At 62.9% G+C, this 55,371-nt stretch carries 58 protein-coding genes, 1 tRNA gene and 1 pseudogene (1 of these 60 only partly in view); 31 read left to right on the top strand and 29 right to left on the bottom strand.

The features are described 5' to 3' along the window. Together PCJ21_RS07470 and PCJ21_RS07465 are read right to left on the bottom strand one after the other, a co-directional pair. Window positions 1-293 carry the beginning of an ABC transporter permease gene (locus tag PCJ21_RS07470; RefSeq protein ID WP_269930764.1) on the bottom strand. 850 nt of this gene lie to the left of the window's left edge, so 293 of the gene's 1,143 nt are visible here — the first part of the coding sequence; its start codon is at window positions 291-293; the stop codon falls past the left edge of the window. Next, complete coding sequence (locus PCJ21_RS07465) at window positions 290-1,822, bottom strand: ABC transporter ATP-binding protein (protein ID WP_269930763.1); 1,533 nt, start codon at window positions 1,820-1,822, stop codon at window positions 290-292. Before PCJ21_RS07465 ends, PCJ21_RS07470 begins: the two co-directional genes overlap by 4 nt. A gap of 173 nt (window positions 1,823-1,995) precedes the next feature. Between PCJ21_RS07465 and PCJ21_RS07460 the strand changes: the two genes are divergently transcribed. Beyond that, window positions 1,996-2,199, top strand: a complete 204-nt coding sequence (locus PCJ21_RS07460) for a SlyX family protein (protein ID WP_269930762.1) — start codon at window positions 1,996-1,998, stop codon at window positions 2,197-2,199. Window positions 2,200-2,208: 9 nt separating this feature from the next. Here the strand turns inward: PCJ21_RS07460 and PCJ21_RS07455 are convergent. The 5 genes and pseudogenes from PCJ21_RS07455 to PCJ21_RS07435 all read right to left on the bottom strand — a co-directional run bounded on the left by PCJ21_RS07455 (window position 2,209) and on the right by PCJ21_RS07435 (window position 5,505). After that, window positions 2,209-2,440: pseudogene (locus tag PCJ21_RS07455) on the bottom strand (VOC family protein). Between the two features lie 112 nt (window positions 2,441-2,552). Beyond that, window positions 2,553-3,542, bottom strand: coding sequence for a BMP family lipoprotein (locus PCJ21_RS07450; RefSeq protein WP_269930761.1), 990 nt, complete (start codon window positions 3,540-3,542; stop codon window positions 2,553-2,555). A gap of 194 nt (window positions 3,543-3,736) precedes the next feature. Then, window positions 3,737-4,402, bottom strand: coding sequence for a peptide-methionine (S)-S-oxide reductase MsrA (gene msrA / locus PCJ21_RS07445; RefSeq protein ID WP_269930760.1), 666 nt, complete (start codon window positions 4,400-4,402; stop codon window positions 3,737-3,739). Between the two features lie 57 nt (window positions 4,403-4,459). Then, complete coding sequence (locus tag PCJ21_RS07440; RefSeq protein ID WP_269930759.1) at window positions 4,460-4,780, bottom strand: hypothetical protein; 321 nt, start codon at window positions 4,778-4,780, stop codon at window positions 4,460-4,462. An 89-nt stretch (window positions 4,781-4,869) separates the two neighbouring features. Then, window positions 4,870-5,505, bottom strand: coding sequence for a hypothetical protein (locus PCJ21_RS07435; protein ID WP_269930758.1), 636 nt, complete (start codon window positions 5,503-5,505; stop codon window positions 4,870-4,872). Between the two features lie 450 nt (window positions 5,506-5,955). Between PCJ21_RS07435 and PCJ21_RS07430 the strand changes: the two genes are divergently transcribed. Then, window positions 5,956-6,045, top strand: a tRNA-Ser gene (locus tag PCJ21_RS07430). Window positions 6,046-6,379: 334 nt separating this feature from the next. Here the strand turns inward: PCJ21_RS07430 and PCJ21_RS07425 are convergent. Next, window positions 6,380-7,300: a DUF2971 domain-containing protein gene (locus PCJ21_RS07425; RefSeq protein WP_269930757.1), complete on the bottom strand. Its 921-nt coding sequence runs from the start codon at window positions 7,298-7,300 to the stop codon at window positions 6,380-6,382. 268 nt (window positions 7,301-7,568) lie between these two features. Between PCJ21_RS07425 and PCJ21_RS07420 the strand changes: the two genes are divergently transcribed. From PCJ21_RS07420 to PCJ21_RS07405, 4 genes are all read left to right on the top strand, one after another. Beyond that, window positions 7,569-8,332, top strand: a protein-coding gene (locus PCJ21_RS07420; RefSeq protein WP_269930756.1) for an IS5 family transposase whose coding sequence is annotated in 2 segments (ribosomal slippage) — window positions 7,569-7,902 and window positions 7,902-8,332 — 765 coding nt in all. Because the reading frame shifts where the segments join, the coding sequence is not laid out codon by codon here. A 583-nt stretch (window positions 8,333-8,915) separates the two neighbouring features. Beyond that, complete coding sequence (locus PCJ21_RS07415; protein WP_269930755.1) at window positions 8,916-10,865, top strand: PrkA family serine protein kinase; 1,950 nt, start codon at window positions 8,916-8,918, stop codon at window positions 10,863-10,865. Window positions 10,866-10,884: 19 nt separating this feature from the next. Further along, on the top strand, window positions 10,885-12,204 hold the full coding sequence (locus tag PCJ21_RS07410; RefSeq protein ID WP_269930754.1) for a YeaH/YhbH family protein: 1,320 nt from the start codon (window positions 10,885-10,887) through the stop codon (window positions 12,202-12,204). Between the two features lie 10 nt (window positions 12,205-12,214). Beyond that, a complete protein-coding gene (locus tag PCJ21_RS07405) occupies window positions 12,215-13,762 on the top strand; it encodes a SpoVR family protein (RefSeq protein ID WP_269930753.1) in 1,548 nt (515 codons plus the stop codon). A gap of 104 nt (window positions 13,763-13,866) precedes the next feature. Here the strand turns inward: PCJ21_RS07405 and PCJ21_RS07400 are convergent, their stop codons facing one another. Both PCJ21_RS07400 and PCJ21_RS07395 read right to left on the bottom strand, forming a co-directional pair. Next, entirely contained in the window at window positions 13,867-14,595 is a 729-nt protein-coding gene (locus tag PCJ21_RS07400; RefSeq protein ID WP_269930752.1) for a copper homeostasis protein CutC, read from the bottom strand. Then, complete coding sequence (locus PCJ21_RS07395; RefSeq protein WP_269930751.1) at window positions 14,588-15,502, bottom strand: ROK family protein; 915 nt, start codon at window positions 15,500-15,502, stop codon at window positions 14,588-14,590. The genes PCJ21_RS07400 and PCJ21_RS07395 overlap by 8 nt, the downstream gene beginning before the upstream one ends. Before the next feature lie 85 nt (window positions 15,503-15,587). Between PCJ21_RS07395 and PCJ21_RS07390 the strand changes: the two genes are divergently transcribed. Next, entirely contained in the window at window positions 15,588-16,586 is a 999-nt protein-coding gene (locus PCJ21_RS07390) for a LacI family DNA-binding transcriptional regulator (RefSeq protein WP_269930750.1), read from the top strand. 183 nt (window positions 16,587-16,769) lie between these two features. On the opposite strand, the gene PCJ21_RS07385 is transcribed toward PCJ21_RS07390, so the two are convergent. The 7 genes from PCJ21_RS07385 to PCJ21_RS07355 all read right to left on the bottom strand — a co-directional run bounded on the left by PCJ21_RS07385 (window position 16,770) and on the right by PCJ21_RS07355 (window position 22,446). Next, on the bottom strand, window positions 16,770-17,564 hold the full coding sequence (locus PCJ21_RS07385; protein ID WP_269930749.1) for a transporter substrate-binding domain-containing protein: 795 nt from the start codon (window positions 17,562-17,564) through the stop codon (window positions 16,770-16,772). A gap of 37 nt (window positions 17,565-17,601) precedes the next feature. Further along, window positions 17,602-18,525: an isoaspartyl peptidase/L-asparaginase gene (locus tag PCJ21_RS07380; RefSeq protein ID WP_269930748.1), complete on the bottom strand. Its 924-nt coding sequence runs from the start codon at window positions 18,523-18,525 to the stop codon at window positions 17,602-17,604. Between the two features lies 1 nt (window position 18,526). Next, a complete protein-coding gene (locus PCJ21_RS07375) occupies window positions 18,527-19,258 on the bottom strand; it encodes an amino acid ABC transporter ATP-binding protein (RefSeq protein ID WP_269930747.1) in 732 nt (243 codons plus the stop codon). Further along, a complete protein-coding gene (locus tag PCJ21_RS07370) occupies window positions 19,259-19,930 on the bottom strand; it encodes an amino acid ABC transporter permease (RefSeq protein ID WP_269930746.1) in 672 nt (223 codons plus the stop codon). It lies immediately after the preceding gene. Beyond that, the gene (locus PCJ21_RS07365) at window positions 19,930-20,601 is read right to left on the bottom strand and encodes an amino acid ABC transporter permease (RefSeq protein WP_269930745.1); all 672 of its coding nucleotides are present in this window, start codon (window positions 20,599-20,601) and stop codon (window positions 19,930-19,932) included. Before PCJ21_RS07365 ends, PCJ21_RS07370 begins: the two co-directional genes overlap by 1 nt. 140 nt (window positions 20,602-20,741) lie before the next feature. Then, window positions 20,742-21,527 carry a GGDEF domain-containing protein gene (locus tag PCJ21_RS07360; RefSeq protein ID WP_269930744.1) on the bottom strand — a complete coding sequence of 262 codons (786 nt, stop codon included), beginning with the start codon at window positions 21,525-21,527 and terminating at the stop codon, window positions 20,742-20,744. A gap of 154 nt (window positions 21,528-21,681) precedes the next feature. Continuing rightward, a complete protein-coding gene (locus PCJ21_RS07355) occupies window positions 21,682-22,446 on the bottom strand; it encodes a thermonuclease family protein (protein ID WP_269930743.1) in 765 nt (254 codons plus the stop codon). A gap of 226 nt (window positions 22,447-22,672) precedes the next feature. Here PCJ21_RS07355 and PCJ21_RS07350 point away from each other — a divergent pair, with 226 nt between their 5' ends. The 6 genes from PCJ21_RS07350 (at window position 22,673) to PCJ21_RS07325 (ending at window position 30,438) form a co-directional block, all read left to right on the top strand. Beyond that, complete coding sequence (locus PCJ21_RS07350; protein WP_269930742.1) at window positions 22,673-23,581, top strand: transglutaminase-like cysteine peptidase; 909 nt, start codon at window positions 22,673-22,675, stop codon at window positions 23,579-23,581. A 330-nt stretch (window positions 23,582-23,911) separates the two neighbouring features. Continuing rightward, window positions 23,912-25,351, top strand: coding sequence for a TolC family protein (locus PCJ21_RS07345; RefSeq protein WP_269931112.1), 1,440 nt, complete (start codon window positions 23,912-23,914; stop codon window positions 25,349-25,351). Between the two features lie 32 nt (window positions 25,352-25,383). After that, on the top strand, window positions 25,384-27,519 hold the full coding sequence (locus PCJ21_RS07340) for a type I secretion system permease/ATPase (protein WP_269930741.1): 2,136 nt from the start codon (window positions 25,384-25,386) through the stop codon (window positions 27,517-27,519). 56 nt (window positions 27,520-27,575) lie between these two features. Next, window positions 27,576-28,865: an HlyD family type I secretion periplasmic adaptor subunit gene (locus tag PCJ21_RS07335; protein ID WP_269930740.1), complete on the top strand. Its 1,290-nt coding sequence runs from the start codon at window positions 27,576-27,578 to the stop codon at window positions 28,863-28,865. A gap of 49 nt (window positions 28,866-28,914) precedes the next feature. Then, window positions 28,915-29,487, top strand: a complete 573-nt coding sequence (locus PCJ21_RS07330) for a ribbon-helix-helix domain-containing protein (protein WP_269930739.1) — start codon at window positions 28,915-28,917, stop codon at window positions 29,485-29,487. A 363-nt stretch (window positions 29,488-29,850) separates the two neighbouring features. Beyond that, window positions 29,851-30,438, top strand: a complete 588-nt coding sequence (locus PCJ21_RS07325) for a transglutaminase-like cysteine peptidase (protein ID WP_269930738.1) — start codon at window positions 29,851-29,853, stop codon at window positions 30,436-30,438. Window positions 30,439-30,584: 146 nt separating this feature from the next. On the opposite strand, the gene PCJ21_RS07320 is transcribed toward PCJ21_RS07325, so the two are convergent. The 3 genes from PCJ21_RS07320 to nth all read right to left on the bottom strand — a co-directional run bounded on the left by PCJ21_RS07320 (window position 30,585) and on the right by nth (window position 32,334). Further along, window positions 30,585-31,124 (bottom strand): GNAT family N-acetyltransferase, encoded by a 540-nt coding sequence (locus tag PCJ21_RS07320; protein ID WP_269930737.1) that lies wholly within the window; start codon window positions 31,122-31,124, stop codon window positions 30,585-30,587. Window positions 31,125-31,213: 89 nt separating this feature from the next. After that, the gene (locus tag PCJ21_RS07315) at window positions 31,214-31,441 is read right to left on the bottom strand and encodes a YdeI/OmpD-associated family protein (protein WP_269930736.1); all 228 of its coding nucleotides are present in this window, start codon (window positions 31,439-31,441) and stop codon (window positions 31,214-31,216) included. An 80-nt stretch (window positions 31,442-31,521) separates the two neighbouring features. After that, a complete protein-coding gene (gene nth, locus PCJ21_RS07310) occupies window positions 31,522-32,334 on the bottom strand; it encodes an endonuclease III (protein WP_269930735.1) in 813 nt (270 codons plus the stop codon). 22 nt (window positions 32,335-32,356) lie between these two features. On the opposite strand from nth, the gene PCJ21_RS07305 reads away from it, so the two are divergent. From PCJ21_RS07305 to PCJ21_RS07290, 4 genes are all read left to right on the top strand, one after another. Further along, a complete protein-coding gene (locus tag PCJ21_RS07305) occupies window positions 32,357-32,851 on the top strand; it encodes a DUF2244 domain-containing protein (RefSeq protein WP_269930734.1) in 495 nt (164 codons plus the stop codon). A gap of 67 nt (window positions 32,852-32,918) precedes the next feature. Beyond that, on the top strand, window positions 32,919-33,812 hold the full coding sequence (locus PCJ21_RS07300; RefSeq protein WP_269930733.1) for a bifunctional helix-turn-helix domain-containing protein/methylated-DNA--[protein]-cysteine S-methyltransferase: 894 nt from the start codon (window positions 32,919-32,921) through the stop codon (window positions 33,810-33,812). Window positions 33,813-33,963: 151 nt separating this feature from the next. Beyond that, the gene (locus PCJ21_RS07295; protein WP_269930732.1) at window positions 33,964-34,863 is read left to right on the top strand and encodes a ribokinase; all 900 of its coding nucleotides are present in this window, start codon (window positions 33,964-33,966) and stop codon (window positions 34,861-34,863) included. 66 nt (window positions 34,864-34,929) lie between these two features. After that, complete coding sequence (locus PCJ21_RS07290; RefSeq protein WP_269930731.1) at window positions 34,930-35,544, top strand: LysE family translocator; 615 nt, start codon at window positions 34,930-34,932, stop codon at window positions 35,542-35,544. 61 nt (window positions 35,545-35,605) lie between these two features. Here the strand turns inward: PCJ21_RS07290 and PCJ21_RS07285 are convergent, their stop codons facing one another. Further along, window positions 35,606-36,547 carry a nucleoside hydrolase gene (locus PCJ21_RS07285; protein ID WP_269930730.1) on the bottom strand — a complete coding sequence of 314 codons (942 nt, stop codon included), beginning with the start codon at window positions 36,545-36,547 and terminating at the stop codon, window positions 35,606-35,608. Between the two features lie 130 nt (window positions 36,548-36,677). Between PCJ21_RS07285 and PCJ21_RS07280 the strand changes: the two genes are divergently transcribed. Then, window positions 36,678-37,103, top strand: a complete 426-nt coding sequence (locus PCJ21_RS07280; RefSeq protein ID WP_269930729.1) for an Hsp20 family protein — start codon at window positions 36,678-36,680, stop codon at window positions 37,101-37,103. Window positions 37,104-37,165: 62 nt separating this feature from the next. After that, window positions 37,166-37,423, top strand: a complete 258-nt coding sequence (locus PCJ21_RS07275) for a DUF1150 family protein (RefSeq protein ID WP_269930728.1) — start codon at window positions 37,166-37,168, stop codon at window positions 37,421-37,423. 139 nt (window positions 37,424-37,562) lie between these two features. On the opposite strand, the gene ptsN is transcribed toward PCJ21_RS07275, so the two are convergent. The 6 genes from ptsN to lptC form a co-directional block, all read right to left on the bottom strand. Continuing rightward, a complete protein-coding gene (ptsN, locus tag PCJ21_RS07270; RefSeq protein WP_269930727.1) occupies window positions 37,563-38,027 on the bottom strand; it encodes a PTS IIA-like nitrogen regulatory protein PtsN in 465 nt (154 codons plus the stop codon). A 67-nt stretch (window positions 38,028-38,094) separates the two neighbouring features. Continuing rightward, window positions 38,095-38,679, bottom strand: coding sequence for a ribosome hibernation-promoting factor, HPF/YfiA family (gene hpf / locus PCJ21_RS07265; RefSeq protein WP_269930726.1), 585 nt, complete (start codon window positions 38,677-38,679; stop codon window positions 38,095-38,097). 269 nt (window positions 38,680-38,948) lie between these two features. Then, window positions 38,949-40,481 (bottom strand): RNA polymerase factor sigma-54, encoded by a 1,533-nt coding sequence (gene rpoN / locus PCJ21_RS07260; protein ID WP_269930725.1) that lies wholly within the window; start codon window positions 40,479-40,481, stop codon window positions 38,949-38,951. A gap of 130 nt (window positions 40,482-40,611) precedes the next feature. Continuing rightward, complete coding sequence (lptB, locus tag PCJ21_RS07255; protein ID WP_442865987.1) at window positions 40,612-41,403, bottom strand: LPS export ABC transporter ATP-binding protein; 792 nt, start codon at window positions 41,401-41,403, stop codon at window positions 40,612-40,614. Between the two features lie 11 nt (window positions 41,404-41,414). Then, the gene (locus PCJ21_RS07250) at window positions 41,415-41,981 is read right to left on the bottom strand and encodes an LptA/OstA family protein (RefSeq protein WP_442865978.1); all 567 of its coding nucleotides are present in this window, start codon (window positions 41,979-41,981) and stop codon (window positions 41,415-41,417) included. Beyond that, window positions 41,968-42,690: an LPS export ABC transporter periplasmic protein LptC gene (gene lptC / locus PCJ21_RS07245; protein ID WP_269930723.1), complete on the bottom strand. Its 723-nt coding sequence runs from the start codon at window positions 42,688-42,690 to the stop codon at window positions 41,968-41,970. The genes PCJ21_RS07250 and lptC overlap by 14 nt, the downstream gene beginning before the upstream one ends. A 259-nt stretch (window positions 42,691-42,949) precedes the next feature. Here lptC and sppA point away from each other — a divergent pair, with 259 nt between their 5' ends. The 12 genes from sppA to PCJ21_RS07185 all read left to right on the top strand — a co-directional run bounded on the left by sppA (window position 42,950) and on the right by PCJ21_RS07185 (window position 53,658). After that, window positions 42,950-43,915: a signal peptide peptidase SppA gene (sppA, locus tag PCJ21_RS07240; RefSeq protein WP_269930722.1), complete on the top strand. Its 966-nt coding sequence runs from the start codon at window positions 42,950-42,952 to the stop codon at window positions 43,913-43,915. A 47-nt stretch (window positions 43,916-43,962) separates the two neighbouring features. Further along, window positions 43,963-44,247 carry an integration host factor subunit beta gene (locus tag PCJ21_RS07235; protein ID WP_269930721.1) on the top strand — a complete coding sequence of 95 codons (285 nt, stop codon included), beginning with the start codon at window positions 43,963-43,965 and terminating at the stop codon, window positions 44,245-44,247. Window positions 44,248-44,281: 34 nt separating this feature from the next. Next, on the top strand, window positions 44,282-44,614 hold the full coding sequence (locus tag PCJ21_RS07230; RefSeq protein WP_269930720.1) for a DUF1049 domain-containing protein: 333 nt from the start codon (window positions 44,282-44,284) through the stop codon (window positions 44,612-44,614). A gap of 116 nt (window positions 44,615-44,730) precedes the next feature. After that, window positions 44,731-45,696: an ornithine cyclodeaminase family protein gene (locus tag PCJ21_RS07225; protein ID WP_269930719.1), complete on the top strand. Its 966-nt coding sequence runs from the start codon at window positions 44,731-44,733 to the stop codon at window positions 45,694-45,696. A 229-nt stretch (window positions 45,697-45,925) separates the two neighbouring features. Then, a complete protein-coding gene (locus PCJ21_RS07220; RefSeq protein ID WP_269930718.1) occupies window positions 45,926-47,014 on the top strand; it encodes a class I SAM-dependent rRNA methyltransferase in 1,089 nt (362 codons plus the stop codon). After that, window positions 47,011-47,847: a TrmH family RNA methyltransferase gene (locus tag PCJ21_RS07215; RefSeq protein WP_269930717.1), complete on the top strand. Its 837-nt coding sequence runs from the start codon at window positions 47,011-47,013 to the stop codon at window positions 47,845-47,847. The genes PCJ21_RS07220 and PCJ21_RS07215 overlap by 4 nt, the downstream gene beginning before the upstream one ends. 8 nt (window positions 47,848-47,855) lie before the next feature. Beyond that, a complete protein-coding gene (gene lspA, locus PCJ21_RS07210; protein WP_269930716.1) occupies window positions 47,856-48,347 on the top strand; it encodes a signal peptidase II in 492 nt (163 codons plus the stop codon). A gap of 276 nt (window positions 48,348-48,623) precedes the next feature. Continuing rightward, window positions 48,624-49,355: an SH3 domain-containing protein gene (locus tag PCJ21_RS07205; protein WP_333474390.1), complete on the top strand. Its 732-nt coding sequence runs from the start codon at window positions 48,624-48,626 to the stop codon at window positions 49,353-49,355. A gap of 122 nt (window positions 49,356-49,477) precedes the next feature. Further along, on the top strand, window positions 49,478-51,733 hold the full coding sequence (locus tag PCJ21_RS07200) for a PAS domain-containing hybrid sensor histidine kinase/response regulator (protein ID WP_269930714.1): 2,256 nt from the start codon (window positions 49,478-49,480) through the stop codon (window positions 51,731-51,733). Between the two features lie 193 nt (window positions 51,734-51,926). Then, window positions 51,927-52,757 (top strand): GNAT family N-acetyltransferase, encoded by an 831-nt coding sequence (locus PCJ21_RS07195; protein WP_269930713.1) that lies wholly within the window; start codon window positions 51,927-51,929, stop codon window positions 52,755-52,757. 4 nt (window positions 52,758-52,761) lie between these two features. Further along, entirely contained in the window at window positions 52,762-53,115 is a 354-nt protein-coding gene (locus PCJ21_RS07190) for an MmcQ/YjbR family DNA-binding protein (protein WP_269930712.1), read from the top strand. 36 nt (window positions 53,116-53,151) lie between these two features. Beyond that, on the top strand, window positions 53,152-53,658 hold the full coding sequence (locus tag PCJ21_RS07185) for an SRPBCC domain-containing protein (RefSeq protein WP_269930711.1): 507 nt from the start codon (window positions 53,152-53,154) through the stop codon (window positions 53,656-53,658). A gap of 12 nt (window positions 53,659-53,670) precedes the next feature. Here the strand turns inward: PCJ21_RS07185 and PCJ21_RS07180 are convergent, their stop codons facing one another. Both PCJ21_RS07180 and grpE read right to left on the bottom strand, forming a co-directional pair. Continuing rightward, the gene (locus tag PCJ21_RS07180; protein ID WP_269930710.1) at window positions 53,671-54,303 is read right to left on the bottom strand and encodes a trimeric intracellular cation channel family protein; all 633 of its coding nucleotides are present in this window, start codon (window positions 54,301-54,303) and stop codon (window positions 53,671-53,673) included. A gap of 119 nt (window positions 54,304-54,422) precedes the next feature. Further along, window positions 54,423-55,061, bottom strand: a complete 639-nt coding sequence (gene grpE, locus PCJ21_RS07175) for a nucleotide exchange factor GrpE (protein WP_269930709.1) — start codon at window positions 55,059-55,061, stop codon at window positions 54,423-54,425. Between the last annotated feature and the right edge of the window lie 310 nt (window positions 55,062-55,371).

Below are 55,371 nucleotides of genomic sequence, written 5' to 3'. Positions count from 1 at the left end.
CCGAGGCCGGCGATGTAGGCCTGGCCCTCACCGCCGATGTTGAACAGGCCGCAGTGGAAGGCGACGGCCACCGCGAGCCCGGTGAAGATGAAATTGGTGGCGTAAAACAGCGTGTAGGCGATGCCCTGCCCGCTGCCGAAAGCACCCTCGACGAGGATGACGGCGGCACGGAAGGGATTTTCGCCGACCAAAAGCACGACAAGGCCGGCGACCGCAAAGGCCACCAGAAGGTTGATCAGCGGGATCAGTCCGTAGTCGGCCCAGGCCGGGAGTTTTGCGTAAGGCGTGCTCATTCGGCGGCCTCCTTGTGTTCGACGCCTGCCATGAGAAGCCCAAGCTCGCCTTCGCTCGTTTCGGGCCCGCGCTCGCCGACGACGCGGCCAGCGAACATCACCAGGATGCGGTCGGACAGCGAGCGGATCTCGTCGAGCTCGACCGAGACCAGCAGCACCGCCTTGCCCTGGTCGCGCATCGCGATCAGGCGCTTGTGGATGAATTCGATGGCGCCGACGTCGACGCCACGGGTCGGCTGGCCGACGATCAGCACGCCGGGATCCTGTTCGATTTCGCGTGCGAGCACGATCTTTTGCTGGTTGCCGCCGGAGAAATTGGCGGTCTTGAGCCGGGGATTGGCCGGCCGGATGTCGTATTTCTCGATCTTTTCCTGCGCGTCCTTCTGGATCGCGTCGAGATTGAGGAACGGGCCTTTGAGATATTGCGGCTTGTCGTGATAGCCGAGGATCGAGTTCTCGCTTTCGTCGAAGGCGAGCACCAGGCCGACATGATGCCTGTCCTCCGGCACATGGGCGAGGCCGCGGTCGCGCAACTCGCCAGGGTCGGCTTGGCCAGTCAGGTCGATCGGCTTGCCATCGAGCATGACAGTGCCTGAGACAGCCTTGCGGATGCCCGAAACGGCTTCCATCAGTTCGGACTGGCCGTTGCCAGCGACACCGGCGATGCCGACGATCTCGCCGGCGCGGATGTCGAAGGAGACGTTGTCGACCATGGTGACGCCGCGCGAATCCTTGACCGTCAGACCCTTGACCGCAAGCTTGACGGGGCCAGGCTTTGCCTCGCCCTTTTCGACGCGCAGCAGCACGCGGCGGCCGACCATCAGCTCGGCCAGTTCCTCGACAGTCGTCTCGCTGGTCTTGCGGGTTGCGACCATGGTGCCTTGGCGCATGACCGAGACGTTGTCGGTGATGGCCATGATCTCGCGCAGCTTGTGGGTGATCAGCACCACCGTCTTGCCCTGGTCCTTGAGCTGCTGGAGGATCCGGAACAGGTGATCGGCTTCGGCCGGGGTCAGCACCCCGGTCGGTTCGTCAAGGATCAGGATCTCGGCGCCGCGGTAGAGCGCCTTGAGGATTTCGACGCGCTGCTGCAGGCCGACCGGCAGCTCCTCGATGATGGCGTCGGGATCGACTTCCAGCCCGTATTCCTGCTCGAGGCGGCGCAGCTCGGAGCGCGCCTTGGCAATCGACTTGTTGAGCAGCGCCTCGCCTTCGGCGCCAAGGATGACGTTTTCGAGCACCGAGAAGTTCTCGACCAGCATGAAGTGCTGGTGGACCATGCCGATGCCGGCGGCGATGGCGTCGTTGGGCGTCTTGATGCTGGCGGTCCTGCCGTTGACGCGGATCTCGCCGCTGTCGGCCTGGTAGAAACCATAGAGGATCGACATCAGCGTCGACTTGCCGGCGCCGTTCTCTCCGATGATTCCGTGGATAGTGCCGCGCGGAATCTCCAGCGCGATGTCGCGGTTGGCGCGCACCGCGCCGAAACTCTTGTTGATGCCGACCAGCTCGATTGCTGCTTCCGCCATACGACCGTCCCACTTCACGTTCTTATGTTCTTGTTATGGCTCACCGAAAGAGCTAGCACGCCCTTCCGGCCCTGCCAATCGGCTGGGCTTTGCGCTCTCGACAAACGCTTGCCATGTGGCAACTTCGTCGAAGCGCATGGCAAGAACCGGATCGCACAGGAGCAGCGAACACCATGTCCGACGACCGGCTGACAACGCTCGAAATCCGCAGCGCCGAGCAGGAAAAGACCATCGAGGAGCTTTCCGCAGAGATCGCCGAGCAATGGAAAGTGATCGAGCGCATGCAGAAAAAACTCGACGCCCTGACCGACCGCTTCCTGGTGCTTGAAGAGCAGGCGTTGACCGACACTCCGATCACCAAGCCGCCGCACTACTAGGCGCGCCGCTCAGAGCCCGCCTGCGTCCGACGGCTGCCACAACTCGACGGGATTTCCTTCGGGGTCGTGGATACGGCAGAAGCGCCCGACCTCGGAATCCCATTCAGCCCGGGTCTCGACGGCGATGCCGGCTGCCGCGTGCGATATCGAAGATGCCGAGATGCTTTTCGTACTAGGCCGCCAGCGCCCGTGGATCGCTGGCGCGAAAGAAAAAGCCGCCTATGCCGGTTACCGTGAACATCGATCACCGCTCCCCACGATCGCCCTGCCCCGTCGCCGAATTCTCCCGCTTGCCATGAAACAAAGCCACCAGGCTTGCGCCCGGTGGCTTGCTCTAGAACCGCTCTAAGCGATCAATAGGGGCACTTGTCGTCCGAAGTGTAGTCGTGGACCTGGACGGTGCCGGCGATGATGTCGGCCTTGGCCTTTTCGACCGCTGCCTTCATGTCGTCGGTGACGAGCGCCTTGTTGTTGTCGTCCATCGCGTAGTCAACGCCGCCTTCCTTGAGGCCGAGATTGTTCACACCCGCCGAGAACTTGTCGTTCTTGGCATCCATGAAGGCGTTGTAGACGGCGGTGTCGACGCGCTTGAGCATCGAGGTCAGCACCTTGCCCGGGTGCAGGCCGTTCTGGTTGGAATCGACGCCGATGCCGAGCTTGCCGCCGTCGGCGGCAGCCTGGAGCACGCCGACGCCGGTGCCGCCGGCCGCTGCGTAGATGACGTCTGCGCCCTGCGAGATCTGGGTCTTGGCGATTTCGCCGCCCTTGGTCGGATCGTTCCAGGCAGCAGGCGTGTCGCCGGTCATGTTTTCGATGACTTCGGTCGCGCCAGCGGACTTGGCGCCGCCGACATAGCCGCAGCCGAACTTGCGGATCAGCGGAACATCCATGCCGCCGACGAAGCCGACCTTCTTGGACTGCGATGCAAGAGCGGCCATGACGCCGACGAGGTAGGACCCTTCATGCTCCTTGAAGACCACCGAGCGGATGTTCGGCTTGTCGACGACCATGTCGATGATGGCGAACTTGAGGTCGGGATAGTCGGCAGCGACCTTGTCGAGCGCCTCGGACCAGGCAAAGCCGGCCATGACGATCGGGTTGCGGCCGTCTTCGGCGAAGCGGCGAAGCGCCTGCTCGCGCTGCGAAGCGTTGGAAACCTCGAACTCGACATATTCGATGCCGGTCTCGGCCTTGAACTTCTCGGCGCCGTTGAAGGACGCTTCGTTGAACGACTTGTCGAACTTGCCACCGAGATCGTAGAGCAGCGCAGGCTGCACGTCTGCGGCGAGCGCCGGAAGGCACATGGCGGTGGCCGCCAGAAGGCCAAGAACGATACGTTTCATGTGATCCACACCCTGTCGGTTGTCTTTTTCGATCACCGCGCGAACCATTCTCTGGGGCTGCGCACGGCGCATGGCGAGGCCCATATCCCCCCGCGCATTGGGCATATCTTGCACGGGCCAAGACAAAATTCACGCGGAATCTTGACCTTTTGGAAAAATGCTGTGGCCCGGCAAATGCGCCGTGAAACGATGACCTAAGCTTGCGCCGGCTGTGGAATGGCGCAAGCAACGCCGGTGCCCTTCAACCCGCAATAGCCGTAGGGATTCTTGGCGAGATACTGCTGGTGTTCATCCTCGGCGAAGTAGAACACCGGAGCCGGCTCGATTTCGGTGGTGATCTTGTCGCGGCCAGCCGCCTTGAGCGCGGCCTGGTAGGCGTCGCGCGCGGCGATTGCTTCGGCATGCTGGGCTTCGCCGAACGTATAGATGGCCGAGCGGTACGTCGTGCCGACATCATTGCCCTGGCGCATGCCCTGGGTCGGATCGTGGGCTTCCCAGAAGATCTTCAGCAGCTCGCCGTAGCTGACCTGCCCGGGATCGTAGACCACCAGCACGACCTCGGCGTGGCCGGTGAGGCCGGTGCAGGTTTCCTGGTAGGTCGGGTTGGGGGTCAGCCCGCCGGCATAACCGACCGCGGTGACCCAGATGCCCGGCGTCTGCCAGAACAGCCGCTCGGCGCCCCAGAAGCAGCCAAGGCCGAACATCGCGGTTTCGAGACCTTCAGGATGAGGCCCCTTCAGCGGACGCTTGGATACGTAATGCTTGGCAGCCGTCGGGATGGGCCGGTCGCGGCCGGGCAACGCCTCGCCGGGCGCCGGCATCTTGAGCTTCTTGTTCAGCATGTCGCTCAGGAAAAACACGTCCAGTCTCCCTTGTCGTTGTGCCGATATCGCAGCACCGCCGGGGTGGCGGAAAACTCAGACCTCTGCCGTGAAACGTCCCGGGCGGCGCCGGTGGCCCACCGCGTAGAACAGGAAGGCGAGAACAGCGAAGATGGCGAAGCCCGGCAGGTCGAGGACGGGCACGACGAAGCTGTCCCAGAAGGCGGGGCCGGTGTTTTCGCGGACGAAACTTTCAGTCGCCGCAAGCGTGGTCGGCGAGGCTGTCGCCCAGCTGGTGTCAAGCGGCGTCATGACCAGCCGCGAGACCGCAACCGTGCGTGTCGCGTCGAGCACCGCCATGATGACGGCGACCGAAAGGGCGATTGCAGCGGCGAGGCGGAACACGAAGCGGATCATCAGAGGTCCTGGATATCGTTTCGACTGCAGAAATAGGATGTGCGGCCAATCTGTGCAATCGCGGACACGGCGAATTGACAGGCAAATGGCTAAGCGGCGCGCCGGCGACGGGCGGCGAGCCATGCCGCGAAGATGCCACCCACGACGGCGCCGACCAGGCATCCGACGATGCCCACCATGATGGCGAAATAACCGCAGCCGCCCTCAAAGCAGCTCATGTCGGTGGCCTCGGAGATGACGGAGCCGACGACAAGCCCCAGCGCCGCCCCCGCAGCACCGCCGACGAAGACGCCGAGAACGGCCGCAATGGCGATGACGACCGGCCGCGGGGTCGTGTCCTGCTCACCACTTACCAGCGTCTGCGTCGCGCCGCGGCTGTTGACCAGGCAGATCATGGCGACGCCGACCGCCACTTCGCCGACGGCCCAGGCGATCGTCCAGGCTGTGACGGCGAAGTCCGGCGCGATCAGGATGTAGCCCTGCTTGACGAGCATGACGACGATCAGGGCGGACTGCCAGAGCGTGAACTGGCGTGGAAACCGCGCCGAGCGGCTATAGGCGAGGAGAAGCAGCCAAAGCCCCCACAAAATGGTCACGCCGCCGACGATCGCCGACAGGAGCACGAAGTAAAAGACGCTGTCGCTCGGGGTGAAGCCCAGCAGGAAGCTGACGCCGCCGTCGATGCCGCGCGCCGACAGCACCATCACCAGGCAAAGCCATGCCACCGGCAACCACCTGACAATGGCATTTTCGCTTTGTTGGGCGTTTTCGCTTTGTTGGGCGCTTTGCGCTGGCTCGGACATTGGCTTCCCCTTGGCTGCGCTTCGCAGGCGCGCCGCAGTCTGCGGCATGGCGGCAAAGACTGGCAAGGCGACAGCGGTCCGCGTCTTGCGATTTCCACCGGCGCGGCGGGCGCGACGGCGACGCCGCGGCTATTTTGCCGACAACCCGCACATCGACTGCAAGATTTGCCATGTCAACGCTTGGCAAGCGCCGCAGGATCGACTAGATGAGCCCGGCAGTCGAACGCAGAACAACGCATTCGGCGGCAGGCGGACGGGTCGCGAGAGGTTGAACGCGCCCGATTGTCGGCTTTTCGAGCCGCAAGCCAACGCCCAGGAGATGCGTGCACTCCCAACCAGCCCGGTTAACCGGCCGGCGCAAGGCGCGTATGCGGAGAGGTGGCCGAGTGGTTGAAGGCGCACGCCTGGAAAGTGTGTATACGGGGAACCGTATCGCGGGTTCGAATCCCGCTCTCTCCGCCAGCTAATTTTCAGCTCAATAAAACTAGCAAAATTAGAGACTTAGCAGGATGGTCGACTTATCCGGTGTCCCAGCGTTGTGTCCCAAATGCTGCCGTGGGTGTGCCCGTCTGTCATAAAAAGGAGCCTTGGCTCGGAGCTTGAAGTCGCTCGTGGAGGTGTGGGGCCTGGGCGGGAAGGGCGAAGGGCACCTTCTACCTCCGTGCGATCCTGGACCCCACCAGGGGGGGGAAGTTCTGCAACTGTCACGTAGATTGAAGCGCTCGCGTGAGGCACCCCTTGTGGCTTTCCGGGCAGTTAGCTTTACTTCGTCGACGCGGTTTCAGCTATTCCGCCCTTAGGAAAGAGTGCGAATCTCGTGCTTTAAGGATGAAGTCGACCGACAGGCCTCCATAAGTTCAACGTTTGAATAGCGCGAAGCGAGACCTTCAAGCTCTTTGCGGTCTGCTACGGGCATGCGAAGGCCGGCAATTATCCCGTCCAACTCCAATGTATGGAACGGGAGGTCTTCAGACTCGGCCCTCTTGTTACGTCCCGCACCAGAGAAGATACGCCATTCCTTCTCGTAGGACCAATCCGCTCCCTTGGTAAACACCATGCGGTTGGCAGCGATGACCGGGTCAATCGATGACCTCCCCGCAAACATCTCAGCTAGAAATTCTTCGTCTAATAGTTTTGGCAGTTCCTCAACATAATCGACAGGCTTCGCCATACCAAAAGCGCTATCAAATGCAGGGATCGAGCGAAACCGTAGCACCACTCCTCGATTGTTGTCCGCATAGTGCGCCCACATAGGGGGACTTGTGGGATCGGTCGTGAGGCAGAGCACTTTGCTATCCGCCATTTTCTCTCGGACTTCCGCATTAACGCCGGGCAGAGCTGCCATCATGCGCTCAAAGCCTTCGTCGATGGCCTCGCCGAACTCCCGTTCAAATTCACTTCTGGGATAATGCGGCAGCTGAGTCCCCATGTAAGCAATTAGTTGTCCAAGACCGTTCGCTTCCGAAACAACGCTCTTACCCTTGAAAACCTTCCAAAGTTTGGCCACTGCCATGGGACGCAAACGGCTTCTATCAACCGACAATTGAAGATCGAACTGAATGTCGTATGGATCGTTCAATGTGCCGGGGGTAGACCATCGAAGGGTCGTGTTCGATAAAACAATTCTGGCGGTCCCCAAGCTCATATACTTGAAGAAGTGGACACGTTGGTTTGCCCAGCTCCTGGGGGTGACTTTGAGTAATTCGTCGTGATCCATAAGGCACCGCCTAGTTTTGCATCTCCCTAGCCTTAGCTGATTCCTGATGGTCGCGAAGAGGAGGGAGACACCCTGAACGAGAGACAGCTATCGCTTCATCCTCTCCTTATCTCAATGCAACCCTTTCCGGTGTCTTCACGGTCACCTTAGGCACTAGTGCTCTGGATGCTGGCTTCAGATGAACATTTGGCCGATGATGGCGGAGCCTAGGGTCAGGACCTATTAATCTGGATTGATTTGTGATTCAGATTCTCGCCTGGAGTATCTGATGGATGATTTGTTTTTGCTGAGCCCGTCCCAGATGGCGCGGCTGTCGCCTCATTTTCCGTTGGCCCATGGCGTGCCACGGGTCGATGACCGCCGCGTTGTGAGCGGGATTGTCTACGTGATCCGCAATGGCTTGCAGTGGAAGGATGCGCCCAAGGCCTATGGCCCGCACAAGACGCTCTACAACCGCTTCATGCGCTGGAGCCGATTGGGCGTGTTCGACAAGATTTTCGCCGCGCTCAGTCAGGCCGGTCCCAGACCGGAGCGGATCATGATCGATGCCACTCACCTGAAGGCCCACCGTACCGCGGCGAGCCTGCTTAAAAAGGGGATGTTCCCCGCCATATCGGACGCACCAAGGGCGGATTGAACTCCAAGCTCCATGCCGTTTGCGATCAAGCCGGGCGGCCAATCATCCTCAAGCTCAGCGCCGGACAGGTCAGCGATCACAAGGGCGCAGCCATGGTGATCGATGCGCTGCCAATTGCCACCCACCTCATCGCCGACCGGGGCTATGACAGTGCCTGGTTCCGGCAGGCGCTCACCGACAGGGGCATCACCCCGTGTATCCCTTCAAGCCGAAGCCGGAAAATCCCCTTCGCCTACGACAAAGACATCTATCGGCAGCGCCACAAGGTCGAGAACCTGTTCGCCAAGCTCAAGGACTGGCGGCGCATCGCAACCAGATACGACCGATGCGCCCACACCTTCTTCTCGGCAATCTGCATCGCCGCAACCGTCATCTTCTGGATCAATGAGTCCTGACCCTAGGTGTTTAGTCTCCGCCCTCAAGGCCTCGTTGCGATTGTTGGTCTTGTCGAGAGGCTCCATAGGGCAAGATCGGAAGCCTCTCAGAGAAGGGACCTCCCCGAGACCTTGTACACTGCCACTATGAAGCCGAAGCCGAGGACCCAAGTCCACCAGAGCTGCACGACCGTACGATGCTAGGCCTCTACGATTGAGGTGGAGCGTGCCGCGACACGCGCATTGGACACCCTAGCGGGCAGCCGGTTGCCATCTCGTGCCGCCGGCATTGAAACCGGGTGGGCGTGCAAAACGTGTCTGCTTGCAAGGTGCGCGAAATCAACTGCCGACGACGACGCAAAATCGCCGAAAACGGCGGCTGGTATCGCCGACATGCGCTTCCCCAAGTCGATGAAAACGCCACGATTTCGCACTGCTTGTGCGCGGCGGCGAATGGATCGCCGTGCCCCCGGACATTTCGTTCGCAGCAAATGTGCGATCACGCAAATCTGTGGGGAACTTTGATGGGTCCGGGAAGTTGAGATGAAGGCAAAGACCCGAAGTGGTGTTACACTTCCACCGTCTTCGGCATTGTGAGGGTGCCATGCAAACACGCGAGAATGACGTCTTCAACCTCTTCTCGGAAATCTACAGCAGCCAGACCACCGAGGAGATGAGTCTCCAGCAATATCTGCTTGCCTGCCGCGAGCAGCCGGCGATGTATGCGACGGCGGCCGAACGAATGGTCGACGCCATAGGCACGCCGACCCTGGTCGACACGAGCGCCGACGCCCGCCTCGGGCGCATATTCGCAAACCGAACAATCAAGATATATCCGGCATTTGCCGAGTTCTACGGCATGGAAGACACGATCGAACGGATCGTCGGCTACTTCCGCTACGCCGCGCAGGGGCTCGAGGAACGCAAGCAGATCCTGTATCTGCTCGGCCCGGTCGGCGGCGGCAAGTCGTCGCTCGCTGAGCGGCTGAAGAAGCTGATGGAAGAGCGGCCGATCTACACGCTGAAGATCAACGGCCAGGTCAGCCCGATCTTCGAATCGCCGCTCGGGCTGTTCCATCCCGAACGCATGGGCGCGCTGCTTGAAGAGAAGTACGGCATCGCGCGCCGCCGCCTGACCGGACTGATTTCACCCTGGGCCGCCAAGCGCCTCGACGAGGCGGAAGGCGACGTGTCGAAATTCTCGGTCGTCAAGCTGATGCCGTCGCGGCTGCGCCAGATCTGCATCGCCAAGACCGAGCCCGGCGACGAAAACAACCAGGACGTCTCGGCGTTGGTCGGCAAGGTCGACATCCGCAAGCTGGAAAACTTCAGCCAGGCCGATCCCGACGCCTATTCCTACAGCGGCGGGCTCAACCGGACGACGCAAGGGCTGCTCGAATTCGTCGAGATGTTCAAGGCGCCGATCAAGGTACTGCACCCGCTGCTGACGGCGACCCAGGAAGGCAACTACAACGGCACCGAAAGCTTCGGCGCTTTCCCCTACCAGGGCATCGTGCTGGCGCATTCGAACGAGTCCGAATGGCTGCAGTTCAAGAGCAACCGCAACAACGAGGCGTTTCTCGACCGCATCCTGGTGGTCAAGGTGCCCTATTGCCTGCGGGTCACCGAGGAGCGGCTGATCTACGACAAGCTGCTGCGCGAGAGCGAACTGGTCAACAATCCGTGCGCCCCGGAAGTGTTGGACATGCTCAGCCGCTTCACCGTTTCGACACGGCTGAGCGAGCACGAGAACTCGCCGCTCTACACCAAGATGCGCGTCTATGACGGCGAGAACCTGAAGGACGTCGACCCCAAGGCCAAGTCGATGCAGGAGTACCGCGATGCGGCCGGCGTCGACGAAGGCATGACCGGGGTGAGCACGCGCTTCGCCTTCAAGGTGCTGTCGGAAACCTTCAACTACGACACCAAGGAGATCGCAGCCGACCCCGTGCACCTGATGTATGTGCTCGAACAGGCGATCAAGCGCGAGCAGTATCCGAGCGAGATCGAGGCGTCCTATCTCGACTTCATCAAGTCGGAAATCGCGACACGCTATGCCGAGTTCATCGGGCACGAAATCCAGAAGGCCTATCTCGAATCCTACAGCGAGTACGGGCAGAACCTGTTCGACCGCTACATCGCCTACGCCGACGCGTGGATCGAGGACCAGGACTACAAGGACCCCGACACCGGCCAGATCCTCAACCGCGGCATCCTCGATTCCGAACTGTCGCAGATCGAGAAGCCGGCCGGCATCGCCAACCCCAAGGACTTCCGCAACGAGGTGGTGAAATTCACGCTCAGGGCGCGCGCCAAGAACAATGGCCGCAACCCGTCGTGGACCAGCTACGAGAAACTGCGCGAGGTCATCGAGAAGCGCATGTTCGGCCAGGTCGAGGACCTGTTGCCGGTGATCAGCTTCGGCGCCAAGCGCGACAGCACGACTGAAAAGCAGCATGCCGAGTTCGTCGAACGCATGACCGAGCGTGGCTACACCCAGCGCCAGGTCCGGCGGCTGGTCGATTGGTACATGCGCGTGAACAAGGCAGGCTGATACGCAAGCGGGGATTTTCATGCCGAACTTCATCGATCGGCGTCTCAACCCCAAGGACAAGAGCCTTGGCAACCGGCAGCGTTTCCTGCGAAGGGCCCGCGACGAGCTGAAGCGGGCCATCAACGACCGGATCAAGTCAGGCAAGATCGACGCGGTCGATTCAAATCAGGTCATCCCGATCCCCACCAAGGGGATCGGGGAGCCGACATTCCAGCGCTCGCGCAATGCCGGCCACCGCGAGCAGGTGTTGCCCGGCAACAAGGTGTTCGGGTCGGGCGACCGCATTCCAAGACCCGTCGCCAATGGCGGAAAGGGCAGTTCGGAACCCACCGCCTCCGGCGAAGGCGAAGACGACTTCCAGTTCGCGCTGACCCGCGAAGAGGTGCTCGACCTGTTCTTCGAGGATCTCGAACTGCCAGACCTGGTGAAGCTCAACCTCAAGGAGGTCGTGACCTTCCGGCCGCGCCGGGCCGGTTACACGGTCAGTGGCAACCCGACCAGCATCTCGGTTGCGCGCACCATGTTCAACAGCTTCGGGCGGCGCATCGCGCTGAGACGGCCGAAGCAGGCCGAACTCGACGCCATCTCCGAACAAATTGCAAAACAAGAGGAGGACAAGCGGCCGACTCCGGCCAAGGCGCAACAGCTCGCGGAGTTGCGGGCGCGGCTGGAAACGCTGCAGCGGCGGCGCAGGCTCATTCCCTATGTCGACCCCATCGACATCAGGTACAAGCGCTTCGAGCCGCAGCCGGTGCCCAACGCCAATGCGGTGATGTTCTGCCTGATGGACGTCTCTGGCTCGATGGGCGAGCGCGAGAAGGACCTGGCCAAGCGCTTCTTCGTTTTGCTGCATCTGTTCTTGAAGCGGCGCTACGAGCGCACGGACATCGTCTTCATCCGCCACACCCACGAAGCCGCCGAGGTCGACGAGGACACCTTCTTCTACAGCACCCAGAGCGGCGGAACCGTGGTCTCCACCGCGCTGGAGGAAATGCTGCGCGTCATTCGCGCGCGCTATCCGGCCAAGGATTGGAACATCTACGCGGCCCAGGCATCGGACGGCGACAACATCCCCAACGACTCCGACAAGTGCGTCTCGCTGCTCAACGAGACGCTGATGAAGCTGTGCCAGTATTATGCCTATGTCGAGATCATCGACGAGCGCGAGAGCGAGATGTTCCGCCACGCCGACAATGGCACGTCGCTATGGAACGCCTATCGCCAGGTCAGTGAGGTTTGGCCGCATTTCGAGATGACCCGCATCGCCAAGCCCTCCGACATCTATCCGGTGTTCCACGAGCTGTTTGCCAAGCAACCGGCCCCAGCCAAACGCAGTTGAGGGTGCAAGGGTGGAAAAGCGTTCGAAACCGTCGCCGCTGCTGTTTACGAGTTCCGACTGGAATTTCGACGATCTGTCGCGGGCCTATGATGCGATCCGCGAGATCGCCATCGACGAGCTTCACCTCGACTTCTATCCCAACCAGATCGAGGTGATTTCGTCCGAGCAGATGCTCGACGCCTACTCGTCCATCGGCATGCCGCTGATGTACCAGCACTGGTCCTTCGGCAAGCACTTCCTGCACGAATCGAACCTCTATCGCCGCGGCCGCATGGGCCTCGCCTATGAGCTGGTGATCAACTCCAACCCGTGCATCACCTATCTGATGGAAGAAAACACCATGGCGCTGCAGGCGCTGGTGATCGCGCACGCTTCCTTCGGCCACAATCACTTCTTCAAGAACAACTACCTGTTCCAGCAATGGACGGATGCGGGCGCGATCCTCGCCTATATGGAGTTCGCCAAGAGCTACATCGCGCGCTGCGAGGAACGTTACGGACCGGGGGCGGTGGAGGCCGTGCTTGACGCCGCCCATGCGCTGATGCCGCAGGCGGTGTTCCGCTACCGCCGGCGACCTCGCCTGTCGGTGGAGCGCGAACAGGCGCGCATCCGCGAACGGCTGGAACACGAGGAGCAGACCTTCAGCGACCTGTGGCGGACCTTGCCGCAGTCGGCGGAAGCCAAGGTGCCGCGCCCGCCGGAGACCGACATTTCCGAGCGCCAGTCGGCAATCGAATACCCGGAAGAAAATCTTCTCTACTTCCTGGAGAAATACAGCCCGGTGCTGAAGGCCTGGCAGCGCGAAATCCTGCGCATCGTCCGCGTCATCGCGCAGTATTTCTACCCGCAACGCCAGACCAAGGTGATGAACGAGGGCTGCGCCACCTTCACGCACTACACGATCATGAACAGCCTCTACGACAAGGGCATGATCAGCGAAGGCGCCATGCTGGAAGTGCTGCAGAACCACTCCAACGTGGTGTTCCAGCCCCACTTCGACGATCCGCGTTATGGCGGCCTGAACCCCTATACGCTGGGCTTCAACATGATGCGCGACATCCAGCGCATCTGCATGGAGCCGACGGCGGAGGACAAGGACTGGTTCCCCGATTTCGCCGGCAATGGCGACTGGTGCGGCACGCTGCTCGACGCCTGGGCCAGCCACCGCGACGAATCCTTCATCCGCCAGTTCCTGAGCCCGGCGTTGATCCGCGACATGCGGCTGTTTTCGCTGCGCGAGGAATCGTCCGACCCCTATTACGAGGTGACCGCCATCCACGACGAACGCGGTTATGAGCGCGTGCGGTCGAAACTTGCCGACAGCTACGATGTCGGCATGACCCAGCCCGACATCCAGGCAGTCGCCGCCGACCTCGGTGGCGACCGCAAGCTTCGGCTGAAGCACACGGTGCACCATGGCGGCACGCTGGTCGAGGACAGCCGCAACGAGACGCTGCGCTATATCCAGCGCCTGTGGGGGCACGAGGTCAGCCTCGTCGGTGTCGATGGGACAACCGACGCCACGCTGTACGAGGTTTCCAGCAAGGAGCTGGGCTAGCGCATCGGCCCGAAAATCGGACCCGATGTTCGGAAAGCACGATGCGCCAACTCAGTAAGTTAGAGCGTCCTTTGCGCGTCCATTCGGACGCACGGCGCTCTATTCTAGCGTGCGAGCGCAGCCTTTAGTCCGCGCACGATGGTTGCATCCGTGCGCTTGGGACGCGCCGCGACGAAGCCGAGTTCCAATGCCTTGGAGTTCGTTACATCCGATGCCGTCGAACAGGACGAATGGATTTCGCGGAACGGCAGCCGCGCCCTGATCGCGCCCAGTGTTTCAATGTTGACGCCAGACCCGGGCATGATGGCGATGCGGTCGCCGGCGTGGGCGAAGCAGGCGGCCAGCGCGGCGAGCCCTTTCAGCGCCGTCGTCTCGCCGCCTGAGGTCAGGATGCGCTCGAACCCCAGTTCAACCGCGAGGTCAATGGCCGCAGCGAAATCCGGGCCGGCCAGATCGAACGCGCGGTGCAGCGTCATGCCAAGGCCGCTGGAATGCGCCACCAGTTGCGAAAGCGCTGCCCGGTCGAGGCTGCCATCTGGCCGGTTGGCGCCCAGCACCACGCCGGCGAGACCGGCGGCGCGGACGGCGTCGACATCAGCAAGAAGCGCAGCCATATCGGCTTCGTCATAGACGAAATCGCCTGATCGAGAGCGGATCATGGCGTAGACCGGGATCGGCGCCCTGGCCGCCAGCGCCATCAGGCCGGGTGACGGGGTCAGCCCCCCGGTCTCCAGCGCCGCACACAGCTCGATGCGGTCGGCGCCGCCTGATATCGCCGCTGCAAGACCCCGAGGGCTGTCGACGCAGACTTCGAGCAGGATGTTGTCAGACATGGGCAAGCTCCTGATGGCCAAGTGCCGCCGCGCCGATCAGGCCCGGTTCGGTGGCGAGGGCCGCCTTGACCAGAAGCGGGGTGCGCGACGACCGCAAGGTGCGGTCGCGAACCTCTCGGTCGAGCGCCTCGATGAGGTCGGGCGCATTGGACAGGCCGCCGCCAACCGGCACGACGGACGAGCCGATGATGTTCAGCGTCAGCGCCAGCGGCACGCTGACGAGCTCGAGATAGATATCTATGGTGCGGTTGGCCTTCGCCTCGCCTTCGCGCCAGCGGTCGATGATGTCGGTGCTCGACAGCACCTCGCCACACAGCAGCTTGTGCAGCTTTTCCATGCCGCGTGCCCCGCCGATGGTGTCGACGCAACCAGACTGGCCGCAGCCGCAAGCGAAATGCGGCACCTCGACAGGCGGCTGGCCAACGCGCGTCTGCAGCGCCTTGCCATGCCCCCACTCCCCGGCATAGCCGCCGGCACCGGCAACGATGCGGCCGTCGATCACCAGCCCGCCGCCGACGCCGGTGCCGAGGATGACGCCGAAGACGTTGCGATGACCCTTGCCTGCCCCGCTGGTTGCCTCGGCCAGCGCGAAACAATCCGCGTCGTTGGCGATCCACACCGGCAGGCCGATGGCTTCGGCAAGGTCGCGGGCGATCATCCGTCCGTCGAGACAAGGGATGTTGGCGCATTTCAGGCTGCCCGAGACCGGATCCACGACCCCGGCAATGGAGATCGAGACGCCCTTGGCCTGCCCCTTGTCCAGAGCCACGCGCTCGGCGAGCGCTGCGGCGAAGGCCGAGAAATCGTCAAGCGGCGTCGCCACCCGGTCGATGATCTCGATTTCGCCGGCCGAACGGGCGCGCGCGCTTTTTATCGTTGAACCGCCAATGTCGAAGCAGGTAATCATCAAATCAGTTCCCGAATGAAGTTCCGCACCGGCGCTACCGGCCGCATGACCCGGACATCAAGCCCGACTTTTCGCAAAGGCAACAATGGACAGCTCGCGCAAACGACGCTCCTCGCCGACGATCGCCGATGTCGCCGAGCTTGCCGGCGTCTCGCGCGCCATCGCCTCGCGGGCGCTGTCGAGCGAAAACCGCCCTGTCTCGGCCGACAAGCGGGCGAGAGTGCTTGAAGCAGCCGAGAAGCTCGGCTTCAAGCCCAATCTGCTGGCGCGCAGCCTGACGACCAAGACGGTCAACCTGATCGCGGTCATCGTCAACCACATCCACGACTTCTCCGACCTCGACCTGTTCGATCTTCTGATCGGCGAAATCCAGTCGATCGGCAAGCAGGTCATCTTCCTGCGCGTCGGCTCGGTCGAGCGTATCGAGGATTTCCTGCGCAACGGCGTCGCCTATCATGTCGACGCGGCGCTGGTGTTCTCCGACTTCGCCGACGCGGCCAGCGTGCGCAAGATGTTCCGCAGCGACGACGTCCTCATGCTCAACGGCATGCATGACGGCTCGTCTCCTTCGGTCGTGCCCGACGAAGCCATCGGCATCGCCGAAGCGGTGGCCGACGCCGCCGCCAAGGGCGTCAGGTCGGCGGCACTGGTCACCGGCCGCGTTTCCTCGCCGGTCGAGCAGCAGCGCATCGCCAACTACAAGGCCGAGATGGCAAAGCGCGGAATCCGACTGCTTGCCGAACTGCGTGGCGACTATTCCTACCAGAGCGGCCGACTGGCCGCACAATCGCCCGAATGGCCGACGCCCGACGCGGTGTTCTGCACGTCCGATGCCATGGCGATGGGGGTGATGGATGTGCATCGCGAAGCCTTTCCGGACAGCAACCCCGAGCGGTTTCGGCTCTATGGTTTCGACAATCTGTCGCTGACCGATTTCGAGGCCTATCCGATCTCGTCCATCGGCTACGACAAGGGTGCCTATGTCGCGGAGATCCTGCGCTTCCTCAGCGACCCCGCAGCATTTGCCGATGGCAGGGCCGACGTGACAGTGCCGACTTTCTTCGTGCCACGCGCGACGTCGTAGGACGGATAGCAGGAGAGCTTCATTGCCCCTCACCCTTACCCTCTCCCCGCAAGAACGGGGAGAGGGAGGCGTCAGCGTTGCGGCAGTCTTCATTGGCGCTGGTGCTGCGGCCAGCCTCCTTCTCCCCGTTCTACGGGGAGAAGGTCCGGTAGGGGATGAGGGGCTGCTCAGCGCCCCACACAATTACCAGAGCGGAGTCAGCGCCGGCGGGTTGGCGCTTTCGCCCCACCACTTCTTGTAGTTGGTCTCGTAGGCGCCGCTCTGAATGTAGTCCGACACGAACATGTCGATCCAGCGGACGAAGCCCTCGTCGCCCTTGGCGACAGCGATACCGATCGGGTCGTTGGAGTGCAGGCCCGGCAGCGTCACCAGGTTTTCGTTCTTGGTGGCGAGATAGTCGAGCAGCGAGGAGTCCTCGATGGCCGCGTCGACACGCTTCTGCTGCAGCAGCAGCACGCCTTCGGGCGAGAAATTGTCGGTGTAGACGAGTTCGGCCTGGGGCGCCGCCTTCTTGATGAAGGTTTCGCCGGTCGAGCCGCGGCCGACGACGATCTTCTTGCCGGCGAGGCCCTCAAGCGAGGTGATGCCGGCGTCCTTCTGGACGATGATGCGCAGGCCGGCGCGGTTGTAGGGGATCGAGAAATCCACCGACTTGGCGCGCTCGAGCGTCGCCGAGGTGTTGGCGACCGCGATGTCGATCTGGCCCGACACCAGCATCGAGATGCGGGCGTCGCCCGACACGTCGACGAACTCGACCGGCACGCCGAGCTTTTCAGCCAGCATGGTGGCAACATCGACGTCATAGCCGACCGGGTTGTTCTGGGCGTCGCGGAAGCCGATCGGCTCGCCGCCGAGCGACACGCCGATGCGCACGGTGCCGCGTTCGCGAATTTCGTCGATCTTGCCAGCCTGGGCAGCGCCGGTGGCGAGGCCCACGGCCAGCGCAAGACCAGCGAATTTGGCAATCAGGTTCTTCATTTTCCCTCTCCCTTGGGTGTTGAGACTTGCTTGAATGTCAGGACTTGAACGATTGGGCGACGCGATGCTCCGGCTCGGACAGGCTTTCGTCCCAGAACCAGTATTTGATCTGCTCGTCGCAATTCAGGCTGACGACCTTGTGGTTGCCGTGGGCGTCGAGCGCATGGATGACCACGCCGGCCAGGAATCCGTCCTTCAGCTCGCACAGTTCCTCGATGGCGAGCGCGACGGCGTCGTCGAGCGAATGGCCAAGCCGCATGGCGAGCACGATGCTGCGTGCGGTGCCGCAGCGCATGGTCATCTCGCCCGTGTGGGTGCAGGCGGCCGCACCAAAGCGGCTGTCGGCATAGAAGCCGGCGCCGGGGATCGGCGAGTCGCCCAAGCGGCCGGGATATTTCCACGCCCAGCCCGAAGTCGAGGTCACGACATTGAGCCCTGCAGCACTGTCCCTGGACAGGAACACCGTGGTGTCGCGGACGCGCTCGGGGTCGGTGATGGTGCGGCTCAGCGGCGCCAGCGGAATGTTCGGGAACCTCGCCAGCTCCTCCGCCGAAAGCTCCTTTTCCAACCGCTCCCACCAGACACGCTTGCTCTCTTCATAGAGCGTCTCGTCATGGGGGAAGCCGATCTCGGTGGCGAAGCGGCGAGCGCCCTCTCCCGTCAGCATGACATGCGGCAGCCGCTTCATCACCTCATGGGCCAGGGCCGCGACCGGAAGCGTGTCGGGCACGGCACCAACGGCGCCCACTTGGCGCGTCGTGCCGTCCATGACGCCGGCGTCGAACTCCATGCGGCCGAGCATGTTCGGCCAGCCGCCGAAACCGACCGAGCGGACCTTCACTTCACGCTCGACCTCGCCGATGCCGGCGACCATGGCATCGATGCCGTGGCGACCCGCCTTCAGAAGTTCGACGCTCTTGGAGAAGCCGGGCCAGGCCTCGGAATTGGCAAGCAGGATCATTTCAGTCTTTACGCATCTTGGAGAGGAACTGGGCCACGCGCGGCAGGGCCATGCCCGTGGCGGAGAAGAATTCTTCGGTCGGCAGGTCGGCGATGAGCTGACCCTTGTCGAGGAAGGCGATGCGCGAGGAGATGGAACGCGCGAACTCGATCTCGTGGGTGACGAAGACCATCGTCGTGCCGCCCTTGGCGAGCTTGGCCAGGATCGACAGCACCTCGGACGTCATCTCGGGGTCGAGGGCACTGGTGACCTCGTCGAGCAACAGGTAGCTCGGCTTCATGGCGAGCGCCCGGCAGATGCCGACGCGCTGGCGCTGGCCGCCTGACAGTTGCGCCGGATAGGCGTCGGCGCGCTCGGTTAGCCCAACGGAGTGCAGCAGTTCGCGCGCCTCGGCCTCGGCCTGCTTGCGCGGCACCTTCAGCACCTCGACCGGGGCAAGCGCCACGTTCTGCACCGCCGTCATGTGCGGGTAGAGGTTGAACAGCTGGAACACCGTGCCCGAGCGCTTGCGCGCTTCGGAAAGCTCACGCGGCTTCGACACATCGAAATTGTCGACCGATATCTTGCCGGCGTCGATCTTTTCCAGCCCGTTGATGCAGCGGATCAGCGTCGACTTGCCCGAACCGGACGAGCCCAGCACCGAGACGACTTCGCCCTGGCGGATCTCGAGGTCGATGCCGTTGAGAACGGTGGCGGCGCCGAAGGATTTGCGCAGGCCGGCGATGCTGATCATTTACAGACCCTTCCAGGCGGTATGGGCGCGAAGCCGCTTCTCGAAGCGCGCGCCGGCATAGGCCACCAGTTTGGCGGTGAGGTAGTAGAGAGCTCCGACGGCAGCCCAGACGATGAACGGCTTCAGCGTGCGCAGGTTGAGAATGTTGCCGACCTTGGTCAGGTCCATCACGCCGATGACCGAGATCAGCGAGGTAACCTGCAACTGGTTGACCAGCAGGCCCGTCAGTGGGCCGACGGCGAATGCCGCCGCCTGCGGCGCGATCACCCGGCGCAGGATCTGCCAGCGGCTGAGGCCGAAGACACGCGCGGCCTCGATCTGGTCGCGACCGACGGACTCGATGGCCGAAACCGCGATGACATAGATGAAGGCGGCACTGTTGCCGGACAGCGTGATGACCGCCGCCTCGACCGGGGTGACATTGATCTTGAGGAAGGCCGGCAGTCCGAAGAAGATCAGGAACAGCTGCACCAGAACCGGAGAATTCTTGAGCAGTTCGGCGACGAAGGTAACGATCTGCGCCAGCACCGGCACACGGTAGAAGCGGATCACCGCCCAGAGCGTGCCGACGACCAGCCCGATCAGCGTGGTTGAAACGAACAGCGCAACCGATACGCCCAGTCCCTGCAGCAGCAAGACGATGTCGAACGGCGTGAAATCCCCGTAGCGCATCAGACGGCCCCCTCCGCATGGTTGCGGTTGAGGTAGCGATGCAGGATGCCGATCAGGATCGAAACGAAATAGGTCAGCGAGGCATAGGCGACGAGCAGGACGAAGTAGACCTCAAAGGGCCTGAATGTTTGCGAGGCCACGATCTTGGCCGAACCGGTCAGTTCGTTCAGCGTGATGGTCGACAGGATCGACGAGGTCAGGATCAGGTTAATGAACACCGAGCCCAGCGGTCGCACCGAGGCGCGCAGGGCGATGGGCAACACGATCTTGCGGAAGATGGTGACCTTCCTGAGACCGCTGACCTGAGCCGCCTCGATGATGCCCGGGTCGATCGCCAGGATGCCCGAGCGCAGCACGTCAGAAGTGAACGCGCCGCCGGCGATGGACATCGCGATGACGCCCGTGGTGAAGGCATCGATGTAGATGCCGATCTCGGGCAGGCCGAAATAGAAGAAAAACAGCTGCACGATGAACGGGATATTGCGGAAGATGTCGACATAGACCGCCGACACCATGTTGAGCAGCGGCGAGGCCGAGGTGCGGGCCGCTGCCACCAACAGGCCGATCACGAGGCTGCCGAGCACCGCCAACAGGCATATCTGAAACGTCAGCCACGCCCCCTCCAGCAGGAAGGGGATGTGTGTCGCCAGGATCGACAAGTCGAACTTCACGCAGTGCGCACCCGAAAAGTGAAACCGGTTTCACTTTGCAAAACAGACGCACTCGTGTCAACGGCTGCCGAGCGGCAGCCGTTGCGATTTTCATGGAAATGAGACGATCGGAGCAGCAGGTGCCATGCCTGCCGGCTGCCTCATGCGTCGAGGTTGCGCCGTTCGCCGACGTCAGCCAGGAGTTCACCGAACTCGATGTGGTTGGGACCACGCGACTTGGCCTCGGCCAGGCGATTGTCGGCATTGCGGAACAAATCGTCGAACTCGACCTGGTCTTCGAACAGCACGGCGCCGACGCTGACGGACAGCGGAAGCCGGCGGCCGCCCGGCTCGAGGACGGTCTCCGAGACCGACTGGCGGATGCGCTCGGCGACACGCTCGGCGTTTTCGCGGCTGGCGCCCGGCAGGAAGACGCCGAATTCCTTACCGCCCGTGCGGCCGACCAGATCGCCAGCGCGAACCGAAGACTTGATGGTGCCGGCCACGCTCTTGAGCACTTCGTCGCCCCAGGCATGGCCGAAATTGGCATTGATCTCGCGGAAACCGTCGACATCGACGACCAGCAGCGCGCCCTGCTGCCGGGCGCCGGACGAAACCCCGCGGAAGGCATCGATCAAACTGGCAAAGACGCTGCCGTTGAGGCACGAGGTCAGGGCATCGACCGAGGACAGACGGCTGACTTCCGAGCGGAGCGCACCGAACCTGCGCCGCTCGCTGGCGACGATGGAAAGCAAGGGCGCGGCCACCAGGGCTGCCACGGCACCCGCGCCGATGACCGCCCGCCAGAAGACATCGCCAGTCTGATCAGCGAACACGACAGCCGCAGCAGCGCCTGCCACCGCAGCGCAGGCAGCCGTGCCCAGCAGCGAATAGCGGGCGATGGGCGCCCAGCCACGGCCTGCATTTCCTGCACCAGAATTGTCCACGCCAGATCCCTCCGTACTCATCTACGAATCGATCTACAGCGTGAGAATGAAACATTCCTTGTGCGATTTCGAACAGTTTGACGCATATCGCTGAATCTAGTCTATTTTTAAAGAAAGGGTCGGAAAATTAGCCAAGGAGAACCGTCGGGATAGCTCAGTCAGGCGGCCCGAACACCCCCATTTTGGCATGCTTGGCTACGCCCTCGGCCTTTTCATAGCCGCCGCCGGGCCGAGCATGGGCCCAGCCATTGGCCACGAGCCAGGCCCCGACATCCTGCTTGCCCAGCTTGCAAGCCGCCGCAATCGGCAGCCGTTCCGCAGTTGGCAGAAGCTGGCACAGCGGTGCGCGCCCGCGCAGAAAATACCTGAAAGCAAGCATAGCCCGTTCGCCGCATGGCCATCGAACGCCCTCGAAATCGCAAGTCTGGTCCGGTTCGACCGCGACCGCGCCTGCTATGTATATTGTGTAACCCATCGCGACGAAGGAGGCCGAGGAGGTCACCGTGGGACGATAGAGCAGCGTCCCTTCCCACTCGTCCGGGCTGACGCGACGTGGCGGCGCCGCCAGCCCCAGGTCGCCAAGAGGCGGACGGGCGGCAACGCGCTCAAGCGTAGCGAGCGCAACTTGCGGCGGCGCAACCAGATCGCCTGCCACCGCGCGAACACGACCTGGCGGCGGCTTCATCCCAACGGCGACTGGCCCCGACGCATCCAGGGCAGGTACTTTCGTCGAAACATCCGGCGGAAAGATGGGTTGCGGCGGCACATGCAGGCCAGGCGTCGCCATCACGACAAGAGCGACACCGACCAGCCCGCCCAGCGCGCCGACGTGGGTCAGCAGGACGCGCCTCCTCACCCCCGCCTCCCAAACGATCTTATGGATGACCGCATTCCCGGCGGGCGACGTGGCATGAAACAACCGCTCTTGTGCTTCGCTCCACTACAGAAGGCCATGAAACAACCGGCTATGCCAGCCCACGACCAAACCCCATCGAAGAATTTTCATAAAATTTGATACAAAGTAATTTCAAACTAAACTCAAAACAATATAAACGTTGACTTCTCGATTTATACTATAATTATCTGCGTTTGTTTGCAGTAATTTGAGGTGCCGTTGCTATCGTTCATCAAAATAGGTGAGCGGCATGAAAGCAACATCGTTCGATTTTCTGGCCTCCGGTTTGAAGCGCCTGACCACAGCCGCATTCATGGCCGTCACCGTACATGGCGCCGCCGCAACCGAAGCGGCCGGCAGCACAACGCCCACCGCTCCCAAGCTTCTCGGCGGGATCGCGCTGCACGAGCCGGCAATGCCGGTCGCCATCGCGCCCTTTCAATTCGACCGGAATTTCGACGGCCTTGTTGCCCGCATGGAAGCCAATGACGGCAGCGTGCCCGTTGGTGTCGATCCGATGAAGACTGCCGCGATCATCCCGGGCGTGTTCGGCTCGGTCGCTATTCCGATGCGCAACTTCCCGGTGGCCGGGCGGTGGGCGAATGTCTATCGCGAGATCGATGGTTGCGCAGAGGCCACCGCCTGCGGCGAGAGAGGCGCAGCTTTCGCAGCCCTCGCGGAGAACACCCGCGACAAGCGGTTTCTCGACAAGCTCGCCACCGTCAATCGCGCCGTCAATACGCTGATTGCCTACCGCAAGGATGAGGCGACCTACGGCAACCTGGACTACTGGGCCAAGCCGGCGGAAATACTTTCGTTGGGGTCCGGAGACTGCGAGGACTTCGCCATACTGAAGATGGCCGCGTTGATCGCCGCCGGCGTGCCGGCGCAAAGCATGTCGCTCGTCGTGCTGCAGGATCGCAGCCGCGGCGTGTATCATGCCATCCTGTCGGTCGCTACCCAGAGTGGCACGTTCATCCTCGACAACCTGAGCAACACTGTCACCCGCGACAAGGCATACAGGAGCTACGTTCCGCTCTACTCATTCAGCACCGATCGGGCCTGGATCCACGGCGCCAAGCCGGGCACAGCCCAAGTTGCGACTGCAACCGGTAATTTTGCCACCATAGCACCTGGCGAAGGCTCCATGGTTCGGTGATGGGCAAATGACGGCGCGGCTTCATGCCTCCGATTCGAGACCGTTGCCTGAGCCTAACCATCCCGCAGCCGAGTCGTGATAAGTTAACGCGCTTGCCCGGCACGCGGTTAACTTGAGGGGCAGCATCAGCCAAAGTAGTTTTAGCCCTGGAAGATGTAGCATTTTTGATACAGTGCTTTGGCCAAATCGACCGAATCGGTCCGAATCGGTCAAACTGCGATCAATTTGCTGTCGATTTTCGTGCGCTACCGGATAATTGCACGCGGTGGATGTGGAAGGGATCCTTGGCGTTGCGAGGCGCCGGGATGGAGCGGGAGAACTAGCATGCCGATGAATGTTGGGCGTATGGCGAAGCGACTGGGCTTTCTGCTTGCTGCAACGATGCTGTCAAGCAATGGCGCAAGCGCATTGTCGCTCAAGGAAGCGATGGCGGTGGCTGTCGAATCCAACCCCGAAATAGGCCAGTCCATCCAGAACCGCGAAGCGATCGAATTCGAGCTTCGCCAAGCCAAGGGGCTTTACCTGCCCAGCGTCGACTTTGAAGCATCGACGGGGGTTCGGCGACTGGACAATCCGTCGCGCCGGCTGAGCAATCAGGAAGACGAGGCGCTCTATCCGTCCGAAGCCGGCGTTGTCGTGACGCAAAAGATCTTCGACAATGGTGCGCGCCGTGCCGAACTCAACCGCCAGGCCTCGCGCGTCGACGGCGCGTCTTTCCGCGTGCTCGAGCGTTCCGAGTTCATCGGCCTGACGGTCGTGCAGGACTACCTCGAATACATCCTGCAAGCGCGCATTGTCGGCGACGCCAAGAAAAACCTGGGCTTCCATCAGTCGATCCTCGGCGACATCCGCGAGGGCATCCAGGGCGGTGCATTGACCGACGCCGATCGCCAGCAGGCAGAAGAACGCCTCTACGCGGCGCAGGCTCGCGTGCAGGAAGCCGCCGAAGAGCTTGAGGCGGCCAAGATCCGGTTCTTCAAGACTGTCGGCAAGCCGCTGACCAACCCGACCATGCCGGCCTCGGTGGCAAAGGCGCTGCCGCGTTCGCTCGATGACGCGCTCGGCCTCGCCCGCCGCAACAACCCGCGCGTGCACATGGCCAACAGCGACATCGACGCCGCTGCCTCGCTGGTGGATGCGGCGCGGGCCAAATTCGGTCCCGAAGTGGTCGCGGAAGGCCGTGCCCGCATCGGCAACGACATCGACGGCGCGGAAGACGAGACCAACGACCTGCAGGCCCGGCTGGTGTTGCGCTGGAACCTCTACCGCGGTGGCATCGACAAGGCCAACGAGCAGGAGCAGGTTCGCCGCGTGAGCGAACAGCGCCTTGCTCTGCACCAGGTGCAGCGCGAGATCGACGAGGCCGTTCGCATTTCCTGGGATCGCCGTTTCCGCCAAGCGGACCTGGCCAAGACCCTGCGCCAGCAGACCGCGGCCAATGATCGGCTGGTGTCGTCCTATCGCGAGCAGTTCAAGGTCGGCCAGCGCTCGCTGCTCGACGTCCTCGATGCGCAGAACACGCGCTTCAACGCGGAAACACTGTCGAACACGGCGGCATTCGCGTCGCTGTTTGCCGAGTACCGCCTGCTGGCGGCAACCGGTCAATTGCTCAAGACAATGAACCTTTCGGCGGCAAAGCAGTCTGATGCCTACGCCCGAAACGAGTTCAACGTTCCGGCGACCGCCGATACCGAGACTTACGCCCGGACGCCTTCGGAGCAAGTGAACAACATGCCCTTTGACCTGCTCGCGCCGGTCAGAAAGAAGTAGGGGTGTCTGCCTGACGGCAGCCCCCGCCGCTCATGAACCAGCAGACGCACATTCAAACGCCCGCTGAAGCATTCAAATCATGCTTCTCGGCAGTTGCAGCCTATCTCGGTCGCCCCAGCGCGGAGACCGTGCTGTTTTCGGGCGTGCCAATATCCGAGACTCGGATCGAGGTGCAGGAAATCCGGCACCTCGCCGAGCGCATCGGACTGGAAACACGCGAGTTCAACCATCGCGACTTCATGCGCGGGCGCTTTGACCTGCCGGCGATAGTCTTCCGCCCCAATCGCCTGCCCATCGCCATCCTGGCCGAGCAAAACGAAGGCACGGCGTTCCTGACCGGCCCCCAGGAAGACGGCCGCACCGCGATCTCGCGCGACGAGCTGGCCGCGTCGCCAATTTCCGGCGGCGTTGGCTTCTCGATCACCTACGCCAACACCGCCGAGGAGATGAATGTTGGCAATGCCGCCAAGATCGAGCGGCCGCATTGGCTTTATGGGACCTTGGGCTCCTTCTGGAAGTCCTACTCGCGTGTGGCGCTGTCAGCGATCTTCATCAATCTGCTGGCACTCGCGTCGCCTATCTTCACGATGAACGTGTACGACCGCATTCTGCCCAACAAGTCGATCTCGTCGCTTTGGGTTCTGGCGATGGGCGTATCGACGGCGATCCTGTTCGACTTGCTGCTGAAAACCGCTCGCGCCGCGCTGATCGACCACGCCGGCCGCAAGGCCGACCTGCGCATTTCCTACATGCTGTTCGAAAAGGTGCTCAACACCTCCCTCAGCGCGCGCCCCGCATCCACAGGCGAATACGCCAACCGCGTGACGCAGTATGAATTCGTGCGCGAGTTCTTCACCTCGAACACCGTCAGCACATTCATCGACACTGCCTTCGTGTTCGTGTTCCTGCTGGTGATCTACGCAATCGCCGGCTGGCTGGTGATCGTTCCGGTGATCGCCTTCATCGCAGCAATCATGGTCGGACTGGTGGCGCAGCACCGCATCGGCAAGCGCGTCGCCGCTTCCATGAACGAAGCCTCGCAGCGACAGTCGCTGCTGGTGGAATCGATCTCGACCGTCGAAACGATCAAGTCGCTGCGCGCCGAGGCCTATCTTCTGCGCAAATGGCGGGAGCATTCGAAGAATGCCGCCAACACGTCGGAGAAGATCAAGGAGCTGTCAGCAGCGGCGGCAAACATGACGCAGTTCATCCAGCAGCTGGTGACCGTCGGTCTGGTCGTGGCGGGAGCCTACGCCTTTGACAACGGCGCCATTTCCACCGGTGCAATCATCGCGGCGGTCATGCTTTCCGGGCGCGCGGTGGCGCCGCTCGGCCAGCTGGCAATGACAATTTCGCGCTTCCGCCAGGCCATGCTGTCGTTGCGGGTTGTCAACACCATCATGCACCAGCCTGAAGACCGGCCCGATACCGTCGGTTTCGTCAATCGGCCGATTCGCGTCGGGGCGCTCAACTTGCGCAATGTCAGCTTTGCCTATCCCGGTACCGAGACCGAAGTGCTGACCGGCGTGAACCTTTCGATCAATCCCGGTGAGCGCGTGGGCATTATCGGCCGCATCGGATCCGGCAAAACGACTTTCGGACGCCTGGTCGGCCGCCTCTATCTGCCGACCACTGGCGAACTCCTGCTCGACGGCATCGACGTGCGGCAATACCACCCATCGGAAGTGCGCGCGGCAGTCGGGATCGTCGCCCAGGCTGGCGATCTGTTTTCGGGCACCATCAAGGAAAACCTCCTGATGGCCAAGCCCGATGCCACCGACGAAGAGATCATCGCCGCGGCAAAGGCCGCGGGTGTCGACGAGTTCGTGTCGCGGCATCCGCGCGGCTACGACATGAATGTCGGCGAGCGCGGAACCAACCTGTCTGGCGGACAGCGGCAGACCGTGGCCATAGCGCGGCTGTTGATGACCAAGCCCAAGATCGTATTCCTGGATGAACCTTCGGGTTCCATGGACCTCGCTTCGGAGCGCCAGCTCATCAGGCAGTTGAAGACAGCGTTCGACGAAAAGACGACGCTGATCATCTCAACCCATCGCTACAGCATGCTCGAGATCGTCGACCGCCTTATTGTTGTCGAACAGGGGCGCATAGTTGCCGATGGGCCAAAAGAAAAAGTAATTCAGGCATTGCAGAAGCCGAACGGCTAGCCGCATCTGCTTGACGGGGTAATTATATTGAACCCGTTCAATATAATGGGGCATTGATGATTACCAAGGAAGACAGACCGCCATTCTTTGCATCGGCAGCCGTGTTTATCATCGGCGCGCTGTTCGCAGCCTTTGTCATCTGGGCGTCTTTTGCTGAAGTCGATGAAATCGCGCGTGGCGAAGGCAAGGTCATCCCGGCGTCCAAGACGCAGATCGTGCAGGCGAGCGAGCCGGGCATCGTCGAGGAAATTGCGGTCAAGATCGGCCAAATCGTCAAGAAGAACGATCTCATCATCCGCCTCGACGACACGCTCAACGAGTCCAGCCTCGGCGAACAGCAGGCCAAGGCGCGGACCCTTAGGGCGCGCATCGCCCGCCTCAAGCAGGAACAGGAAGGCCGTATCGGCGAGCCGCTGGCATGCCCTGTCGAACTGAGCGATACGGCGCCTGAGATCTGCGAGAACGAGCAGAAGCTGCTGGTGGCGCGGCGGCAAAACTTCGACACCAAGCTTTCAGTGCTGAAATCGCGGCTCGACCAGCGCCAGAAGGAGCTCGAGGAAGCCAGGGTCAACGTCCAGCGGCTGACCGATTCCATCGCCGTCAGCGACAGGGAGGCAGAACTCGTCAGCTCAATGGTCAAGCGCAATCTGATGGCCAAGACCGAGCAGATCCGTGTCGACCGCGAGCAGACCGAGATGCGGGGCCAACTCAACCTCGCCAACGAGACGGTCAAGCGCACCGAAGCGGCGATCGTCGAAGCGAACCTTCAGGTCGATGAGTTCGGGCTGCAACTGCAGCAGGAAGCGCTGGACGAACTGACCCAGGCCCTAGCCGAACTCTCGGTAGTGGATGAGACCATCCGCGGCGCCACCGACCGGGTGGCGCGCACCGATATCCGCTCGCCTGTCGATGGCATCGTCAACACGCTCGACGTCAATACTCTCGGCGCGTTCGTGCAACCGGGCACGGTTGTCGCGGGCATTGTGCCGACTTCGGAAACGCTGCTGGTCGAAGCTCGCGTTTCGCCGCGCGACGTCGCTTTCATCCGGCCGGACCAAAAAGCGCTGATCAAAGTCTCGGCCTATGACTTCTCAATCTTCGGCGGTCTCGACGGCAAGGTCCAGAACATCACCGCCGACAGTCTCGTCGATCAAAATACGGGCGAGCCTTATTATCAGGTCCGGGTATCGACAGACCGGTCGGCGCTGGAGAAAGACGGTCAATCCTATTCGATCATCCCGGGCATGATCAGCACCGTGGAGATCATCACCGGCCGGAAAACCATTCTCAGCTACCTGCTCAAACCCATCAACAAGGCACGAAACGAGGCCTTGCGTGAACGATAACGCCACTGCGGCAGCACCTGTCGGCACCAACATCCTTTCAGTCGACGACTTGCTGACCGATTTTCGCGTGGTCGTGCGCCAAGGCAGCCGACGCGGCATCCGGCTCGAGCGCCTGTTCTGGGTGACGCTCAAGCAGCTCGCCGAGCAGAATCGCATGACGATTGGCGAAATGGTCGAGGAGATTGCACAAGCCAACGGCGACACCAGCAACCTCGCATCGGCGATCCGCGTGGCCTGCCTGCGCTGGATGGCGGACCAGAACGCGGAGCTCAACCAATTGGCCTCGCTGCGGACCGTCAGCTCTATTCTGGGAGCGTGTCCGGCCCCGGCATTTGCACTGTCTTCGGCCAAGAAAATCTTGGCCTTCAACCCGGCCTTCCAAATCCTGGTGCGACGACAACTGCCGGTCAGCTTCGGCGCGGATGCGCAGCGTGAGCTCAGGCTCTCCCTCGACCTGAACGTTGCCGACATCTTCGCCAGGCTCAGCGCCAACGAGGGGGTCCCGATCGCCAGCGGCTTTGTCATCGGCGCCGCCGAGCGCCGCTACCGCGGTCAGCTCAACATCGTCCGCGCACCGATCAAGGCACCCAAGGTCCTGCTGTCTTTCGTGGTCAACGGGTAGGTTCCCCGCCTGAAACGGAACACAATCACGCTGCAATCCCTCGCTCGTCTTGGCAGCGCCGGATGGTTGGCCGGCCTTTGGGCCGGGCACAAATCATCCGGCATTCGCGTGTCCTTCGCCAGCAAGTATCCCATTGTCAAAGACAGCTTTTCCCAAATTGGCTTTGGCAACCAATTGCTTGGCGGAGTTCACTTCGTCGACCGGGAAAGGGTTTCAACCGGGGACTATTGACTGCCTCAAATGTTATTTGTTAAAGTTACAATTTGTTAACCCCTTTGCCCCGGATTGGGCCAAACAGCACTTTAGCAACCGCTCATTAACCGCCTGTCGTCACAATTCAATCCACGCATCGGGGACATCACTGTGAAACGCTATGTCGCGCTGACTGCGCTTGCCACTACTTTTGCCTGCACCATCGCCGCGCAAGCCGGCACCACCATGCAAACCACCGGCAAGGCGTTCGCGCCGCCGGCCTTCTCTTCTTTCTGCAGCCGCGAGCCCGGGCTTTGCAGCACGTCGGGCGGCCAGAAGGTCGTCGCCCTGCAGGGCGACCTCAAGTCCGAACTCAAGCAGGTCAACAGTTCGGTCAATTCGCGGATCAAGGAACGCAGCGACATCGCCAATGTCGGCAAGGATGACGATTGGCGCGTGCCGGCCGCCTATGGCGATTGCGAAGATTTCGCCATCCTCAAGAAGCGCGAACTGCTCAAGCGCGGCTGGCCGGCGTCGGCGCTGCTGCTGACCGTGGCGCGTTACCGGGGCGAAGGGCATACGGTGCTCACCGTACGCACCAGCGAAGGCGACCTGATCCTGGACAACCGGACAAGCTCGGTTCGCGACTGGTCACGCACACCCTACAGCTACTTCGCCCGGCAGGCGCAGGGCAACGGTGGCCGCTGGGAGCGCATCGGCACAGCAAAGCCGGTGCGGACGACCGCCGCCGAGCAGTAGGCAACTAGAGCGCCGTGCGTCCGAACGGACGCACAAAGGACGCTCTAACTTACTGAGTTGGCGCATCGTGCTTTCCGAAAATCGGGTCCGATTTTCGGGCCGATGCGCTAACCCGGCTTGCCGCCTGCCTTGGCGCGGAGCCCGGGCTACAGGTTGCGCTGGCGCTCGAACAGGATGGTCGGTTCGCCGTGATAGGTGGTCCGGCCAATCTCGCGGTAGCCGTTCTTCTCGGCGACGCGCAACGAAGCGCCATTGGCCGGATCGATGATGCAGACCGTGCGGCCGGAAAAACGGCCGTCGGCCCAGCGCACAAACGCCGCCACAGTCTCGCTGGCGATGCCCCTGCCGTGCATGTCGGCGGCGAAGCCCCAGCCAGCCTCCGGAATGCCTTCGATCGAAGGCGAGATATCGCGCTTCAGGTCGTGGAAGCCGGCCTCGCCGACAAAACGTCCCGACGCCTTTTCCTCGACCGCCCAGAAACCAAAGCCGATCAGCGACCAGGAGCCGGCATGGCGCAAGAAGCGCTGCCAGCTTTCCTCGCGCGTCCTCGGCTTGGCAATGAATCGCGTGACGACAGGGTCCGCCCACATGGCGGCATAGGCGTCGAAATCTTCAAGACGATGCGGCCTGAGGATCGTTCGCTCGGTCTCGATGACCGGGATGTCGTCTAGGGAAAAGGCGGGCATGATTGCGGCTCCATCTGGCCGCCATGCCATAGCACGGCCGCGCGGAAAGGCAGCAGGCCAGATGGCGACAGCTGCTTCGCCAGCGGCGCTCAGCCCTTCCAGACCATGCGCATGTAGACTCCGCCGCGCTCGAGTTCGTCGAGCATCTGTTCGAGGCGTTTGCCGCGCGTCGCATCGAGCTTGGCGCGGGCAATCCAGCCGAGATAGTCGTTGCGCTGGTAGTCGGGCCGTCTTTCATAGGCTTCGAGCAGCCGGCGCGCCACGAGAGCCGAGCGGATCCAGTCCGGCATGGGGTTGATGTCGCGGGACAAGGCCATCGCCTATCCTTGCCGGGCCGTGCGAATCCGTCAACGGCAGTTGCGCAGGCTCCTGACAGTACGCCATACGCCAGGACAGGCTATTGGGCGGCGACTTCGGCCTCGGCGACCTCGACCGGGTCGAGATCCTCCAGCGGCACCAGCGGCGCCGGCTCATCGGTGGATTTCTCCGGCGACTTGCAGATATCGGCGATGACGCAGCGCCAGCAATCGGGCTTGCGCGCCTTGCAGACATAGCGGCCGTGCAGGATCAGCCAATGGTGGGCATGCAGCATGAACTCATCGGGAATGATCCTGACGAGCATCGCCTCGACCTGGTCGGGGGTCTTGCCGGGCGCGAGCCCGATGCGATTGCCGATCCGCAGGATATGCGTGTCGACCGCCATGGTGTGCTGACCGAAGGCCATGTTGAGCACCACGTTGGCGGTCTTGCGGCCGACGCCGGGCAACTGGACCAGAAGGTCCCGCTCGTCGGGCACCTCGCCGCCGTGGTCGCGAATCAACGCCTCGGACAGGGCGATGACGTTCTTGGCCTTGTTGCGCCACAAGCCGATGGTACGGATATGCTGGCCGACCGTCTCCTCCCCGAGGGCCAGCATCTTTTCCGGCGTGTCGGCAATGGCAAACAGCGCGCGCGTTGCCTTGTTGACGCCGATGTCGGTTGCCTGCGCCGACAAAACCACCGCCACCAGCAGGGTGAACGCGTTGACATGCTCAAGCTCGCCCCTTGGCTCGGGCCGCTGAACGGAAAAACGGCGAAAGATCTCGTGCACCTCGGCAGGCGCATAGAGCGAGCGGCGGCGAACCGCGCGCGACTTCGGCTTGGCTGCTGACGTTCCGCGGCCGACAGCCTGCGACGTCTTCGGCGTATCTTTGGGCTTGGGGTTTTTCATGGGCCTTCTATAATTAACCCGCATGAGCGAGACAAACGCCACATTCGCCGCCGACGAGCCCTTCTTCAAGGCGCTTTTGTTGCCGCACCGGTCACTCGGCCGGACCGGCTTCATGGTGTTGATGGGAGCGCTGGCTTTCGGCTGGCTCGCCACCGGGGTGGTGTTCCTCAGCCAGGGCGCATGGCCGATCTTCGGTTTCTTCGGGCTGGATGTGATCGGCCTCTACATCGCCTTCAGGCTGAATTATCGCGCCGGCCGGGCCCGCGAAGAGGTCAGCATCTCGCGCACCAGCCTCGACATCCTGAAGACGGCACCTTCGGGCAAGTCCGAGCGGTTTCACTTCAACCCGTTCTGGGCCCGGTTTTCAGTGTCGCGCCACGACGAAATCGGCATCACCGGCATGGCCGTGGTGTCGCGGGAGCAAAATGTGCCGATCGGCAGCTTCCTAAATCCCGACGACCGGGAAAGCTTCGCGACCGCATTCTCGCGTGCGCTGGCGACGGCCAGGGCCGGCTGACGAAAGCAGGAAACGGGTGGGAAAAGCCAGGCTGGGCAGCGATATTGGCGTTCAAGGAGACACAGCCATGAACGCACAGACGAAAATGAGTCCTGTCGCCACGCTGCAGCGGGACATCACACCAGTCGGCGCCGAGTATGAGACCGTGCGCCGGGTGATCGAAAAGATCAGCCTCGACTATCGCGACCAGCCCTCGCTCGAGGCCCTGGCCGACGAAGTCGGCGAAACCCCGACGAGCCTGCAGAAGCTGTTCAGCCGCTGGGCCGGCCTGTCGCCGAAAGCCTTTCTACAGGCGGTGACGCTCGATCATGCCCGGCGCCTGCTCGACGACGGCATTCCGCTGCTGGAAACGTCGTTCGAACTCGGCATGTCCGGCCCGGGACGACTGCACGACCTGTTCGTCACCCACGAGGCGATGTCGCCGGGCGACTACAAGACGCGCGGCGCCGGCCTGACCATCCGCTACGGCTTCCACATCTCGCCGTTCGGCGTGGCGCTGATCATGGTCACGGACCGCGGGCTGGCCGGGCTGTCCTTCAACGACGCCGGCGAGGAGCGCGCGGCCTTCGCCGACATGTCCGGCCGCTGGCCCAACGCAACCTATGTCGAGGACATGGCGGCGACCGCACCATACGCGGCACGCATCTTCGACCCAAGCCGCTGGCGCGCCGACCAGCCGCTGCGGGTGGTGATGATCGGCACTGATTTCCAGTTGCGCGTGTGGGACGCCCTGCTCAAGATCCCGATGGGGCGCGCCTGCACCTATTCGTCGATCGCCGCAGACATCGGCTCGCCAAAGGCAAGCCGGGCTGTCGGCGCCGCCGTGGGCGCCAACCCGCTGTCGTTCGTCGTGCCGTGCCATCGGGCGCTCGGCAAGTCGGGTGCGCTGACGGGCTACCACTGGGGGCTGACGCGCAAGCGCGCCATCCTGGGCTGGGAGGCCGGACAGGTCGCGCGTTAACTTCGCGCGACACTGCCGCCAAATCGACTGGTATCTTCCCGGCCCGGACACTATCGGGCACAGGTCGTCTTCCGTTGCGAATAGGCGAGCCCCATCTGGCAAGACGGCCAGACACGCGGTAGGTTCCCGCCCAACTTGCCGGGAGACTGCCGTGATCACCGTTGTCGGATCCATCAACCTCGACCTCATTGCCACCGTCGGCCGTTTGCCGGGGCCAGGCGAGACCGTTCCCGGCGGCGACTTCAAATCCGCCCCCGGCGGCAAGGGCGCCAACCAGGCGCTGGCTGCGGCACGCGCCGGCGCAAAGGTCCGCATGGTCGGCGCAGTCGGCAAGGACGCCTTCGCCGGTGAAGCGCTCGCCTATCTCAAGGACGCAGGCGTCGACCTCTCGGGCGTCGCCGAAATGCATGCCGCAACTGGCATCGCGCTGATCCTGGTTGGCAGCGACGGCGAGAACATGATCGCGGTGGTTCCCGGCGCCAACGGCACGGTGGTACCGGGCGACCTCGCCAAGGCGCGGTTCGCGAAGGGCGACGTCGTGCTGCTGCAGCATGAAATTCCGCTGCCAACCGTCGACGCCGCGCTGGCGGCGGCGCGCAAGGCCGGCGCCACCACGCTGTTGAACACCGCGCCCTTCCGCGCCGAGGCGGCGAGCCTTGTCGGCAAGGCCGACTATGTCGTCGCCAACGAAACCGAATTCGACCTCTATGCCGGGGCCCTGGAACTGCCGGCCGGCGAACGCAGCGAACGCATGCTCGAGTTCGCCCGCCGCACCGGCGCTACCGTCATCGTCACGTTGGGCGGGGAAGGCGTCATTGCTGCCAAGGGCGTGGACCTGGTGCAGGTTGCAGCTCTGAAGATCAAACCGGTCGACACCGTCGGTGCCGGCGACACCTTCTGCGGCTATCTCGCGGCAGGCCTGTCGGCCGGCCTGGATCTGGAACAGGCGCTCGCACGCGCCGCGGCCGCCGGATCGCTTGCCTGCCTCAAGCCCGGCGCCCAGCCCGCCATACCGCTTGCCGCCGAGGTCGACGAGACGCTGAAGGCCTGAGACAGGCGCACTGGACAGACTCTGCCCGACGATGCTTATTTGCCATCGATAGTTGGAGGAATGTCCATGTCGCTGGAAGTCTATGCCGCCTATGTCGTTGCCTGCATCGTCATCGTCCTGATCCCGGGACCGACAGTCACGCTGATCATCGCTTCGAGCATCCGCCACGGCACCCGCGCCGGCCTGCTCAACGCCGCGGGTACGCAGATCGGGGTCGCCGTGATGATCGCCATCGTCGGCATCGGCCTCAACCAGATGATCGAGGCGATGGGCCACTGGTTCGAATGGGTCAGGCTGCTCGGGGCCGCCTATCTGATCTGGCTCGGCATCCAGATGTTCCGCTCGGGCGGCGAACTTGCCGCCAACGGCATGCCGAAACGGCCACGCGGCGGCTTTTTCCTGCAGGGCCTTCTTGTCGCCGTCAGCAATCCCAAGACGCTGATCTTCTTCGGCGCTTTCATTCCGCAGTTCATCGACCCGACCGCCAACTATGCCCAGCAGATCGTCATCATGGGCGCGACAGCGATGGTTTTTGCCGCGCTGTCGGACTCCACCTATGCGGTTGCCGCAGGCCGCGCCGGCAAGTTCCTGTCAGCCAGGCGCCTGAAGCTGATGACCCGCATATCGGGCACGTTCCTTGTCGGCGGCGGGGTGTGGCTGGCGTTTTCGCGCGCGAAATAGGCCGAGAAACAAAAAAGGGCGGCAGTCGCCGCCCTTTCGAACATGCCGGTAGCTTGTCGCCTCAGAGCCGGCCGAGACGCTCGACCAAAAGCGCGAAGAAGCCGTCATGGTCGATGTCGCGCATGACGGTGGCATTCTTCGGACGCTTGGTGACGCCCCACCAGTCGATGACGGTCATGCCCATCGTCAGCTCGGACGACGTCTCGACGGTCACGTTGCAGTGGCGACCCTGGAACAGCTCCGGCTTCAAAAGGTAAGCGATGACGCACGGATCATGCAGCGGGCCGCCATCGGTGCCGTATTTGCCTTCGTCGTAACGCTCGAAAAACTCCAGCATCTGGGCCGTGGCGAGGCCGACCTTGGTGCCGAGCTTGCGGAACGCCTCGGTGCGCTTGGTGGTGGTCAGGGCCTTGTGGGTTACGTCGAGCGGCATCATGACGATCGGCACGCCCGAGCGGAACACCACGTCGGCGGCATGCGGATCGACATAGATGTTGAACTCGGCCGACGGCGTGACATTGCCGCCCTCGAAGAACCCGCCGCCCATCAAAACGATTTCCTTGATGCGCGACGCGATCCTCGGCTCGCGGATCATGGCGAGCGCGATGTTGGTCAGCGGGCCAAGCGGGCAGAGCGTGATGGTGCCGGCTTCCTCCCGCATCAGCGTCTCGACGAGATAGTCGACGGCATACTGCTCTTGGAGCTTCATCTTGGGCTCGGGCAGGTCCGGACCGTTCAGGCCGGTCTTGCCGTGAACTTCCTCGGCGGTGACCAGTTCGCGCACCAACGGGCGAATGGCGCCGGCATAGACCTTGATATCGGGGCGGCCGGCCAGCTCGCAGATCTTGCGAGCATTCTTCTCGGTCAACTTCAGGGGCACGTTGCCGGCAACGGCGGTGATGCCGATGATTTCCAGCTCGGCACTTCCGAGCGCCAGCAATATGGCGACGGCATCGTCCTGACCGGGGTCGGTGTCGATGATGATCTTGCGCGGTTCGGGCATTTTCTTTCCTTGTTGGGCAGTTTTTTTGCAGTCTTGAAGTTGCCGAAGCGGCGGACCATATCAGCAACAGACGGAGAAATGCCACTTGGGTTTTTCCGCTTTATGTCGCTCTCGGAGGACAAGCTGTAACATGAGCCGCATGACGCCATTTTCGAGCCCGCTTCTTCTTGGCTTCGACACGATGGAAAAGACGCTGGAGCGTCTGGCCAAGTCGGGCGACAGCTACCCGCCCTACAACATCGAACGCATCAGGGATGCCGACGAGAGGGGCGAGAGGCTGCGGATAACGCTGGCCGTCGCCGGCTTTGCCGAAAACGACCTCGAGGTCACGGTCGAAGAGAACCAGTTGATCGTGCGTGGGCGCCAGAACGACGACAAGGAGCGCGAGTTCCTGCATCGTGGCATCGCCTCACGGCAGTTCCAACGTTGCTTCGTGCTGGCGGACGGCATGCGGGTGATTGCGGCCGACCTGAAGAATGGCCTGCTCTCGGTCGATCTGGATCGCCCGGAAGCCGAGCGGCTGGTACGGAAAATAAACATATCGGTGGCAGAGTAGACGTTGCCGAAGCTCTTATGCGGGATGGCCACCCAGGCATCCCAGCTGGAAGGAGGCTGAAAATGCCCAGTACCGCACCCAGGAACACCATGACCACGGGCGAACTCGCCCATCTCGGCGAAGGTTCCGTCGCCTATCTCAGGAAAGTCACCAGCGACGACCTGCGCGGCCGGTTTCCCGGCCTGACGGAGATCGACCCCGGCCTCGAGCTTTGGGCGCTGTTTTCCGCCAATGGCGAACCGATCCTGCTCTCGGATGCGCGCGACCGCGCGCTGGCCGGTGCGATGGAAAACGACCTGACGACCGTCGCCCTTCACTGACGGCGTCGCGAGGGCCAATCTCGGTTCTCGCATCTCCATGCTGAAGCAAGGCCGGAGCGCAGCGCGCTCTGGCGGTGAATTGGCCAAACGAAAAGGGCCGCGCAGGCGGCCCCTTCCCGAACTTTTCAAACAACAGAATTCAGGCGGCGTGCGAGGCCGGCGTTTCCGACAGAAGCGCGTGGATGGCCGAAGCATCGCGCGTGCCCCTGATCTTGGCCACTGTGTCGGCGTCGCGCAGGACGCGCGCGATGCGCGACAGCGCCTTGAGATGGTCCGCGCCAGCGCCTTCCGGCGCCAGAAGCAGGAAGACCAGATCGACCGGCTGGTCGTCCAGAGCTTCAAAATCAACAGGCGTTTCAAGCCGGGCGAAGACCCCGGTGATACGCTTCACGCCTGCGAGCTTTCCATGCGGTATGGCGATGCCGTTACCAACGCCAGTCGAGCCAAGACGCTCGCGCTGGAGGATGGTGTCGAACACCTCCCGCTCGGGGATGCCGGAAATCGCTGCGGCCCGTTCGGCGAGAAGTTGCAAAAGCTGCTTCTTCGAGTTCGCCTTCAAGGCCGGCATGATTGCCGGTACCTCGATCAGATCACTCAGATCCATTCTTATTAATCCCTTGCTGTGCTTGCCGCCGCATTGCCCTAGTCTCCCCGCATGCGAGCGGCAGCGACTACCCCTGGGCAACCTTTGCGGTCGAGGGATCGATCCAGCCGATGTTTCCATCCGGCCGGCGGTAGACGATGTTGAGATGCTCGTTGCCGGCATTGCGGAAAACCACAACCGGACTGTCCTTGGTGTCGAGTTCGATGACCGCGGAAGCCACGGACATGGTCTTCAGCACCATCGTCGATTCGGCGACAATGGCCGGAGCGAAATCGGCCGGCACGTCTTCGTCATCGTCGGCGAGTGCCGCGACAACCGAATAGGCGACGTCGGTCAGTTCGCCGTTGCCGGCACCGGAATTGTGCGACTTGAGACGACGCTTGTAGCGGCGCAGACGGGTTTCGAGCTTGTCGGCCGCCGCGTCGAACGCGGCAGTCGGTTCCTGAGCTTCCCCGGTCGCCTGCAGCGACATGCCCGAGTCGAGCCGCACCAGGCAGTCGGCGGTGTAGCGCGATCCTGACTTCACTACATTGACGTGACCGGAGAACCCACGATCGAAATATTTATCGATCGCTTCGCCAATACGGCCTTCGATGCGCGTACGGAACGCATCGCCGATATCCATGTGCTTTCCCGAAATGCGAAGGCTCATCTGAAAACTGACCTTTTCTGTTCAGACTTCAAACTCGTGAGAGTTTATACCCGTGGCCGATGCAAACAAGCACTGGCTGGCTTGGCACACCGTTTTTAAGTCCGAACTCCCGGCTGTCCACCAACCGCAAAGCAAAGCGCAACCATGCCGCTGCGCCACATCGTTCGCTGGCGGGCCGGCCCGCCTCATGCGGGCGGGCTTCTAGACACTTCATTAGGGATTGTCAATCAACGGCCAAAAAGCCTGCAAACAGTGGCCGTTTTCGCCGGCTAAGCACAGTTGGCGATCGCCCGCTTTTCACGTCGGCGTTGCACAGACGAGGCGATATGCATGCCCTCGCGATACTTGGCGACGGTGCGACGGGCGATTTCGACACCACTTTTCTTCAGAATGTCGACGATCGCGTCGTCGGACAAAACGTCGGAAGGCTCCTCTTCCTCGATCATCTGCCTGATACGGTCGCGCACGGATTCGGACGAATGCGCATCGCCGCCTTCCGCCGAGGCAATCGAGGCGGTGAAGAAGTAGCGCAGCTCGAACACGCCACGTGGCGTCAGCATGTATTTGTTGGCGGTGACCCGGCTGACCGTCGATTCATGCATGCCGATCGCATCGGCGACGGTGCGCAGGTTGAGCGGCCGCAGGTGGCGCACGCCATGGATAAGAAAGGCGTCCTGCTGGCGAATGATCTCTGAGGCCACCTTGAGGATGGTCTTGGCGCGCTGGTCGAGGCTGCGGGTCAGCCAGTTGGCGTTTTGCAGGCATTCGGCAAGAAAACCGCGCTCGCCGGCATCCTTCGTGCGGCCTGTGACTTCGGCGAAATAGACCTGATCGACCAGCACGCGCGGCAGCGTCTCGGGATTGAGCTCGACCGCCCAGCTGCCGTCGGCAGCCTGGCGCACCTCGACATCAGGCACGATGGCGTCGGCCGTGCCCCCGGCAAAGGCGCCGCCCGGGCGCGGGTCGAGGGCGCGAATCTCGGCCAGCATGGCCAGAAGATCTTCCTCGTCGACACCGCATATACGCTTGAGCGTCTGAAAATCGCGCTTCGCCAGCAATTCGAGATTTTCGACCAGCCTGGCCATTGCGGGGTCGAGGCGATCGCGACGCCTCAGCTGGATGCGCAGGCATTCGGCTAGATCCCGCGCAAACAGCCCCGGAGGGTCAAAATCCTGGCAGGTAGCCAAAACCTCGAGCATAAAGCTTGCTCCGACGCCCAGCCGTTCGGCGATCTCTTCGGACTCGCCGCGAAAGTAGCCCGCCTCGTCGAGCCAATCGGCCAATTCGGCGGCGACCAGCCTTGCCTGCGGATCGACAAACGCAAAGCTGATCTGTTCGGCGATATGGTCGCGCAGCGTGACGGCCGCCGCGGCCATGTCCTCCATCTCGAACCCGTCTGACGCGCCACCTGCGCCACTGCCCGCGCCAGCCGATTTCCACTGCATGGCAAGCTCGGGCCCGACGCGCTCGACAGCGCCCGGATCGTCAGGAAACAGATTTTCGAGCGAGGCGTCGAGCTTTTCGGAGATCGCTTCCGAACTCCAGCCCGCCTCTCCCTCGAACCAGTCATCGCTTTGCTGGGCCGCCGCTTCACCCGGCGCTTCTATCCCGGGGAATTGTTCGCCTGCTGCGTCATCCGGCACCTCAGCACGCTCGAGCAAGGGGTTGCGCTCGATTTCGTCGTCAATGAAATGTTCGAGTTCGGCATGGGTGAACTGCAGCAGGCGGATCGACTGCATCAGCTGTGGCGTCATGACCAGCGACTGCGACTGCCGCAGCTGCAATTTCGCCGACAGCGCCATCCTCTTGCCAGACCCGATCCTGTTTCAGGCGGCCGAAAACCGGCACGCCTTCCAGCCGTGATAAAACTGGCCCGGCTTTTGCATGTCAAGCAGATTGGGGGTTTGCCGGCTTTTCGCCGCAGGCAAGCAATTACAGGGTAAAGCCTTCGCCAAGATAGAGGCGTCGGACATCGGGATTGGCGACGACCTCATCGGCGCGCCCGTGGGTCAGGACCTCGCCGGCATGGATGATGTAGGCGCGGTCGATCAGGCCCAGCGTCTCGCGGACATTGTGATCGGTGATCAGAACGCCGATGCCACGATTGGTCAGGTGGCGGACCAGCTGCTGGATGTCGGCAACCGCGATCGGATCGATGCCGGCGAAAGGTTCGTCGAGCAGCATGTAGTTGGGCCGGCTGGCAAGCGCGCGGGCGATTTCGAGGCGACGGCGTTCGCCGCCCGACAATGCGATCGACGGGCTCTTGCGCAGGTGGCTGATGTGAAATTCCTCAAGCAGCGAGTCGAGGGTCTTTTCGCGCTCCTTGCGGCTCTTCTCGACGACTTCGAGAATGGCGCGAATGTTGTTTTCGACCGACAGGCCGCGAAAGATCGACGCTTCCTGCGGCAGGTAGCCGATGCCCAGGCGCGCGCGACGGTACATCGGCATGTTGGTGACGTCGAAGCCGTCGATCTCGATGGTACCCTGGTCGACCGGCACCAGGCCGGTAACCATGTAGAAGCAGGTCGTCTTGCCGGCGCCATTGGGGCCGAGCAGCCCTACGGCTTCGCCCGCGCGCACGCCGAGCGTGACACCTGACACCACCTGCCGGCCCTTGTAGGCCTTGGTCAGGCCCTTGGCGATGAGCGTGCCTTTGAACTTGCCGTTTCTGGCGCCGCCGACGACAGCAGGAGCGGCAGGTTTTTTCGCCGACCCGGGCGTCATTGTTTCGGACATTACTTCTTCTGCGAACCCGGCGTGATCGACATCATGACACGGCCGTTCTTCTTGGCGCCGCCGTTGCAGCCGTCAACCTGAGCGAGACCGGTCTTCATCTGGACGGTCAGCTTGCAGCCGACCAGCACATTGTCGCCCTCTGACAGAACGACCTCGTTGCCCGACAGCACCAGCACTTCCGATTTCATGTCGAAGGTGCCGCGATCGCCTGTCGCGACCTGCTTGTCGGACTTCACATAAACCTTGTCATCGACTTCCAGCCTGTCGATGTTGGCCGAGCCGGTGGCTGCCGAACCCTGGCCGTCCTTGGCATAATAGACGGTCATCTTGCCCGACTTCATCACCGTCGGCCCCTGCGTGACGCTGACATTGCCAGTGAAGATGGCGAGGTTCTCCGACTCGCGGACCTCGAGCTTGTCGCTCTCGATCTGGATCGGCTGGTCACCCGAAAGCTTGAGGCCCGAAAGCCTGCTCTGGCTGTCCTGGGCAAAAGCGCCCGTCGCGCTCAACGCCACCCCCAAGCACGATAGGGCGGCCAAAGACCGCCAAGACCTAATTTGCCGCACTCCCGCCTCCGCTGCCATTTTGCGCCGCCTTCATCCGCGCCGGATCGATGTCCACGCGCACCCGCTTCTCGAAAACGACGACCTTGCCATTTTCGAGCATCGACATCGAATCGGACGTGATCTTCGAACCGTCAAGGGTTATCTCGACCGGTTCGTTGGTCTTCATCGCGCCACTGCCCATGTCGAGATACGCCGATTTGAGCTTGGCGACCATACCGTCACTGGTCTTTACAGTGACTTGATCGGTCAAATCGAGCGTGTTGCCTTCGCGATCGTAAACACCGCGAATGGCATCGACCTCCGCGACCTTGTCGGCCGAGATCGGCAGATTGGCATCAATGCCCACCAGTTCGACAACGCCCTGATTGGCCGGATCCTGCACCGCGCGGTCGGCGGTCATCGAATAGGGCAGGTTTTCACGGGTAAAGCCGTTGAGTTGCGGCTTGGCCATCACCAGCTTGCCCTCCGAGAACGCGGCGCCCTCGGCCTTGACCTCAAGCGACGGCGGCGCAGCCATGTAGGAATAGGCGCCGAACAGCGCGGCAAGGGCGATTGCGGAAAGCGGCAGCGCTCGCTTCAGGAAACCGACGCGGCGCGAATGGCGGGCGGCACGGTCGAAGGCATCGGTACGCGAGGTCGCAAGCGCAATGCCGGTCTCCGCCGCAACGCCGCTACCGCCGCCACTCGTATCGATTGGTCGCGCCAACACAAAAGTCCTTCCACGAAATCACGCCGCCTAGCGGCCCGGCACCTGAAACGGATGAAAGCCACGAAAATATGACCATAAGGTCAAAGGGTTGCGCCGAATGCACCAACCCCAAGCGCCCCGGCGGCCAGATTGCAACCTGTAATATGGCTATTTACCTTACAAAACCAAGGTCCCGCAACGTCGGTTGCGTCAGGAAAGCTGTGGCCCTCATTGGAGCCATGCGCTAAAAGCGCAGGCTGCACAGCACGCGAGGCACGCGATGACCATGAGAGCCGACGATCTGATCGACCGCCGCCGGTTGCGGCGCAAGCTCACCTTCTGGCGTGTAGTCACCTTTCTCATTGCGGCCGCCGCGATCTTCGGGTTCTCGACCTGGATCGCCGGCGAACGGCTTCCAGGCGTCGCCAGCAACCACATCGCCAAGGTCAAGATCGAAGGTACGATCACCGAAGACGAGGACCTGCTCGAGCGCCTCGAGGACATCCGCAAGTCGCCTTCGGTCAAGGGCGTGATCCTGTCCATCGATTCGCCCGGCGGCACCACGGCCGGCGGCGAGGCTATCTACGATGCGGTGCGCAAGATCTCGGCCGAAAAGCCCGTCGTCGCGCAGGTCGGCACGCTGGCCGCCTCGGCCGGCTACATGATCGCCTCGGCGTCCGACCACATCGTGGCGCGGAAATCCTCCATCGTCGGCTCGATCGGCGTGCTGGTGCAGTTTCCCGACCTGACCGGCCTGATGGACAAGGTCGGCATCAAGCTGGAAGAGGTGAAATCCTCGCCGCTCAAGGCCGAGCCGTCGCCGTTCAACCCGACCACGGATGCAGAGCGCGCGATGATGCGCAGCATGATCATGGACAGCTACGACTGGTTCGTCGGCATCGTCGCCGAACGAAGGGCGATGTCCAAGACGGAGGCGACCGCGCTCGCCGACGGTTCAGTGTTCACCGGCCGCCAGGCCCTTGCCAAGAAGCTGATCGACGAAGTCGGCGGCGAAGACCAGGCGATTGCCTGGCTCGGCACCAAGGGCATCGACGCCACGCTGTCGGTGGTCGAATGGAAGCCAAAGGGCAGCGGCGGCTTGTTCTCGCCGATGTCGCTCGCCAGGGCGGTCGGGCGCGTGCTCGGCGTTGGCGACCTTTCTTCCGACCTCATCCGGGAAATGGGCGGCGACCGCTTGTTCCTTGACGGTATGCTGTCGCTCTGGCACCCTGAAAAGCCTGCTTAGGCGACTGAAAAACAAATAAAATCATCACTTGGACGGGGACCGCGCACATGATCAAGTCTGAACTGGTGCAAATTATCGCCACTCGCAATCCGCATCTGTTTTTGCGAGATGTCGAAAACATCGTCAGCGCCATTTTCGACGAGATCACCGATGCGCTGGCCGAAGGAAATCGCGTCGAGCTGCGCGGCTTCGGCGCGTTTTCGGTCAAGAACCGTCCGGCCCGCACCGGCCGCAATCCCCGCACCGGCGAGTCGGTCGAGGTCGAGGAAAAGTGGGTGCCCTTCTTCAAGACCGGCAAGGAGCTGCGCGAGCGGCTGAACGACGCGAAATAGCCGGGGGCGACGGGGGCGTCAGACAGGAATTCATATGTTCAACCGCTTCATGCTCATCGTGGTTTTCGTGCCGCTGGCGATCATCCTGATCGCGCTTGCAGTCGCCAACCGCGCGCTGACCCCCTTCACGCTCGATCCGTTCAATCCCGGCAACCCGGCGCTGACCGTGCATGCGCCGCTGTTCGTGCTCTTGTTTCTCGCGCTCGGCCTCGGCGTCCTCCTTGGCAGCGCTGCGACCTGGCTGAAGCAGGGTCGCTACCGCAAGGTGGCACGGCAGCGCGGCCTGGAGGCCGAGAGCCTGCGCCAGGCGGCAGGCCAGCGCCCGCCCGCAGGAGCGCAGGGTCCGGCCCTTCCGCGCCCCAATTGATCGGCCAGGCGCGCATCTTTGACGCGTGCACCGCGTCATTGCGGACGCGCGTGGGACAATGAGATCTTGGATCCGTGCTCGCCCTGGATTTTCGGCAACGCACGAGGGAGAATCAGATGCTGCAGTTTTCGGCCGGGGATATCGACCGGGCGCTTACGTTTCCGGGCCTGGTCGAAACGTTGCGCGTCGCCTTCAAGGAAGGTGCGGTGCAACCGGTGCGCCATCACCACACGGTGGAGCGGGCGCAAGGAACAGATTCGACGCTGCTGCTGATGCCCGCCTGGACCGATTTCAAGGCGGCAGGTGCTGGTTTTGACGGGTATATCGGCGTCAAGATCGTCACGGTGTCGCCCGACAACAACGACATCGCCAAGCCGGCGGTCGTCGGCATCTACCTGCTGCTCGACGGGGTGACCGGAGAACCGCGGGCGCTGATGGACGGCCCGCGCCTGACGCAATGGCGCACCGCCTGCGCCTCGGCGCTGGCCGCATCCTATCTCGCCCGCGAGGACGCCTCGAAACTGTTGGTCATCGGCGCCGGGGCGCAGTGCAAGTTCCTCGCCCGCGCCCACGCCGCGGTGAGGCCGATCAAGGAAATCCGCGTCTGGAACCGGACCGCCGCCAACGCCGAGGCACTTGTGCACTCGTTGCGTGCCGAAGGCTTTGACGCGGCCGCCGTAACAGACCTCGAGGCGGAGCTCGGCTGGGCCGACATCGTGACCGCCGGGACCATTTCGACGACGCCGCTGGTCAAGGGCGCCAAAGTCAAGCCTGGTTGCCACATCGACCTCGTCGGCGGCTTCACGCCGGGCATGCGCGAGGCCGACGACGAGGCCATCACCAGGGCAAGGGTCTATTTAGACACCCGCGCCGGCGCGACCAAGGAAGCCGGCGACATCGTCCAGCCGATCGCGGCCGGCGTGCTGAAGGCCGAAGCGATCGTCGCCGACCTGCACGAACTTGCCCGCGGCCAGAAGCCGGCGCGCCAGTCGGCGGACGAGATCACACTGTTCAAGTCGGTCGGCGCGGCACTCGAAGACCTCGCCGCAGGCATCGCCGTCTACGAGGCGCTCAAGCGCTGATTGCGAGACAGGGCCGCGCGCCCATGGCTTCGGCGATCAGGCGGAAGTCATGCTCGCCCAGCGGGCAGAGCCCAAGGCACAGCTGGCAACCCCAGTTGCGGCTGGCGGCCACACGACAGGCGCAAGCCCGAGCGGCCGGAGGCGGCCTCGCCGCCGCGCGACTTCCCGTCAGGTTGCGGCGCGGTGTGCCCTGTGTCAAAAGCGGCCAACCGTCAGGAGATTTCGTTCCTTGAAGCACCCGCGCGACAAACGCCGCGATAGCCGCCCCCAGCCGTCCCGAAAGGGGGCTCCGGCGCCCATGCCGACGCGCGAGCGCGCCGAACGGCATGAACGCAAGGTCGAGCAGCACGCGCCTGCCCGGCAGGACGTGCCCGTCGAGGCAAGGTCGGAACCGCGCAAGCTTGCGCGCCGCGAAGGCGCCCTGCCGGCGGAACGCCTGCCACTGATCCTCGAAGTCGCGCCGAATGACGATTATGCCCTTCTCGACAGCGGCAACGGCCAGAAGCTCGAGCAATACGGCCCCTACAGGATCGTGCGTCCTGAAGGCCAGGCAATCTGGCTGCCGGCGCTGCCGGCCAAGGAATGGGACCGCGTCGACGCCGTGTTCACCGGCGACACCGACGAGGAAGGCCTCGGTCGCTGGCGTTTTCCGAAAACCCCGCTCGGCGAAACCTGGCCGATGCGCCATGACGGCATGTCTTATCAGGGCCGCTTCACCTCGTTCCGCCATGTCGGCGTGTTTCCCGAGCAGGCGACGCACTGGGACCACATGGCTCGCCTGATCGAGGAGGCGAAGCGCCCGGTGAAGGTGCTGAACCTGTTCGGCTACACGGGCCTCGCCTCACTGGTCGCGGCGCGCGCCGGCGCCGAGGTGACCCATGTCGACGCCTCCAAGAAAGCCATCGGCTGGGCGCGCGAGAACCAGGAAATGGCCGGGCTCTCCAAGAAGCCGATCCGCTGGATCTGCGAGGACGCGATGAAGTTCGTCGAGCGCGAAGAGCGCCGCGGCAGCCACTACGACATTATCCTGTTTGATCCGCCCGCCTATGGCCGCGGCCCCAAGGGCGAGGTGTGGCAGCTGTTCGAAGGCTTGCCGGCCATGGCCGACATCTGCCGCTCGATCCTGACGCCGAAGCCGCTGGCGGTGATGCTGACCGCCTATTCGATCCGCTCCTCATTCTTCGCCATCCATGCCCTGATGCGCGACACCTTTGCCGGAATGGGCGGGACGATCGAATCCGGCGAGCTGGTGATCCGCGAGAAATCGGCGGGACGAGCCCTTTCGACATCGCTGTTCTCACGCTGGGTGGCCAAATGAGCGAACACCGCACCGGAGCCCCAGGCCGCGTCAAGGAAGTGACGAGCCTGGCCAATCCGCTGGTCAAGGACATCAAGGCGCTGGCGCTGAAGAAATTCCGCGACCAGCAGAACGCCTTCATGGCCGAAGGCCTGAAGCTGGTGATCGATGCACTGGATCTCGGCTGGACCATCAAGACCCTGATCTTCGCCAAGTCGGCACTCGGCAACGCGGCTGTCGAAAAGGTCGCGGCGCGCACGGTGGCACTCGGCGGCGACGTGCTCGAGGTTTCGGAAAAGGTGCTGACGGCGATCACCCGCCGCGACAATCCGCAGGCCGTGGTCGGCGTGTTTTCCCAGCGCTTCGTGCCGCTCAAGGACATCCGTCCGCAGGGCAACGACGTGTGGGTGGCGCTCGATCGGGTGCGCGACCCCGGCAATCTAGGCACCGTCATCCGCACCGTCGATGCCGTCGGCGCCAAGGGTGTGATCCTGGTCGGCGAGACGACCGATCCATTTTCGCTGGAGACCGTCCGCGCAACGATGGGCTCGATCTTCGCCGTGCCGGTCGCCAGGACCAGTGCGGAAGCGTTCCTCGCCTGGCGCAAGGATCTTGCCGGCACCGTCGCCGGAACGCACCTCAAGGGTGCGGTCGACTACCGATCGGTGGATTTCGGCAACCGCCCTGTGCTTTTGATGATGGGCAACGAACAGCAGGGCCTGCCGGACAACCTGGCCGACGCCTGCGACAAGCTGCTGCGCATTCCGCAGGCTGGCCGGGCTGATTCGCTCAACCTCGCGGTCGCCACCGGCGTCATGCTGTACGAGATCCGGCGCAACGCGCTGAAGCTTTAGGAGCAACCGTGAAGCCAGCTGCGTTCTACGGACTCGTGACTGTGCTTGCAGTCGCGCTCGACCAGTGGATCAAATATCTCGTCGAGACCAGCCTCGTGATGCACGAGAAGGTCGACGTCCTGCCGTTCCTGGCGCTCTATCGCACCTACAACACCGGCATCGCCTTTTCGATGTTCTCCAGCGTCGGCGATACCGGGCTGATCGTGCTGACCGGCGTCGTCATCGCCTTTGTCGCCTATCTCGCCAGCCGCACAACCTCGCAGCAGGCGATCTCGCGCTTCGGCTTCGCGCTGATCGTCGGCGGCGCACTGGGCAATCTGATCGACCGCAGCGTCTACGGCCACGTCATCGACTACGTCCTGTTCCACACGCCGGTATGGTCGTTCGCCATATTCAACCTCGCCGACGCCTTCATTTCGGTCGGCGCGGCCCTGGTGGTTCTGGACGAATTCCTGTCCTGGCTGCGCAGCCGCAAGGAGCCATCGCAACCCGAGGGCTGAGGTTCGGCCAGCATTGTTGGGGATAGCGAGATCGGCGTTCAGGTTAGCCGCGCATTACGCACAGATTTTGCTTGGCGCTTAACAAAAAATTCGGGAAGATCGAAATCGGGTCCAAGCTCTGCCACAATCGGCCGACATGATGCTCATGGTGGACGAGCCAAACAAGGACCGTCGAGACTGTCCGACAACCACGCGGCGGAGATTTGCGGGTTGCAACGACAGCTGGGGGCGCTCGAAATTCGAGCGATGGGCCTGAGTGGAGAGTTGTTTGTGAAAATGCCCTTCAAGTTGGGCGCTGCAAGGCAGCCGCGCCCCGCGACGATGTTCATGAAGACCGACCATGTGTCCTGGCGCGAGAACGCGCCGAACCGCGGTCTTATCCTCGGCGTGCTGGCGATGACCGCCCTGATGAGTGCCACAGCCGTATCCGCCCTTTTCATTCTCCCCCACATGAGCCAGCGTTCCGCCGACGTTGCCCAGGAAACGCTGCAGAACGAGACCGTGGCTGACGCGGCAAAGGAAAAGATCACCACGATCACCGCCGAGCCGACCGGTCGCAAGAACCGGGTCGCAACCTCAGCCTCGTCCCTCCTCGTTTCCGAGGCCAATGCGGCCGAGGACCCCGAGATGCCGCTGGCGGCCGATCCGCGATGGGCAAAGGTCGTCGCCGCCGGTGCCACCACCCCGCTCGAAGCCATGCCCGCCATTCCCGGCGCCGAGAAGATCATCGTCCGCGACCCAGCCGACTCCGAGGCGCTGGCGCTGGCAGACACCGGCAAGACCGACCCTGCGGCCACCGCCGCCGTCAAGGCGATCGTCAAGGAACCCGCCGCCGACGCAGGCGCAGCCGTCATCAAGCGCTCGGTCAATATGCGCAGCAAACCGGGTGGTGCGGTGCTGGGCGTCATCCCCGCCAAGACCGCGGTCGAGCTGGTGGCTTGCACCAAATGGTGCGAAATCGTTTACAAGGGCCAGCGCGGCTTCGTCTACAAAAGCTACATCCAGTAGACCGGCTATTTCCGCCAAAACTGCCTGACCGCTAAAATTCGAGCGATCCGCCCAAAGCTTCCCTAAGCTCTGCCGCCTAGTATTCCGATATCATGACGGATTCCGGGCTTAAGGTGAAGACGATGGCAACGGGCGCGACAGGCGCCTCATCCGGCGCATCGCCGCATCGCCGGACAATCGCTCCGACACCGCTCGAACCGGTATTGCCCAAGGAGCCGCCCCGCTGGCTCTATTTCATCACGCTTGTCGCCGTGTTCGTACTCGCGGGCCTTGGCCATCTCACCGGCGCGCCCGCATTCATCAGCGTCGGCCTTCTGGTAGCCGGTACGACCGGGCTCATCCTGCTGTCGCGCAGTCTCGTCGAGCGCGAACGCACGGTGATCGCCATCACCGACAACGCCACGCGCAACCGCGCCGAGATGGAAACGCTCGCCGACCGCATGTGGGAGCTGCAGGAGAGCGAGGAGCGCTTCCGGGGTCTCATCGACGCACTCGGCGACCTCGTCGTCCACCGCGACCGCGAAGGCCGCATTGTCTATGCCAACAAGGTCTTCGCCGAGCTCATCGGCCGCGATCAACGCGATCTCGCCGGCCGGACGTTGTTTGAACTTGGCGTCGATGTCGGCGTGGTGCCCGACGCGGCCTTCTTCGACGGCGAGTGCCTGAGCTCGGCCGACGTCGGCATACGCAGTGCCGGCGTGGTGCGCTGGTTCTCGTGGATCGAGCTTTCGGTCCGCGACAATGACAGCCATACCGTTTCGCACCGCGCCATCGCGCGCGACATCACGGCGCGCAAGCGCGCCGAGGCTGCCCTGATCGGCGCGCGCGAACGCGCCGAATATGCCAGCCAGGCGAAGTCGCGTTTCCTCGCGACGGTGAGCCACGAGATCCGCACGCCGATGAACGGCATCATGGGCATGGCCAAGCTGTTGCACGATACCGAGCTATCGCCCGAGCAGCGCACCTATGTCGGCGCCGTCTCGACATCGGCAAGCGCCCTGCTGGCCCTGATCGAAGACCTGCTCGACTATTCCAAGATCGAGGCCGGGCGCTTTGCCCCGGAGCCGCAGCCGATGTCGCCGCGCGAGCTCGCCGACAACGTCGTCGAGCTGCTGGCCTCGCGCGCATTCGGCAAGAACATCGGCCTGGGCTGCCATGTCGCGCCCAACGTGCCGCAAATGATCACCGCCGACCCGGGCCTTGTGCGTCAGGTACTGCTCAACCTGATCGGCAACGCCATCAAGTTCACGGACGAAGGCGGCGTGCGCCTGAGCGTCGAGCGCGTGGGCGAAGGCACAGGCAAAATACGCTTCACCGTCGCCGACACCGGACCAGGCCTACGCGCCGAGGACAGGGAGCGCATTTTCGAAGAGTTCGAACAGGCCGACGGCACCTCGACCCGCTCGCATGGCGGCGCCGGCCTTGGCCTTGCCATCTCAAAGCGCCTCGTGACCTCGATGGGCGGCACCATTTCGGTCAACAGCACGCTCGCCAGGGGCTCCGAGTTCAGCTTCGAGATCCCGGCGTTTGGCGCGACCAGCAGTTCGTCGACCGGCGCGGATGCGCTGGCCGATCGGCGCGCCGTGATCCTGTCCCGCAATGCTCCGGAAGCCGCCGCCCTGGCCGAAACGATTCGGGCATATGGCGGACAGGCGGAAATCGCCGCGACCGTCGAGCAGGCCCGAATGCATGCGGACGGATGCGACGCGCTGCTCATCGATGCCGCGCTCGAGGAGAAGCACGGGCAGGTCCTGCAGCATCTGCGCGAAAACGGGTTTGGCGCGAGCGAGGCAATCACCGTGATCGCCCCGACAGACCGTGGCCTTCTGGGTGAGCTGCGGGCCAGCGGCTATTCCACGTTCCTCGCCCGGCCCGTCCGCGGAGAGACGCTGCTTCGCGTTCTGATGTCAGGCGATGGTGGAACGCCGGCGCAATCCCTGCCTTCGGACGGACAAGCTTCCGCGGAGCCGGGAAGACCTCGCAAAGCGCGCAAGCTTTCGGTGCTCATTGCCGAAGACAATGACATCAACGCCATGCTGGCGCGTGCGGCGCTGGAAAAGGCCGGGCACAGGGTGGAAGTGGTCAACAACGGCAAGGCTGCGGTCGAGGCTGTGACCGACGCCGGCGGCAGGCAGCGGTTCGACGTCGTGCTGATGGACATGCACATGCCGGTGATGGACGGTCTCGACGCCATTTCGGCGATACGCCGCCACGAGGAACAGCACGGGCTCGCGCCGATGCCGATCATGGTACTGTCGGCGGACAGCCAGGAAAAGACGCGCCACGCGGTGCTTGCGCACGGGGCAAGCGGCTTTGTCACCAAGCCCCTCGATCCGGACGTTCTGATCACTCTGGTCGAACAAAGGGCGGCGGCTTGAGGCTCGAACAAGGCTTTTGCTGAGCCAGCTACAAAGCGTTGGCTGTGCGCATAGTCTTGCCCGCACCGGTCGATCACGATACTGTCACAATCCTGTAGCACCGAGACTTTATCCCGCGCCTGTAGGATGGCTCGAAGGAGAATCACCCGTGCATACAGCCTTGCCGGATAGTGACACTCAGATAGCCAGCGGGGTGAAAGTGCGTTCCAATCCCCTACTGCCAAACGCACCACTGGGCAAAATCGGAACCCTCGAGGTTCGCCTCGCCCGCAACGAATCGGAGATCGCCGCCGCGCAGGAAGTGCGCTACCGCGTTTTCTTCGACGAGTTGGGCGCGCGCAAACAGGCGCTGCACTCGATCGACCATCGCGACGCCGACCGTTTCGACGAAATCTGCGATCACCTGCTGGTATTCGACACGTCGATTTCCGGACCCGAGCATCGCCGGATCGTCGGCACCTACCGATTGCTGCGCCAGGAGCGCGCGGCCGAGGCCGGCGGCTTCTACTCCGACGACGAATTCGAACTGGGCAAGCTGATCGCCCGGCACCCGAGCCAGCGCTTCCTCGAACTCGGCCGTTCATGCGTGCTGCCCGAATACCGCTCGAAGCGCACAATCGAGGCGTTGTGGCAGGGCATCTGGGCCTATCTCAACCGCTACGACATCGACGTGATGACCGGGTGCGCCTCGTTCCATGGCGTGGTGCCGGCAGCACATGCCGAAGCGCTGACCTACCTGGCCCATCATTGCCGCACCAGCGCCGACTGGGACGTGCGCGCGGTCGCCGGACGCTATTGCGCCATGGACCTGATGCCGATCGAGGCGGTCAGCGCCAAGGCCGCGATCACGGCGATGCCGCCGCTGGTGAAAGGCTATCTCCGCGTCGGCGCGAAGATCGGCGACGGCTGCGTGATCGATCACGAGTTCGGCACGGTCGACGTCTTCGTCGTCATGCCGGTCAAGGAGATCGGTGCCCGCTACATCAACTACTATGGCGGCGAAACGCAAAGTTTCGCGGCCTAGCCATATGGGCGACGATCTCGCCCGGGCATTCGACAGGCTGCGCTGTGCCGCCGAAGGCCTGGCCGAGATTTCCGAAGGAACCTCCTACGGGACGCCCAGCCTGCACGTCCGCAAGAAATTTCTTTGCCGCGTCAAGGACGCTGAGACGGTCGCCGTGATGTGCCCTCTCGAGGAAAAGGAAATGCTGATCGAGGCCGATCCAGGCATCTATTTCGAGACCGCGCACTACCAGGGCTGGCCGGTTGTGCTGGTCCGCGTCGACAAGATCGACAGCAGCGAACTGCACCACCGGCTGGAACGCGCCTGGACAATGCAGGCGCCAAAGAACCTCGTCAAAGCCCGCCAGAACCAGACTTGACCGCGGAAACTGCCACCGGCCCGAAGGGAGGAGTGCATGCCGAAGGCGCACCATGAACTGGCAATCCATGCCTCATCGAGGCAAATCGCAGCCGCTCCGATTGCCGTCTACAAGGCCTTCCTCGATCCGGACGCGGTGCTGTCCTGGCGGCCTCCAGAGGGCATGAGAGCGGAGATTCACAGCTTCGAGCCGCGTGAAGGCGGGGCCTTTCGCATGGCATTCATCTATTCCGACACGACGCATTCGGCCCCCGGCAAGACGTCCGATCATATTGACCTGTTCGATGGCCGTTTCGTCGAACTGGTGCCCGGCGAAAAGATCGTCGAGGCCATAGAGTTCCTGACAAACGACCCGGCCTTTGCCGGCGTGATGCGGGTCGTCACGACGCTTAAGCCGATCCCACAGGGCACGGAAGTGACGATGCGCTGCGAGAACGTGCCGCGCGGCATAAGCGAGGCCGATCATATCGAAGGGATGAACTCGACATTGCAGAACCTCGCGGACTATCTCGAGCCGCGGACCAGAACAGCCAAGCCCGAGTGACCTGGCGCGCTGTCAGGGAATGTCCTCGGGCCTTCGCCCGGGCCGGCTGCGGTAGGCGGGGAACGTCCAGCCAAACTTCAGCGCGCCGCCACGCACCATGAAGGCCGCGACGAAGGCCACGACGGCCGAGACGTCGGGCGGCAATTGCGCGAGCTCGGCCATGGTGTAGATGGCAGCGCCCACCATCGCTGCGGAAACATAGATCTCGGGCTTCAGGAGCACCGATGGCTCGCCCGCCAGGAGATCGCGCAGGATGCCGCCGAAAGTCGCCGTCAGCATGCCCATGACGATGGCGACGGTCGGCGAGCCGGTTGCCTGCAGTCCCTTGGCAGCACCGATGGCTGCATAGGCGGACATGCCGAGCGCATCGAGCCAGAGCAGCAGCTTGTAGCGGGATTCGACGAGGTGCGCCGTGAAGAACACGATCACCGCGACAGCGGCGCAGACCAGCACGTAGTCCGGATTGACGACCCAGAACACCGGCAGCCCGAGGATGACGTCACGTACCGTGCCACCGCCGATCCCGGTAAAGCCAGCCAGGAACAGAAAACCGATCACGTCGAGCTGCTTGCGCGAGGCGGCAAGCGCGCCGGTGGCGGCAAACACCGCGACGCCGGCATAGTCGAGGTAGAGCAGCGGATTCATGAAAGGGGCGAACAGGGAGCAGTAAATGGCGAATAGGAGAAAAACAAAGCAGCCTCCCTGTTTGGGGCCACTTTACCGATCAAATCCCTATTCGCTACTCCCTATTTGCCAGTCGCTTCTCAAGCGTCTTTTTCGGCCTGCTCGTTGACCGGACCCGGCTCGGCCGGGGCATCGGCACCGTGCTTGGGGCCGCCCTTGGCAACGCCAACCATGGCCGGGCGCAGGACGCGGTCGCCGATGGTGTAGCCGGACTGCACGACCTGCACGACGGTGTTGGCCGGAACGGCGGGGTTCGGCACCTCGAACATGGCCTGATGGAAGTTCGGATCGAACTTCTCACCCTGGGGGTCGAGCTTGCGCACGCCATGGCGCTCAAGTGCTGAAAGCATGGCGCGCTCGGTGACCTCGACGCCTTCGATCAGGCCGGCGAGGCCAGCGCCGTCGGCCGTCTTGGCGTCTTCGGGAACCGCCTCGATGGCACGGCGCAGATTGTCCGAAACCGCGAGCATGTCGCGCGCGAAATTGGCCACGGAATAGGCCCGCGCGTCCTGAACGTCGCGCGCGGTGCGGCGGCGCAGGTTTTCCATCTCGGCCGCGGCACGCAGGGCGCGGTCCTTCAGTTCCTCGTTTTCCTTGAGCAGCCGGACGACGGCTTCGTAATCGCCATCGAGTCCACCTGCGATCTTATCGGCCTGGGCCTCGGCGGCAGCCATCTCTTCGGGCGTGCCTTCGTCTCTTGCCTGGTCGCTCATCGCCATTTCCTGTTGTTCGGATCCGGTATCGGTTGGGCCCGATATCGAGGTTCGGGGCGCAAAAATCAAGGGGCAAGGCTGGAACGCGCCAGCGACGGATTGGATGCGCAAGTGCCCGACGAACCGGGATCAAATTCGGGTTTAATTCAAATTTTACCATCACGGCAGACCATTCTCTCCGGGGCTGCCCTAGGTCGTGTGGACTCTTGGGATTCCCAAGGCTGAGCAAATCAGATTCAAGACTGTCTTTTGGAGGCAGTCATGGGAGCATTGGACCGTCTGATCCTTCGGGATGAGCAGTGGGAGCGGATTTCGC

This window comes from Aminobacter sp. HY435 (assembly GCF_027568395.1).
Lineage (GTDB): Bacteria > Pseudomonadota > Alphaproteobacteria > Rhizobiales > Rhizobiaceae > Aminobacter.
This window is presented reverse-complemented; position numbering and strand designations above follow the sequence as displayed.

What these genes read in the sequence shown, in the direction of transcription:
- PCJ21_RS07200 (WP_269930714.1), top strand. Translation starts at nt 49,478, where the DNA reads ATGGCAACGGGCGCGACAGGCGCCTCATCCGGCGCATCGCCGCATCGC.
- sppA (WP_269930722.1), top strand. Translation starts at nt 42,950, where the DNA reads ATGACCATGAGAGCCGACGATCTGATCGACCGCCGCCGGTTGCGGCGC.
- PCJ21_RS07410 (WP_269930754.1), top strand. Translation starts at nt 10,885, where the DNA reads ATGCCGAACTTCATCGATCGGCGTCTCAACCCCAAGGACAAGAGCCTT.
- PCJ21_RS07280 (WP_269930729.1), top strand. Translation starts at nt 36,678, where the DNA reads ATGAGCCGCATGACGCCATTTTCGAGCCCGCTTCTTCTTGGCTTCGAC.
- hpf (WP_269930726.1), bottom strand. Translation starts at nt 38,679, where the DNA reads ATGAGCCTTCGCATTTCGGGAAAGCACATGGATATCGGCGATGCGTTC.
- PCJ21_RS07215 (WP_269930717.1), top strand. Translation starts at nt 47,011, where the DNA reads ATGAGCGAACACCGCACCGGAGCCCCAGGCCGCGTCAAGGAAGTGACG.
- PCJ21_RS07180 (WP_269930710.1), bottom strand. Translation starts at nt 54,303, where the DNA reads ATGAATCCGCTGCTCTACCTCGACTATGCCGGCGTCGCGGTGTTTGCC.
- PCJ21_RS07395 (WP_269930751.1), bottom strand. Translation starts at nt 15,502, where the DNA reads ATGATTACCTGCTTCGACATTGGCGGTTCAACGATAAAAAGCGCGCGC.
- PCJ21_RS07230 (WP_269930720.1), top strand. Translation starts at nt 44,282, where the DNA reads ATGTTCAACCGCTTCATGCTCATCGTGGTTTTCGTGCCGCTGGCGATC.
- PCJ21_RS07285 (WP_269930730.1), bottom strand. Translation starts at nt 36,547, where the DNA reads ATGCCCGAACCGCGCAAGATCATCATCGACACCGACCCCGGTCAGGAC.
- PCJ21_RS07320 (WP_269930737.1), bottom strand. Translation starts at nt 31,124, where the DNA reads ATGCCCGCCTTTTCCCTAGACGACATCCCGGTCATCGAGACCGAGCGA.
- PCJ21_RS07190 (WP_269930712.1), top strand. Translation starts at nt 52,762, where the DNA reads ATGGGCGACGATCTCGCCCGGGCATTCGACAGGCTGCGCTGTGCCGCC.
- PCJ21_RS07345 (WP_269931112.1), top strand. Translation starts at nt 23,912, where the DNA reads ATGAATGTTGGGCGTATGGCGAAGCGACTGGGCTTTCTGCTTGCTGCA.
- PCJ21_RS07300 (WP_269930733.1), top strand. Translation starts at nt 32,919, where the DNA reads ATGAACGCACAGACGAAAATGAGTCCTGTCGCCACGCTGCAGCGGGAC.
- PCJ21_RS07425 (WP_269930757.1), bottom strand. Translation starts at nt 7,300, where the DNA reads ATGGATCACGACGAATTACTCAAAGTCACCCCCAGGAGCTGGGCAAAC.
- PCJ21_RS07290 (WP_269930731.1), top strand. Translation starts at nt 34,930, where the DNA reads ATGTCGCTGGAAGTCTATGCCGCCTATGTCGTTGCCTGCATCGTCATC.
- PCJ21_RS07460 (WP_269930762.1), top strand. Translation starts at nt 1,996, where the DNA reads ATGTCCGACGACCGGCTGACAACGCTCGAAATCCGCAGCGCCGAGCAG.
- PCJ21_RS07350 (WP_269930742.1), top strand. Translation starts at nt 22,673, where the DNA reads ATGAAAGCAACATCGTTCGATTTTCTGGCCTCCGGTTTGAAGCGCCTG.
- PCJ21_RS07185 (WP_269930711.1), top strand. Translation starts at nt 53,152, where the DNA reads ATGCCGAAGGCGCACCATGAACTGGCAATCCATGCCTCATCGAGGCAA.
- PCJ21_RS07370 (WP_269930746.1), bottom strand. Translation starts at nt 19,930, where the DNA reads ATGCGCTACGGGGATTTCACGCCGTTCGACATCGTCTTGCTGCTGCAG.
- PCJ21_RS07450 (WP_269930761.1), bottom strand. Translation starts at nt 3,542, where the DNA reads ATGAAACGTATCGTTCTTGGCCTTCTGGCGGCCACCGCCATGTGCCTT.
- PCJ21_RS07205 (WP_333474390.1), top strand. Translation starts at nt 48,624, where the DNA reads ATGCCCTTCAAGTTGGGCGCTGCAAGGCAGCCGCGCCCCGCGACGATG.
- rpoN (WP_269930725.1), bottom strand. Translation starts at nt 40,481, where the DNA reads ATGGCGCTGTCGGCGAAATTGCAGCTGCGGCAGTCGCAGTCGCTGGTC.
- PCJ21_RS07305 (WP_269930734.1), top strand. Translation starts at nt 32,357, where the DNA reads ATGAGCGAGACAAACGCCACATTCGCCGCCGACGAGCCCTTCTTCAAG.
- PCJ21_RS07390 (WP_269930750.1), top strand. Translation starts at nt 15,588, where the DNA reads ATGGACAGCTCGCGCAAACGACGCTCCTCGCCGACGATCGCCGATGTC.
- PCJ21_RS07340 (WP_269930741.1), top strand. Translation starts at nt 25,384, where the DNA reads ATGAACCAGCAGACGCACATTCAAACGCCCGCTGAAGCATTCAAATCA.
- PCJ21_RS07315 (WP_269930736.1), bottom strand. Translation starts at nt 31,441, where the DNA reads ATGGCCTTGTCCCGCGACATCAACCCCATGCCGGACTGGATCCGCTCG.
- PCJ21_RS07235 (WP_269930721.1), top strand. Translation starts at nt 43,963, where the DNA reads ATGATCAAGTCTGAACTGGTGCAAATTATCGCCACTCGCAATCCGCAT.
- ptsN (WP_269930727.1), bottom strand. Translation starts at nt 38,027, where the DNA reads ATGGATCTGAGTGATCTGATCGAGGTACCGGCAATCATGCCGGCCTTG.
- PCJ21_RS07440 (WP_269930759.1), bottom strand. Translation starts at nt 4,780, where the DNA reads ATGATCCGCTTCGTGTTCCGCCTCGCCGCTGCAATCGCCCTTTCGGTC.
- grpE (WP_269930709.1), bottom strand. Translation starts at nt 55,061, where the DNA reads ATGGCGATGAGCGACCAGGCAAGAGACGAAGGCACGCCCGAAGAGATG.
- PCJ21_RS07225 (WP_269930719.1), top strand. Translation starts at nt 44,731, where the DNA reads ATGCTGCAGTTTTCGGCCGGGGATATCGACCGGGCGCTTACGTTTCCG.
- PCJ21_RS07415 (WP_269930755.1), top strand. Translation starts at nt 8,916, where the DNA reads ATGCAAACACGCGAGAATGACGTCTTCAACCTCTTCTCGGAAATCTAC.
- PCJ21_RS07465 (WP_269930763.1), bottom strand. Translation starts at nt 1,822, where the DNA reads ATGGCGGAAGCAGCAATCGAGCTGGTCGGCATCAACAAGAGTTTCGGC.
- PCJ21_RS07400 (WP_269930752.1), bottom strand. Translation starts at nt 14,595, where the DNA reads ATGTCTGACAACATCCTGCTCGAAGTCTGCGTCGACAGCCCTCGGGGT.
- nth (WP_269930735.1), bottom strand. Translation starts at nt 32,334, where the DNA reads ATGAAAAACCCCAAGCCCAAAGATACGCCGAAGACGTCGCAGGCTGTC.
- PCJ21_RS07275 (WP_269930728.1), top strand. Translation starts at nt 37,166, where the DNA reads ATGCCCAGTACCGCACCCAGGAACACCATGACCACGGGCGAACTCGCC.
- PCJ21_RS07385 (WP_269930749.1), bottom strand. Translation starts at nt 17,564, where the DNA reads ATGAAGAACCTGATTGCCAAATTCGCTGGTCTTGCGCTGGCCGTGGGC.
- lptB (WP_442865987.1), bottom strand. Translation starts at nt 41,403, where the DNA reads ATGACGCCCGGGTCGGCGAAAAAACCTGCCGCTCCTGCTGTCGTCGGC.
- PCJ21_RS07335 (WP_269930740.1), top strand. Translation starts at nt 27,576, where the DNA reads ATGATTACCAAGGAAGACAGACCGCCATTCTTTGCATCGGCAGCCGTG.
- PCJ21_RS07375 (WP_269930747.1), bottom strand. Translation starts at nt 19,258, where the DNA reads ATGATCAGCATCGCCGGCCTGCGCAAATCCTTCGGCGCCGCCACCGTT.
- PCJ21_RS07380 (WP_269930748.1), bottom strand. Translation starts at nt 18,525, where the DNA reads ATGATCCTGCTTGCCAATTCCGAGGCCTGGCCCGGCTTCTCCAAGAGC.